General features: G+C 40.7%; 43 protein-coding genes, 1 tRNA gene and 1 CRISPR repeat array (2 of these 45 cut by a window edge). Of the genes, 13 read left to right on the top strand and 31 right to left on the bottom strand.

All coding sequences use genetic code 11. The annotated features are described in order from the left end of the window. On the top strand, positions 1–5,183 hold the 3' end of the coding sequence (locus QNM16_RS26460; RefSeq protein ID WP_284020971.1) for a non-ribosomal peptide synthetase. Its footprint begins 5,815 nt before the window's first position; 5,183 of the gene's 10,998 nt are visible here — the last part of the coding sequence; its start codon lies beyond the left edge, outside the window; the stop codon is at positions 5,181–5,183. A 172-nt stretch (positions 5,184–5,355) separates the two neighbouring features. Here the strand turns inward: QNM16_RS26460 and QNM16_RS13455 are convergent, their stop codons facing one another. Together QNM16_RS13455 and QNM16_RS13450 are read right to left on the bottom strand one after the other, a co-directional pair. Continuing rightward, complete coding sequence (locus tag QNM16_RS13455) at positions 5,356–5,820, bottom strand: nuclear transport factor 2-like protein (RefSeq protein ID WP_284020970.1); 465 nt, start codon at positions 5,818–5,820, stop codon at positions 5,356–5,358. 48 nt (positions 5,821–5,868) lie between these two features. Beyond that, positions 5,869–6,495, bottom strand: a complete 627-nt coding sequence (locus QNM16_RS13450) for an NAD(P)H-dependent oxidoreductase (RefSeq protein ID WP_284020969.1) — start codon at positions 6,493–6,495, stop codon at positions 5,869–5,871. 474 nt (positions 6,496–6,969) lie between these two features. Between QNM16_RS13450 and QNM16_RS13445 the strand changes: the two genes are divergently transcribed. Continuing rightward, entirely contained in the window at positions 6,970–9,147 is a 2,178-nt protein-coding gene (locus QNM16_RS13445) for a fasciclin domain-containing protein (RefSeq protein WP_417709978.1), read from the top strand. A 63-nt stretch (positions 9,148–9,210) separates the two neighbouring features. Here QNM16_RS13445 and QNM16_RS13440 read toward each other — a convergent pair whose 3' ends face one another. From QNM16_RS13440 to QNM16_RS13425, 4 genes are all read right to left on the bottom strand, one after another. Continuing rightward, positions 9,211–10,086: an ROK family protein gene (locus tag QNM16_RS13440; protein ID WP_284020967.1), complete on the bottom strand. Its 876-nt coding sequence runs from the start codon at positions 10,084–10,086 to the stop codon at positions 9,211–9,213. Between the two features lie 2 nt (positions 10,087–10,088). Continuing rightward, on the bottom strand, positions 10,089–11,342 hold the full coding sequence (locus QNM16_RS13435) for an MFS transporter (protein ID WP_284020966.1): 1,254 nt from the start codon (positions 11,340–11,342) through the stop codon (positions 10,089–10,091). Between the two features lie 689 nt (positions 11,343–12,031). Continuing rightward, positions 12,032–12,505 carry a YbaK/EbsC family protein gene (locus QNM16_RS13430; protein WP_284020965.1) on the bottom strand — a complete coding sequence of 158 codons (474 nt, stop codon included), beginning with the start codon at positions 12,503–12,505 and terminating at the stop codon, positions 12,032–12,034. A 353-nt stretch (positions 12,506–12,858) separates the two neighbouring features. Continuing rightward, a complete protein-coding gene (locus tag QNM16_RS13425) occupies positions 12,859–15,831 on the bottom strand; it encodes a TonB-dependent receptor (RefSeq protein WP_284020964.1) in 2,973 nt (990 codons plus the stop codon). A gap of 502 nt (positions 15,832–16,333) precedes the next feature. On the opposite strand from QNM16_RS13425, the gene QNM16_RS13420 reads away from it, so the two are divergent. After that, positions 16,334–17,200 (top strand): AraC family transcriptional regulator, encoded by an 867-nt coding sequence (locus QNM16_RS13420; RefSeq protein WP_284020963.1) that lies wholly within the window; start codon positions 16,334–16,336, stop codon positions 17,198–17,200. 119 nt (positions 17,201–17,319) lie between these two features. Beyond that, positions 17,320–18,108, top strand: coding sequence for a penicillin-binding transpeptidase domain-containing protein (locus QNM16_RS13415; protein WP_284020962.1), 789 nt, complete (start codon positions 17,320–17,322; stop codon positions 18,106–18,108). Between the two features lie 57 nt (positions 18,109–18,165). Here the strand turns inward: QNM16_RS13415 and QNM16_RS13410 are convergent, their stop codons facing one another. Further along, positions 18,166–20,670, bottom strand: a complete 2,505-nt coding sequence (locus QNM16_RS13410) for an ABC transporter permease (protein ID WP_284020961.1) — start codon at positions 20,668–20,670, stop codon at positions 18,166–18,168. Next, positions 20,660–21,379, bottom strand: a complete 720-nt coding sequence (locus QNM16_RS13405) for an ABC transporter ATP-binding protein (RefSeq protein ID WP_284020960.1) — start codon at positions 21,377–21,379, stop codon at positions 20,660–20,662. Before QNM16_RS13405 ends, QNM16_RS13410 begins: the two co-directional genes overlap by 11 nt. Between QNM16_RS13405 and QNM16_RS13400 the strand changes: the two genes are divergently transcribed. Next, positions 21,378–22,004: an arylesterase gene (locus QNM16_RS13400; protein ID WP_284020959.1), complete on the top strand. Its 627-nt coding sequence runs from the start codon at positions 21,378–21,380 to the stop codon at positions 22,002–22,004. The genes QNM16_RS13405 and QNM16_RS13400 overlap by 2 nt on opposite strands. Positions 22,005–22,249: 245 nt before the next feature. On the opposite strand, the gene QNM16_RS13395 is transcribed toward QNM16_RS13400, so the two are convergent. From QNM16_RS13395 to QNM16_RS13380, 4 genes are all read right to left on the bottom strand, one after another. Then, complete coding sequence (locus QNM16_RS13395; RefSeq protein WP_284020958.1) at positions 22,250–23,503, bottom strand: sensor histidine kinase; 1,254 nt, start codon at positions 23,501–23,503, stop codon at positions 22,250–22,252. 4 nt (positions 23,504–23,507) lie between these two features. After that, on the bottom strand, positions 23,508–24,218 hold the full coding sequence (locus tag QNM16_RS13390) for a response regulator transcription factor (protein ID WP_284020957.1): 711 nt from the start codon (positions 24,216–24,218) through the stop codon (positions 23,508–23,510). Positions 24,219–24,477: 259 nt separating this feature from the next. After that, positions 24,478–24,894 (bottom strand): winged helix-turn-helix domain-containing protein, encoded by a 417-nt coding sequence (locus QNM16_RS13385; protein ID WP_284021228.1) that lies wholly within the window; start codon positions 24,892–24,894, stop codon positions 24,478–24,480. A 365-nt stretch (positions 24,895–25,259) separates the two neighbouring features. Further along, on the bottom strand, positions 25,260–26,366 hold the full coding sequence (locus tag QNM16_RS13380) for a type 1 glutamine amidotransferase domain-containing protein (protein WP_284020956.1): 1,107 nt from the start codon (positions 26,364–26,366) through the stop codon (positions 25,260–25,262). Between the two features lie 229 nt (positions 26,367–26,595). Between QNM16_RS13380 and QNM16_RS13375 the strand changes: the two genes are divergently transcribed. Continuing rightward, positions 26,596–27,063 (top strand): hypothetical protein, encoded by a 468-nt coding sequence (locus QNM16_RS13375; protein ID WP_284020955.1) that lies wholly within the window; start codon positions 26,596–26,598, stop codon positions 27,061–27,063. A gap of 299 nt (positions 27,064–27,362) precedes the next feature. After that, a complete protein-coding gene (locus tag QNM16_RS13370; RefSeq protein ID WP_284020954.1) occupies positions 27,363–29,750 on the top strand; it encodes a hybrid sensor histidine kinase/response regulator in 2,388 nt (795 codons plus the stop codon). On the opposite strand, the gene QNM16_RS13365 is transcribed toward QNM16_RS13370, so the two are convergent. From QNM16_RS13365 to QNM16_RS13355, 3 genes are all read right to left on the bottom strand, one after another. Next, positions 29,730–30,056 (bottom strand): cupin domain-containing protein, encoded by a 327-nt coding sequence (locus QNM16_RS13365; RefSeq protein ID WP_284020953.1) that lies wholly within the window; start codon positions 30,054–30,056, stop codon positions 29,730–29,732. The genes QNM16_RS13370 and QNM16_RS13365 overlap by 21 nt on opposite strands. Positions 30,057–30,125: 69 nt before the next feature. Beyond that, positions 30,126–30,201: transfer RNA gene (locus QNM16_RS13360), tRNA-Ala, on the bottom strand. Between the two features lie 158 nt (positions 30,202–30,359). Next, on the bottom strand, positions 30,360–30,887 hold the full coding sequence (locus tag QNM16_RS13355; RefSeq protein ID WP_284020952.1) for an NADPH-dependent FMN reductase: 528 nt from the start codon (positions 30,885–30,887) through the stop codon (positions 30,360–30,362). Between the two features lie 118 nt (positions 30,888–31,005). Here QNM16_RS13355 and QNM16_RS13350 point away from each other — a divergent pair, with 118 nt between their 5' ends. Continuing rightward, positions 31,006–31,902 carry a LysR family transcriptional regulator gene (locus QNM16_RS13350; protein ID WP_284020951.1) on the top strand — a complete coding sequence of 299 codons (897 nt, stop codon included), beginning with the start codon at positions 31,006–31,008 and terminating at the stop codon, positions 31,900–31,902. Positions 31,903–31,912: 10 nt separating this feature from the next. On the opposite strand, the gene QNM16_RS13345 is transcribed toward QNM16_RS13350, so the two are convergent. Further along, positions 31,913–32,647 (bottom strand): substrate-binding periplasmic protein, encoded by a 735-nt coding sequence (locus QNM16_RS13345; protein WP_284020950.1) that lies wholly within the window; start codon positions 32,645–32,647, stop codon positions 31,913–31,915. 389 nt (positions 32,648–33,036) lie between these two features. On the opposite strand from QNM16_RS13345, the gene QNM16_RS13340 reads away from it, so the two are divergent. The 3 genes from QNM16_RS13340 (at position 33,037) to QNM16_RS13330 (ending at position 35,200) form a co-directional block, all read left to right on the top strand. Further along, the gene (locus QNM16_RS13340; RefSeq protein WP_284020949.1) at positions 33,037–33,420 is read left to right on the top strand and encodes a hypothetical protein; all 384 of its coding nucleotides are present in this window, start codon (positions 33,037–33,039) and stop codon (positions 33,418–33,420) included. Between the two features lie 285 nt (positions 33,421–33,705). Beyond that, positions 33,706–34,347 (top strand): response regulator transcription factor, encoded by a 642-nt coding sequence (locus QNM16_RS13335; RefSeq protein WP_284020948.1) that lies wholly within the window; start codon positions 33,706–33,708, stop codon positions 34,345–34,347. A 196-nt stretch (positions 34,348–34,543) separates the two neighbouring features. Next, on the top strand, positions 34,544–35,200 hold the full coding sequence (locus tag QNM16_RS13330) for a cohesin domain-containing protein (protein ID WP_284020947.1): 657 nt from the start codon (positions 34,544–34,546) through the stop codon (positions 35,198–35,200). 268 nt (positions 35,201–35,468) lie between these two features. On the opposite strand, the gene QNM16_RS13325 is transcribed toward QNM16_RS13330, so the two are convergent. The 7 genes from QNM16_RS13325 to QNM16_RS13295 all read right to left on the bottom strand — a co-directional run bounded on the left by QNM16_RS13325 (position 35,469) and on the right by QNM16_RS13295 (position 42,580). Then, a complete protein-coding gene (locus QNM16_RS13325; RefSeq protein ID WP_284020946.1) occupies positions 35,469–36,623 on the bottom strand; it encodes an outer membrane protein assembly factor BamB family protein in 1,155 nt (384 codons plus the stop codon). Between the two features lie 88 nt (positions 36,624–36,711). Continuing rightward, positions 36,712–38,094: a winged helix-turn-helix domain-containing protein gene (locus QNM16_RS13320; protein ID WP_284020945.1), complete on the bottom strand. Its 1,383-nt coding sequence runs from the start codon at positions 38,092–38,094 to the stop codon at positions 36,712–36,714. A gap of 180 nt (positions 38,095–38,274) precedes the next feature. Next, positions 38,275–39,024: a hypothetical protein gene (locus QNM16_RS13315; protein WP_284020944.1), complete on the bottom strand. Its 750-nt coding sequence runs from the start codon at positions 39,022–39,024 to the stop codon at positions 38,275–38,277. Between the two features lie 634 nt (positions 39,025–39,658). Next, positions 39,659–40,033: a methyltransferase gene (locus QNM16_RS13310; protein ID WP_284020943.1), complete on the bottom strand. Its 375-nt coding sequence runs from the start codon at positions 40,031–40,033 to the stop codon at positions 39,659–39,661. A gap of 329 nt (positions 40,034–40,362) precedes the next feature. Beyond that, positions 40,363–40,968 carry a glutathione S-transferase family protein gene (locus QNM16_RS13305; RefSeq protein WP_284020942.1) on the bottom strand — a complete coding sequence of 202 codons (606 nt, stop codon included), beginning with the start codon at positions 40,966–40,968 and terminating at the stop codon, positions 40,363–40,365. Between the two features lie 123 nt (positions 40,969–41,091). Further along, entirely contained in the window at positions 41,092–41,505 is a 414-nt protein-coding gene (locus QNM16_RS13300) for a VOC family protein (protein WP_284020941.1), read from the bottom strand. Between the two features lie 169 nt (positions 41,506–41,674). Beyond that, positions 41,675–42,580, bottom strand: a complete 906-nt coding sequence (locus QNM16_RS13295) for a LysR family transcriptional regulator (protein ID WP_284020940.1) — start codon at positions 42,578–42,580, stop codon at positions 41,675–41,677. Positions 42,581–42,703: 123 nt separating this feature from the next. On the opposite strand from QNM16_RS13295, the gene QNM16_RS13290 reads away from it, so the two are divergent. Together QNM16_RS13290 and QNM16_RS13285 are read left to right on the top strand one after the other, a co-directional pair. Continuing rightward, on the top strand, positions 42,704–43,387 hold the full coding sequence (locus tag QNM16_RS13290) for a pirin family protein (RefSeq protein ID WP_284020939.1): 684 nt from the start codon (positions 42,704–42,706) through the stop codon (positions 43,385–43,387). Positions 43,388–43,416: 29 nt separating this feature from the next. Further along, on the top strand, positions 43,417–43,623 hold the full coding sequence (locus tag QNM16_RS13285) for a putative antibiotic biosynthesis monooxygenase (protein WP_284020938.1): 207 nt from the start codon (positions 43,417–43,419) through the stop codon (positions 43,621–43,623). 78 nt (positions 43,624–43,701) lie between these two features. On the opposite strand, the gene QNM16_RS13280 is transcribed toward QNM16_RS13285, so the two are convergent. The 8 genes from QNM16_RS13280 to cas3f all read right to left on the bottom strand — a co-directional run. Further along, positions 43,702–44,718 (bottom strand): serine hydrolase domain-containing protein, encoded by a 1,017-nt coding sequence (locus tag QNM16_RS13280; RefSeq protein WP_284020937.1) that lies wholly within the window; start codon positions 44,716–44,718, stop codon positions 43,702–43,704. Between the two features lie 121 nt (positions 44,719–44,839). Then, positions 44,840–45,838 carry an AraC family transcriptional regulator gene (locus tag QNM16_RS13275; RefSeq protein WP_284020936.1) on the bottom strand — a complete coding sequence of 333 codons (999 nt, stop codon included), beginning with the start codon at positions 45,836–45,838 and terminating at the stop codon, positions 44,840–44,842. A gap of 6 nt (positions 45,839–45,844) precedes the next feature. Then, the gene (locus tag QNM16_RS13270; protein ID WP_284020935.1) at positions 45,845–46,618 is read right to left on the bottom strand and encodes an SDR family NAD(P)-dependent oxidoreductase; all 774 of its coding nucleotides are present in this window, start codon (positions 46,616–46,618) and stop codon (positions 45,845–45,847) included. Positions 46,619–47,904: 1,286 nt separating this feature from the next. Beyond that, positions 47,905–50,216: a CRISPR direct-repeat array (repeat unit 28 nt; unit sequence TTTCTAAGCTGCCTGCGTGGCAGTGAAG). 150 nt (positions 50,217–50,366) lie between these two features. After that, on the bottom strand, positions 50,367–51,005 hold the full coding sequence (cas6f, locus tag QNM16_RS13265) for a type I-F CRISPR-associated endoribonuclease Cas6/Csy4 (RefSeq protein ID WP_284020934.1): 639 nt from the start codon (positions 51,003–51,005) through the stop codon (positions 50,367–50,369). A gap of 7 nt (positions 51,006–51,012) precedes the next feature. Beyond that, the gene (gene csy3 / locus QNM16_RS13260) at positions 51,013–52,002 is read right to left on the bottom strand and encodes a type I-F CRISPR-associated protein Csy3 (RefSeq protein WP_284020933.1); all 990 of its coding nucleotides are present in this window, start codon (positions 52,000–52,002) and stop codon (positions 51,013–51,015) included. Positions 52,003–52,030: 28 nt separating this feature from the next. Further along, entirely contained in the window at positions 52,031–53,209 is a 1,179-nt protein-coding gene (gene csy2, locus QNM16_RS13255; RefSeq protein WP_284020932.1) for a type I-F CRISPR-associated protein Csy2, read from the bottom strand. Further along, positions 53,206–54,708 carry a type I-F CRISPR-associated protein Csy1 gene (csy1, locus tag QNM16_RS13250; protein ID WP_284020931.1) on the bottom strand — a complete coding sequence of 501 codons (1,503 nt, stop codon included), beginning with the start codon at positions 54,706–54,708 and terminating at the stop codon, positions 53,206–53,208. The genes csy2 and csy1 overlap by 4 nt, the downstream gene beginning before the upstream one ends. A gap of 1 nt (position 54,709) precedes the next feature. Then, positions 54,710–57,671, bottom strand: partial view of a type I-F CRISPR-associated helicase Cas3f gene (cas3f, locus tag QNM16_RS13245; protein WP_284020930.1) — the 3' portion only. Its footprint extends 401 nt past the window's final position; the window shows 2,962 of its 3,363 coding nt (coding positions 402–3,363); the start codon falls outside the window, past its right edge; its stop codon occupies positions 54,710–54,712.

The following is a 57,671-nucleotide window of genomic DNA, read 5'->3' as shown; positions in this document are numbered from 1 at the left end:
TGTTTATCGAGAAGTTTGAGAATGGCACCAGTGCCTATAACATTGGTATTCACATGGCTTTACCACATACCATTAATCAACCCGCACTATGCAAAGCCTTACACGCTATTATTATGCGCCACGGTATGCTGCGTACGCTGATCAAAGGTGAGCTAGACGGTATACAATTACAACGCACTATTCCAAAAATCCAAGCAGTCGATTTGATAAAAATCAGACAACATGAATTTTCTACTCGTCAAGAAATGGATTGTGCACTAACAAAAGAAGAAAAGCATATCTTCTCCCTAGATCAAGAGCTACCAATTCGGATCACCTTAGCTAAAAATAATGAGGATAAAGCAACCTGCTTTCTTACGATTGTTGTTCATCATGCTTGTTTTGACGGTTGGTCTTGGTTAGTTCTACAGCGAGACCTCACAGTGCTGTACCATCAATACTGCCATCCAAATAGCTCAGTGTCATTGCCTAATTTAACACTTAACTATGCTGAGTTTTCTGCTTGGCAGCGAGAAACTTTGCAAGGTGAAAAGTTAGCCCAGCTGAATAACTATTGGATGGATAAGTTAACCAGTTATCAACCCTTACAACTAATGAATGATGTGCAGCGACCTGCTCATTTTGACTTTCAGGGCAAGGCCGTAGACTTCAGTATCGATAAACAATTGACCGATAACTTACGTGACTTAGCTAAAAAATTGGATATCAGCTTTTACAGTGTGTTAACAGGCGCATATTGTCTAATGTTAAGTCATTATACCAACCAACGAGAAATTGTTATCGGTATGCCTTTTAGCAACCGTGATCGTAACGAATTTAAAGACATGGTTGGGTTCTTTGCTAACTTGCTTGTTTTAAAAGTAGATGTAAATCCAGCTCTATCACTGTCTGATTACCTTAAGTCGGTGAGTCAAGAAATAATATCTTCCCAACAGCATCAAGAAATGCCTTTTGAGCAATTGGTGAAAAACTTAGGTATTGAGAATGATGCAAGCCAACACCCCATTGTTCAGGTCATATTTGCTGTCAATATGCTAGATAGCAGCTTTGAGCTTGAAGGTGCATTAAAAGATACTCTTCCTATGCAACCCTACAACCCGAATATGGATGGAGATATTGCCGCAAAATTCGATTTATCAGGCTGGATTTCACAAAGCGACTCAGGTTTGAGTGGCAATTTCACTTATGCCAAGTCTTTATTTACCAAGCAAACGGTTACAAACTTCACAACTCACTTTTGCATGATGCTTAATCACATTGCTGACTCTGCAATGGAACAAGACAAGATTGTCGCCCAAATTCCGACAGTGTCTGATCAAGATAAAGCACATATCCTTGCAATAAACTCGGTTGAGGCATTAACTACTGAACCAAGAGATGTGTCATTGCATAAACTCTTTGAAGAAGCCGCAATACGCCAGCCCAATAAAGTCGCTCTAGTATACGAAGATACACAGCTCAGCTTTTCTGAAGTTGATGCGCTTTCGAATCAGTTAGCCCACTATTTCTGCGACACGCTAAATGTGAAAAAAGGAGCGCTCGTTGCCTTAATGCTTGATAAAAGCGAATGGACAGTGATCTGTATTTTAGCTGTGCTCAAAGCAGGCGCAGCATACGTACCATTAGACCCAACGTATCCTCAGCAACGTATTGATTTAATATTAGAAGATACCACCCCTTCAGTGCTACTAACGAACATGCGCTATCTTAATCAGCTATCTGAACATAATGTAGTAGGTACCACTATTGCCATTGATTCTGATTCAGTAGCCAATCATATAAGCCAGATGCCTACCACCAGCTGTGGTGTAAAGGTCATTGGCGACGATCTAGCATACATTATTTATACTTCAGGTACTTCGGGTACACCAAAAGGAGTGAAAATCGCGCATGCGAATGTCGTGAGCTTACAAAGCGATCTCGCCCAACGTTATTTCACACCAGAAAGTGATCAAACGGCATTGCTGTTAGCAAATTACGTCTTCGATTTTTCTGTCGAGCAGCTTTTGGTATCTATATTTAGCGGTCATAAGCTCATTATATACAGTGCAGATCAATCTCTAGAAGCCTTTTACCAACATGTTAACCAACACAAGCTGACATTTTTGAGTGGTACGCCTACGCATATACAGCAATTCGATTTGTCTCGAATGAAACACTTAGACACTTTAGTTGTTGCTGGAGAGGCCTTTTCTGAGAATCACTATCGTCATATTAGAAAGCATTATCAAGGTACACTCATTAATGCATATGGTGTCACAGAAACAACAGTATATAACACCATCAAAGTATTTAATGGCAATGATCCTTACCAAAACTCAATCGGTAAGCCGCTTTCGAATACGCAAGCTTATGTGCTCAATGACCGCTTGCAACTTTTGCCTGAAGGCGCTGTCGGCGAATTGTTCTTAGCCGGTAATTGTGTCGGTCAGGGCTACCTAAATCGCCCAGAATTAAATGAGTCGCGCTTCATTGCTAACCCTCTCTGCGATGAGGACCCCATACCAAATAAGCGCTATCAAACATTATATAGGACGGGAGATTTGGTACGCTTTCTCCCTAACGGAGAGCTGTCATACTTGGGGCGCAACGACCAACAAATCAAACTTCGTGGCTTACGAGTTGAGCTAGGAGAAGTTGAGTCGGCTATGGCTACCTACCCAGATATAAAGCAATGTACTGTTAAGTGTGAGCAAAGAGCAGATCAAGGTGCATTTCTTGTCGGCTACTTTTTCACAGACAATGAAGACACTAGCGAGCGTGATATAGCGGAACACTTAAAAACTAAATTACCTGAATACATGGTGCCTCAGCAATTTATAAAGCTAAGCTCCCAGCTGCCAATGACTGTCAATGGTAAGATTGACCATAGCGCATTACCAAAAGCGCGGCCGCAATCCCAAGACTTGGAGGTCACCCCAGCGCGCAATGATATCGAAACGACCCTAATCACTATCTTGACAGATATTTTAGGCTCCGACGACATCGGGATAGATCATGACTTCTTCAAAATAGGTGGTGACAGTATTAGTGCAATGACGCTTGTCAGCTTTATCCAACGTGAGTTCAACCAATATGTAAGAGTTAAGGATATTTTCGATTACCCGACAGTCCGTGCTCTTTACGATAATGTATTGAAGCATAAAAAGCTTCTAACTGACTGCAAAGCTGAACAAGGGATACTGAATGGCGATTTGCCTTTATTACCAATACAACAGTGGTTCTTTTCAAAACAGCTCCACAATCGCAATGTTTGGAACCAATCCTTCTGCGTGAGAACACCTGATTTGATAATGCCTAAACTTCAACATGCGATACAGGAATTAGTGAACTATCACGATGCTTTCCGTCTTCGCTTTTCGCAGCATAATGATAAGTGGCAGCAATATTATGATGGACAGCAAACACAAGTGCCACTGCATCACCTCGATGTATCTGGCATGTCACAAGAAACCATAAATGCCAAATTGGAAGAATGGCAGAGTCAGTTTGATATTCATAACGGCGATACCTACTGCTTTGCCTATATTCATGGCTTTGAAGACGGGCATGCTGCAATATGGTTTGCAGCTCACCACCTAATTATTGATACAGTTAGCTGGCGAATTCTCATTAATGACTTACAGCGTTTGTATGATGGTGGGGCTTTAGGCCAAAAAGGAAGCTCTTATCGACAGTGGGTCAACACTGTAAAGCAACATACAATAGATAGTGAGGAGAATACGTATTGGGCTAGTGTGGTTGATGCTATGAGCACCTTACCGGTACAAAATGCGCAAAATGATACCCACAACCAACTATCATTTGAGCTGGATACCAAAAGAAGTAAATCGCTCCTTGCTGAGTGTCACACCACCTATGACACCCAAATTAACGATCTATTGCTAAGCGCACTAGGAATGGCTTTAACGAGAGTAAATGGTAATCAAAACCACTTCGTAACGCTGGAGGCACATGGACGTGAAGTCATAGATCAGCAAATTGATATAAGTAGTACGATGGGTTGGTTTACAACTATGTATCCATTTGAAATCAGCAATAAAGCAGAAATAAAGGCCAGTGTATTAGCGGTAAAAGATACTCGGCGAGCTATTCCGAACCATGGCATTGGCTTTGGTGCTCGTTATGGGTATACCGATACTCGTATGCCAGATATTAGTTTCAATTACCTTGGTCGTTTCTCCCAGAGCAATGAAAATAAAGGTCTCTGGAGCATAGATAGAACAATGTGTCACAACCTTCGAGATCCTCGTGATCACAATAGCAGTGATTGCATGACCGATATCACTGTGATGTGTCAAGACGATGTTTTTTATATCACTATTGATTCAAAGCTTGATACCGAATGGTTACAACAGTTTACTACCGCGTATCAAGATACTTTAAAAGAAATCGTCGATCATACTTTAGAGCAACCGACACACAAAACGCATGTTGAAACAAGCGAGGAACCCAAGCCAACACGGGGACGTTTCGATCCATATGTGGAATTCAATCAATCGAATACCGACGGCCCGATACTATTTGTGCTACCACCAGGTGAAGGGGGAGCCGAAAGCTACTTTAATAATCTCGCAAAACATTTGACAGAGTATCGGCTGGTTGTATTTAACAACTTTTATCTGCACAGCCAATTACCAGACATCACGTTTGAAGATTTGGCCCATTTCTATCTTGAATATGTTCAGTCTATTCAACCTCAGGGTCCTTATCATTTCTTAGGGTGGAGTTTTGGTGGTGTACTCTCTACAGAAATGTCACGACAGCTTGTTGAAGCAGGTGAAAGAATTGGTTCTTTGCACTGTATAGATTCGTATTTCAATGTAAGAGCTGCCTGCCAAGCGCAAGGATTAGGGGAAGAACAGGCTGTCATTGATATTGTGAATTATCGTTACAGCCCAAGTAGACAAAGCATGGATAATTTGGTCGAAGCGGCTGAGCAAATTGTTTTATTCAAAGCAATGACAATGAACGATGGCTACGATAATGACAAGCAACGCTTATTGTACGAATATTATCAAAAGTCAAAGTGGAATAACTTAGAGACAATGCTTGATATCGAAAATGTAGACCTTATTCCGCTACATGGAGAAAATCACGTATCTTGGGTAAATAACCAGAAGTTGTTGTCACAGATGACCGAAATAATTAACAGTAATGTTCTAGAGGATATAGAACTTTAAACAGTACAGTAAACCTATTGTGCTATTTTAAAAGTGTTAATCTGGCAGTCACCGATATAACTTGGTGACTGCCATATCAAAGTTGCTATTTAGTGTTTTTGAAACAAAATACGATAGTCCCCCTTTTAAAAAAAGCAGTACTAAGTATCGAGCCCAAAACTAATTGAACGTCTCAACCATGATGCCGTCTTATATGTTTTATCAATCCATCACTATTAAACTCTAACGAGACGATATTGGTCTTCTCGTATTCGACTTCATGATCTAAGTGCGCAGGTTTTATCTTACCTGACTCCATCATTTTGATAAAAACGACGTTAGCACCTGTCATGATATCAATAATATCAATTTGACTATGCACCACTTTATCTTTGAGCTTGGCGACCATGTCTTTTCGTAATTTTGCTTTATCCGTGTAAGTAAAGTTATACCTCACATGCTCATCAACAAACTCATCTGCAAGTAACGCAATAAAATTATCTATATCCCGTACGCTTGTCGTAGGTTGTTGGCGGGCATTTTTAGCCTTAACAAATGCTTGTGCCTTAATCACCATATCGTTATGCGTTAGCTCAGGTTGTGCCAAGGCTAATTTTGATGAAACAATGGCTATTAAAGCGAACACGTATTTATTCATGTTATCTCCTTATTTTTCAGCTCAACCATTACGCTTTTTTAGTTCGAGTCATTTATGACTATTAAATAGATTAGTTTTTAAATGTGATTGGTAATCTTGCAATATCAACTGACGTGCTTTGTGGCTTTTTCGCTGCACGCCATGGGCAATAAACGGCGGCACTATTTTCCAGCCCATAAAGCCAAATACGTCTTGGTATAATCCATCAATCTTTCCTTGATAATACGCCTTTTCATCTTGATTGGCTGCTCCCCCAGTTGTGATTGAGTACATCACCTTTCTTGGCTTTAAAATGGCCTCTTGACCATACGCAAAACCTGAGGTTAATACGCGATCAATCCATCCTTTTAGAATGGCAGGAAACGACCACCACCATAGTGGAAACTGAAGGATCAATAAATCACATGCAATTAAGTTTTGCTGCTCATACTTAATTTGTTCGCAGAAAGCACCATTATCTAAAGCATATCGCTGTGCTTTGGCCAAGTTGAACCCCGAAGGGTCTGAGAACCCGATGACATCCTTGGTTCCCGCCACAGCATCAAATTGCTCAGCATATAAATTGGACTCAGTAACAATAGCGCCAAATTCACTGAACGTTTGCTTTGCAACCTTATGCAATGCGCAGTTAAATGATTTCTCTTCAGGGTGAGCAACTATTAGATGAACGCGCATCTCACATCCTTGCTTTTTAAGTAATTAAAATTATCGTTATTGACCAACTCTTGCCCAATTAGTTCAATGTAGGTACAAATAACTATCTTCTGTTTTCACACCTAAATTAACCGTAACAACTGCTAGAAATTCGCATGCACCTATTTAGACTATTTACTCCAATTAAAACAATCATGCCTTAGTTTTCACCAATACACCTAGGTCATTTTTCACTAAAACGATGTCTTCACTTGTCTAAATTGACTTTTTTTTAAAAAAATATGTATTTTTTTTGCATATTATTTCTGCTATTCAAAACTCACTTAATGGTAAAAATTTAACCTTTTAAAGCATTCACTTAGTTAAAAAATCAGCTAAATGATAACCGCAAAATCTATGCTTCACACGATAAAATAGACTGTTCCCGCACAACTTTTTCTTGATCTGCTGGCGTGCCAAGCGCGTATTGCCGGAAAATTAGCCACTCCAATGGAGATGATCGTGAAAGTACTTGCAAAACTGGCACTTGTTGCCATGGTGGGCGTACTGTCTGCCTGTTCAGATGATGATGACCCAGTCGTAATCACTCAACCTCACCAAACAGAAAACTCAGTCTATGATGCAGCCAAAGCAGCAGGCTCGTTTACCACCTTAGTCGCAGCACTCGACGCAACGGGTCTAAATGCAACACTCGATGACACAAACAACAAATTTACAGTGTTTGCACCAACTGACGCAGCGTTTGAGCTACTCGGCACGGAAACAATAAATGGCCTACTTGCCGATACAGACAAACTAAGCAGTATTTTGACATACCACGTACTAGCTTCAGAAGTGAACGCCGAGACTGCGCTGGGATTAGCTGGACAAACAACAGAAACCGTCAATGGTGCTAAATTAGCTTTATCCCTGTCAGGCGAAAGCTTACTGATTAACACTGCGACTGTAACTCAAACAGATATTCAAACCGATAATGGCATCATTCATGTCATTGATGCGGTGTTAATGCCGCCGGCTGGCACCACGGCAACGCAAAATATAGCCGAAGTCGCAACAGCCGCAGGCAATTTCACAACGCTGTTGAAGGCAGTAGAAACAGCAGGTTTGACAAGCGCCCTAACAGGTTCTGATCCGCTCACTGTTTTTGCCCCTACAGATGCGGCGTTTGCAGCTCTTGGCACAAAAACGATTAATACCTTGCTTGCCAACCCAGAGGTACTTGGCGATATTCTTAAGCAGCATATTGTTGCAGGTAATGTCGATGCCATCACCGCGATGTCACTCAATGGCAAAAACGCAACGACCTTGCTAAACAATCAACAAAGCGTGTCTATTGACGCAACATCAGACATGTTGAAGTTTGCAGGCATCACGGTCACTCAAACCGATATTCCGGCTTCTAACGGCATTATCCACGTACTCGATGCAGTCGTGGTCGGCAGTGTGACGGTCCCAGAATCATTGGGTTTGATCCCCGAAGTTGCTACTGCGGCAGGTTCTTTTAATACATTAGTCAGCTTACTTGGTGCAACGGAACTTGACCAAGTGTTGTCGGATCCAACTGTTAAGTTTACCGTATTTGCACCGACTGACGCGGCGTTTGCAGCACTCGGACAGGAAACATTAGATGCGCTTGGGGCCAATACAGAAATGTTAAAAGACATTCTGTTGTACCATGTTGTATCGGGACAGAGTGTCATGTCAGACGCAGCATCAGCCATCGCCTCTTCAGAGTCAAATATGGTTACAATGGCCAACAGTGATATGGCTGCATTAAGCACTATAGATAGTAAACTGTTCATTGATGATGCCGTAATTAGAACTGCAAATGTGCAAGCCGACAATGGCGTCATCCACGTACTTGATAAAGTAATAATGCCCCCTGCTGATAAAGTTGCTTCTGAAAAAACCATCGCCGAAGTCGCAGGCGAAACTGACGACCTTTCTACCTTAGTTCAAGCTTTAACTGCCGCAAACCTTGTTGATACGCTATCGAACAAAGAAGCAACATTTACAGTGTTTGCGCCAACGAATCGTGCATTTCAAAAGATCCCAGCTGACACACTCAATGCATTGCTAGCTGACACAGCTGGGTTGACACAAGTGCTAACACAGCATGTGTTAAATTTAGAAGCGCCAGCGATGACGGCCCTCAAACTCAACGGCAAAAAAGTGGAAACACTTGCAGCAAATATGCTCGATATTCACGTTGTTGATTTTGCAGGAACCAACAATGGCGAAAACGATGCTGTCGCATACGATTCGAGCAAGCAGATACTGGTCGCTGGTAATGGCAGTGAAAAAGCAGGCTTTACACTCTATACATTTGACAACGATCTCACTTTTGCACAAAGCCAGTGTAACGATGCATGTGCAACGGCATGGCCGCCGGTGATCGCAACACAGGCGCAAATTGAAAATATTCCAGGATTGTCTTTAATCGCTCGCCAAGACAATATGATGCAGGTAGCGTATTTAGGGCGTCCTTTATATTTATACGCAGCGGACACGGCCGCAGGGGATATGATGGGTAGTAGTATAGACAATTGGTCACATGTCATGCTACCAACATCAGGCCTGCAGATCGAAGGCAGCAATGTAATACAAAAAGACATTTATACAGCCAATGGCGTTGTGCATTTGATTGACACCGTGATAACAACCGTCGATTAATTTCCCTTCCTTTGACCTAGGTATGGCTGTCTACTCGACATGCCATACTTTTTTAGTTGATAATCAAGCGTGCTCAAACGCCGAAGTTTCCACATGATACTTTTGCTCAAACAGCGCAAAAGCACCAAGCAAAGGCGCATAAGGCAATTGGCTAATACGAATATTCAGCTGCTTGCACTGCTCATATTGAGTAAATGTAGACACCATTGATTCACCAAATAAATCATAAGACTGTGTCACAGAGCCACCCATAACGATGACATCAGGGTCGTAAGCAAGCTGCATATGAGCAAAGGCTATCCCCAAATGCGTGCCCAACTGTTCAAATAACTTAAGTGAAGAAGTATTACCAGCTTTTGCGGATAAATACTCTAACTCCCCATCAGTACCGCGCTGTTTAAAGAATTGGCCACTGCAATAATCCTCGATAGTTTTATTCAAATAAGGTGCACTTCCAAACTCGCCAGCTAAACCATATCGACCAGTATAGAGTTGCTTATTGATCACCACGCCAGCACCAAGCCCTGTCCCTAAACAAACACCCAATATATTTTTACAGGGAAAATTTACCCTGCCATGTTCACCATAGCGGTATTCTCCATATGTAAAACAGTTCACATCGTTGTGAACCAACACCGGAACATTAAAGCGCTGACACAGCAATTCAGATAACTGCACATCTCGCCACGCTGGAATATTTGTGACTTCAAACACTTCGCCAGTGTCGCTATTCACTACGCCAGGAATGCCAATAGCGATACCAACACATTCATCCGTTATTGTATTTTTCACTAATTCCATAATGTAGTTTGTTACTTCTTGCTTCGTGCCAGATGCAGGCACAGGGTAACGTTTCACTTGAGCAATTCGACCTTTCTTGGCAAGACCGCACAAAGCTTTAGTGCCCCCTAAATCAATACAAACAACCATCCCTGACATCTTTATGCTTCCTGCTCTGGTGATCTTTTCGCAAACAATTTAATTGTGTGATTATTGACAATAGGTTTTGAGGTATACGCCACATGCAACATATAGCCCAATGGGAAAAATAACAGCAAAAGAGACAACTGCAACGATCCTGATACTTGTGCCAAAGCACCAATCAAGGGCGAGATAACTGCCCCACCTATAATACCTGTGCACAAAATACCCGCGATTGCTCCGTGCCCGTGAGAAAATGAATTGAGCGCGAGCGAGAAAATCGCTGACCACATTATCGATAAAAAGAAGCCCGCAGCAGGGAATGCCAATAATGCAATGTCTACAGAGCCAAATATAGCAGCTACCAAACTGATACCCGCTCCGATGCAAAACCACGCAAGTACTTTGCGCACATCAAATAGCTTCATTAAAATCAAACCAGCCGCACAACCGACAGTCAACATCAGCCAAAATTCACTGACAATACCAGCACCGACTTGCCTTGCATCCAACCCATGAACTTGTTCTAAAAATAAAGATGTCGTATTCGCTATCCCTTGTTCAAGGGCTACATAGGCGGCAATCGCAAAGAAAAACTTGATGACCAATTTATTCTTAAAAAGTGCCAAACTTTCTTTCAGCGTATAGGTTTGTGCCTTTTCTTCTTCATTATTATTGCCCTCAAAGCGTGTCACAATGCCCCAAATCAACATGACAAAACACAAAGCAGCAAACAACCAGTACATACTTAACCAACTCATTTGAGCTGGTACAAGTGTATTTAACATATGCCCAGACTGCTGCGACATGTCTGCCAAATTAACATAAACAATAGGAGATAAGGTCGCGCCAGCACCAAACAACAGCTGAGCAACAATAGATAACACGGCGAAATGCTCACTTCCACCGGCTTTTCTCAATAGTGGATTGATTGCCACTTGTAAAAACGCCATTGCACTGCCGATTAAAAATAATGCGACCATCGCAAACACGAAACTAGGTAAGAGTGCAAATAACAATGAACCTGCAGCAGCAAGCGCAAAAGCCAATGTCATTACAAACTTTTCACTGAGACGCTGCGCTAATAACCCAGCAGGAATCGACATCACACCGTACGCAGCAAAAAAAGCAAATGGAAAAAACCCTGCCAGCGCAATGCCGATATCAAAGCTTTTAATCAATTCAGGAAAGATGGGACCAAGAATATTGGTGATAAAAGAGATCGTAAAGAACGTCGCAAAAATCACAAGGACTGCCGGCAAATTCTTATTCATTAAGTGTACCTTATTTAATAAAAAGGTGATGGCAAAAATAGGATCTGTTCGTTGGCAGACAAATGATCCAAGGGGAATCCGCCATCACCTTAACTCGTCAAATAAGGTTAGTTTGCCGCCAAATAGATGCATATTGCGGCACTTTTCAAACCTTTATCAATACAATTCAAGCTCACCGAAAAAATAGAAATATTTGCACACTGAGAACCAAAGCTAGGCACAATTCAGTCCTACCTAAGAGACTATGAGTAAAAGGTTTGATTTCCATAATGATTTAGTCATCTTTATCTAGTATAGCGGTTGAAGTTACAACCTGTGCCAGTAAAACTGGACACAAGACTGGTTAGAAATGAAAAGTTGATTTAATTTAAACTTAGCTTTAGAAAAGACGAATAGAACAGACAGCCAGTATTTATATTGGCCACATCAAAATGAAAAATGGTATAGCCCCAGTTCAGGGCTACATGTCCATATTTAGCTTATTTTCGCGTGCTTTCGTAAAAAGAACATTCATAAATTCATTGGCACCTGTGGCTCTTTGAATAACATAGCTGCCACTTTACCAATCACATACGGTCTAGACACGAATAACTGATCTCTCCTTCATCCAGTACCATCCGTCATGTGCAAACACAAACAGGTTCAAAAAAGCCAAAAGACATAAAAACATGCTTGCTTAGCTAAGCATATTATTTCACCTGAACGACTTGCCCATTTGTCAGCTCAGGTAGTTTATTTGCTGGCAGTGAAAAAACCGCATGAGGTGTACCTGCAGCAGCCCATATAGTCTCATATTCAAGCAAGTCTTCATCAATAAAAGTAATTGGCGTTTCTATATGCCCCAAAGGTGGAATACCACCAATCCCGAAACCAGTTACTTTACGTGTGAAATCTGCATCCGCTTTACTCAGCTTTTCACCCAAATGCTTTGCAACTAGTTTTTCTTTCACCCGATTTTTCCCACTAACCAATAATAATATCGGTTTACCGCTCTCTTTGCCTTTAAAAATAAGCGACTTCACTATTTGCCCTAACTCACACCCTATCGTGTTTGCTGAATCCTCAGCTGTGCGCGTGCTTCCCGGTAACTCAACCACAGAAAACTGACAACCAGCAGCCACAATCGCATCTTGAACTCGTTGTGCACTTTTACTTAAATTCATTATCTATCCTTATTATTTAGCGGTACCTCATTATTTTGTTAGCAAAACAGCCAGCGAGATATAACCACTTCTTGAACTTATATTACACATCACAACTTATCATCTATATCTACACACAAGTATTAGCAATAAGTTTAGCAACTGGCTTTACTCACGATGATATCCATGTGCAGTGGTAGATATCACACATTCTGCGACCCCTAATACAGGCGTTTTTAAGCTTTTCATTCTTGAACTACAGTGAAAAAGAAATTTCAGATATCTAAAAGGTAAGCAATAAAATATACAAATACTTAATAAAGAAGAAGGGCTTGATAGCCCTTCTGAGTATAACGATTAAGGGAAATTAGAAATTACCAGCGCCCTCGCACACCGAATGTGAAGCGGCGCTCATAAATATTTTGCGCCATACGGTTATTTTCCCACTGAGCATATTGTGATTCATACTCTTCAGTTAAATTACTACCAGACATATAAACTGTTAGGAAGTCGTTTACATCGTAACTCGCCGACATATCGATATAGGTTGTCGGCTCTGTCCAAATACCAACATTACCCATACCACCTGGTGTCGAGATTGTATGTAAACGTTTAGAGCGGTAGTTCGCTGCTATTCTAAACTGCAGACCATCTTGCTCATACCATAAAACCGCATTACCAGACTTTTTAGAGTTATCTTCTAGTGGCAATGCTTCACCACCAAAGCCCGTTTTACCACTTTCACTTTCTGAATAAGTGTAGTTAAGCGCTGCACCAAACCCACTCCAAAATCCGGGCAAAAAGTCAAATGCCTGTTGATAACTAAGCTCAGCGCCTTCCATGGTGCCACCGGTACCATTTAATTGGCCATTCACAGTTACATTTCGGCGCACAACCCCATCCCCATCTTCCGCAGCAATTTGCCACTGGGCAGACTCAATAAAAGATTCTAAATCAATATTAAATACGGCAGCGCTAAGCAAGCCACTTGGTGAGAAATACCACTCTAACGTCACGTCAGTATTATCTGCACGCCACGGGTCCAATTCAGGGTTACCTTGCATGGTTGCGTTAGTAGCGATCAGTAAGTCTGGACTGATCCCTTCGCTTGCAGCCAAGTCATCACCAGCGCGAGCACGGCTAATACTTAATCCACCAGCCAATGACTCGAGATCTAAACGTGTCATAGTTTTACCCCATGACGTACGCAGGATAAGGTCTTCTCTGAGGTTAAATGAGACATTGATAGAAGGTAAAAAATCATTAAATGAGCGATCTGTCACTATATCACCACCATCGCTGGCAACTGAGCCGGGGCAATTAGTACAAATAGACTCACCCACTTTATTTTGTAAAATATCCAACTCAGTTTTTATATATTGAAAACCAACGTTGGCACGATAGAAATCGTTTGATAAGTCAGCACGCCAGTAAACCGACTGAGTCCTTTCTTCAACGGTATACGAGCTGCCAGGTACGCCACCTCTAACATTGCCCGGATATAAGGTATTTTGAAATGCAAACGGATCATCAAGCTGACGTGGATCTACAAAATAATATTCTCCAATATTAACTGGACCAAAATCACTCCCTTTAGCCACCCACCCGCTGGGTAAACCTGTGAAATTGAGCGGATTGTCAGCACCCATGGTGATATCACCATCTTTTACACTCACTTCACCATTGCCATCCGTATCAAATGCAGCCAAACCTTGGTCTTTCCACATTACATTGACACTGCCTTCACCAACCGGGTTAGAAAATGGAGCAAGCAATACATACTCATCACGTGTGACATCACGCTGACTCGCACGAATACCAAAGGACATTTTTTCTAAATGTCCTAACTCAAACTGATACTCACCATCTAAACGCAAAATATCTAAATTCGCGTCTTCATCGTAATTATTTTCAGAATAAGTGGATACGATTGCATAACGGTCAATATTGGAACCAAAAACTTCTCCCTGCAACTGTTCCGGTCCTGTTAATGTCGGATGTTTACCGTTGAAGTTTAAACGCATTGGAATTGGGTCAGGGCCGTAGCCACCGGGGTTTGCAGCAGTAGGACCCGTACCATCATTTCGTCTAAGGCCATGGGCAATACCACTGGTTAAGTAACCTTGCGCCACATTTTCCGTATGACTACGAGATGCTTCCGCAGTAATAAACCGTGCCTTACCCGAAAAGTTACCATCTCCTTTATACTCTAGCTCTAGATTAAAGTTGGTTGATTCACGTTCATTGGTGTGACTTTCAGAGTGCGAGATGACTCTGGGCGCATTAAGTGTAATATCTTGCGCGGTATACAAGTTATGTCCATTGTCTAATTGGCCACGATCAATTGGATCATGCTGATCTTGCCAATGCCAGTGACCACCCCACGCATTGTCTGCGGTGATCCCTTTCTGGCGATCCGCATCATCCATATTGGTATAGAATACGTCACTACTTAGTGTCCAATTATCACTCAATTGCGCCTGAAAACTGACTGTTGCACCTAAACGCTCACGTTCTGTAAAACGGTTCATAATACCGTAGTTTACATACGTAAATTCGGCATCATCCGAATCTCCATCGCCATTCATATCCTGCTTCGGACAATACCAACAGTCTACCCCTTCATGGTTTTCAAATGGCGCATACGCCCAACCATCGTTAATAGAACCTAAACGGTAGTTTGCTAAATTGGCTTCATCATAAGACACCGTCGCAAGCACCGCAAAGCGGTCACCATTATAGCCACCAGACACCATCAATTTTGGGTCAGTTTCTTCTGAATAAGAGCCTGTTGATGCCTCGATTAGCGCAGCGCCACTGAAACCATCTTCCAAGTCAAAAGGCTTGCGAGTCACAAGGTCAACTGTACCAGATATACCACCTGCTAACGTATCTGCGGTCGGCGACTTCATCACATTCATCGCACCGACCAAGCTTGATGGAATATCGGTAAAGTCTGGTTGTACTTCACTGATTGAACCTGCGCTTAAAAATTGCTCGCCATTAAGCAATGTTGTGACTTGAGGCATACCGCGTACATTAATCGTCGCGCCTTCACCTGCACTGCGGCGTATCTGAATACCAGGTACACGCTGAAGTGAATCAGCGATGGTCACATCAGGCAACTTACCAATGTCTTCAGCGGTAATTGAATCAACCACGCCATCAGCAAAACGTTTGGTATTTAGACTTTTTTCGGTTGAAGCACGAATGCCTCGTACTTCAATTACTTCAACTTGCTCTGCATGCACACCTGACTCTGCTGCCATAACACCTAAGGGTAAAATATTGGCCAACACCGCAAAAGACACCTGCGACAATTTAAATGGGGATAAATTATGTTTCATCTCGATTCTCTCTGATCTATTTTTTATCTGTTTTGGAAAAAGAAAATTAGAGAAAACTCTACGCTTAACATCAAATAAGTACATTGACCTTGTCGCTCGTAAATCTGAGCTACTGAAAAACCACCTAGCCATAACGTTACTTAAAATTAACAACTCTAATTTTATTTATTACCTATTTGAGCAGCATAAGCACCAAGATGTTTGCATTTTCTATCTCATGCAGGTACAAAACTATCAATAAACAGCGCTGTCATCGCAAAATATTTACTTATATGCCGCTTTTTCCTTCAAAAAGCGTATTTTTTCAGAGAATAGCCAAGTAAATAGATAAGTATCAGTATCAAGTTGAAATGTATCACCAATCTAGTTACAGGTGATGAAGTATTTAATTATATGTAAAGGAGAGTTTGAGTAACAGGTGTCATAGGCACATTAATCATCTCACAACATGTGCTCAAGAAAATGTATTAATAACAACCAAAGTAAAATTAAGGATAATATTATGAGAGCGATGTGCGAAAAAATTATTCCCTCAACAAATTGCTCCTGGCGGTATTGTTTATACCAATTAAATGAAATCCCATTTAACTGGCATTATCATCCAGAATACGAGATTTGCCTTACTTTAAATAGTAAAGGAGTCTGTCATATTGGTGATTACATAGCACCATTTTCAGATTATGATTTAGTGCTGCTTGGACCGGAGCTGCCCCATACTTGGCAATCTAAACCCAACTTAGATGGGAGTATGCAAAAAGTATATGTCGCCCAAATTCCAGCCCAGTGGCTTGAGCAACAGCTCAGGCTAAACAAGGAATTTGAGAGCCTACACACTCTCTTACACAAAGCAAAGTGTGGTTTAAAATTCAATACTGTTCTGGCACAAGAAACAGAACAAATATTTATCAAAATGGCCGACTCTAACCCGCTTGAACGCTACATTTTATTGTTCAACATGCTTAATTTGATGGCTACCAGTGAGTATAACACCTTATCGAGCATGGAATTTAATTATGCTAACCAACAAGATCCCGCAAAGGATAAATTCGATAAAGTAATTAATTTTATCTATGAAAATTATACTGAACAACTCAATGCGGATTTATTAGCAGAGCAAGCACATATGAGTACAAATCACTTCCATCGCTTTTTTAAAAAACGCACAGAAAAAACAGTTACCGAATTTATTAACCAACTTCGTATTGCCAAAGCATGTAAATTACTGATTAATTCTAAAGCACCTATCACTGTTATTAGCGATCAGTGTGGATTCAACAACTTATCCAACTTTAACCGCCGTTTTCTTGCCATCAAGGCATGCACCCCTAGTCAATTCCGCTCGCGAATTCAACACAAAGCTCTGTTATGACGGTACACAATTGTCAATTTTTATTGCTCCTTTGATTATTAGTATATTGATATAATTCATACTTAATTCAGCGTATTAAATATACATTGCGCCAAAAAATAACAGAACAAAGAAAACTTATGCAATTACAATGGCCGTCACTACTGATTTCTGGACTATTACTGCTTGCGGTAAATAGTGCAGCTGCTATTGAAGGATGTCACAAAGGTGAGCAATGCACTATGGTTGTGTACAGTGAGCAAACTGACACTTGGCAGATTATTAACAAATCCCGTGCCGAGCGTGCATTTAGCCCATTTTCAACTTATAAGATCCCAAATACACTTATTTTACTTGAAAAAAATAAGGTAGATACTAAAACGACTTATCGAGTCAATACGAAAGCGTACCCACCTAAAAAGTGGTGGCCAAATGTGTGGCATAAAGAAGAGATCACGTTAAAAGAGGCATTCAGTTATTCTGTATTGCCACTTTATCAAGATTGGACTAACACATTAAACAAGCCTGAAATCAAAACTTATCTATCTCAGTTTGATTATGGAAACCAAGATATCAATGGGCCCTTGGATGGTTTTTGGCTCAACTCAAGTATACAGGTTTCAGCGTTTGAACAAATTGAATTTTTGCGTCGCCTAAATAATAAATCTTTGGGGTTAAGCGAACAGACATATCAAACATTTGACTCAATCTTTTTGCAAGAAAACCACGCTGATTATCAGCTCTACGCGAAAACAGGCGCAGGTCCCATTGCTCGAAAAACCTATATAGGTTGGTATGTTGGTAAAATCAAAAATGCGCGAGGCACGCACTACTTTGCCTTTAATATGTATGCACCGACATTCAATGACATTGTTAAAATACGCGTAGATAAAGCACGCGCAACACTTAAGGATTTAGGCATTTTGTAATATGCCACAATATAAAACATTGAAAAAAGAGGTAACCAAGTTACCTCTTTTTTTAATTTAAGCTAATTTCCTAAGTAGACCTTGAGTATTTTGCCGCATCGTATTTGCTACCATGAAGTAACCGATAGTAGCAACAAAAAGTGCTCCACTTGTGGGACCTAAAATCCAAATATAAGGGTGTAATTTACCCTCTACCTCAAACAACTCACGCTGAATGATCAGCAGAGTGACATCGCTCACTAACGCTGCAACAAAGCCAGCTAACGCCCCTAACAGTAAAAACTCATACAGAGTCGCCAATTTAATCAACCGGCCCCTTGCACCTAATGTACGCAAAATCACGATCTCTTGCATGCGCTCAGCAAGGCTTGCCTGCACTTGAGAGATCAGCACCAAAGCGCCGCTGGTCAGTACGATAGCGAGTACAAAACTAATCGCTAAAGAAACTTGAGCAATCATTGACTGAGCTTGTTCCAAACGGCTTTTTATATCAATCATACTTACCGTCGGATGGTCTCGTAATAACTGACTTACCGTTTTTTCATCGCCCTCAGAGAATTGCGCTGCAGTAAAGTAGGTCACTGGGAACCTGCCCGCAACCATAGGGTTAAATATCATCACAAAATTTGGTTTTAATGACCCCCAATCGACGCTGCGTAAGCTGGTAACACTGGCTTCAAAGCTCTGTTCATTCACTAAAAAGGTTAGTCGATCACCAATCTTAATGTTCATGCCCTCAGCCATGCCTTTTGAAATAGAGACTTCAAGTTTTTCACTAGTTGGGTCAAACCAAGTGCCTTCAATCACTTCATTGCCTTCTGGCAGCTTTGTCATCCATGTTAAATTTAACTCTCTACCAGCCCCCTCTGCTGCACCTTCATCCTGCTCTTCGCCCTCCTGCTTAGATGCACTGCGAGCATACTTCTCACCGTTAAGGGCATTGGCTCGGCCACGAAATACAGGATAAAAATCAGCATGAGAAATGTCGTTTTGCACAAAAAATGATTCGATGCTTGTGACCTCAGGCTCGCTGATATTAATTAAAAACGCATTAGGCGCGTCCTCAGGTACTTGCATCTGCCAGTCAGAGATCAAATCATTTTTTAATACAAACAAAAACAGCATTAACTTGATGGCCAGCGCAAAACTGATTAATTGAACCGCGTTAGCGTTAGCTCGCTTTTGTAAAGTTGCAATCGCCAGTGACCAACTACTTCCGGGGCTCAAACCTAACTTTCTGCCAGCACTAAACAATAATCGAGAAACCCCAAATAGAACTAACATCAAAATGGCTGTGCCGCCAAATAACAGTAATGTTGTTTTTAGCTCACCACTAAAGAACCACATGAGCACAAAAATAGTCGAGATCGATAAAGCCATATGCACCCGACTCACTGCCAATTTATCGCCTAAATTACGGCGTAATACACGTAGCGGCGGAATATCAAATAAGTCTAATAATGGTTTTAATGAGAACATCAATGCGCACACAACGCCTATGGTAATAGCCAAAACCCATGGTTTAAAGCCCGCTTGTGGCAGCTGTGCATCCATAAAGTTTGCCAGATAGTCAGTTGCAACCGCTTGCAACACATAGCCAATCGCGAGTCCAATTGTGACCGAGAACAAAGTAACCATACACAAATGCAAAAGGAAGATGTTGCGGATCGTTGCTCGGCTTCCACCAAGCGTTTTCATCATAGCGACCGGATCATACTGGCGTTCACAATAGCGCTTTGCAGATACCGCCATAGCAACCGCTGCTAACATAATCCCAAATAGACCAGCGAGTAGCAAAAAGCGTTCTGAGCGCTCTAAATTTTCACCAAGTGGTGATTGGCGGTCTTTGATCCCCTGCCACCTCTGGTTGTCTCGCATTTGCGGTTTTAACCAGCCGTAATAATCAGCTAGAGCCGCTTCTTCACCAGCAAATAACATGCGATAAAAGACTCGACTACCAGGCTGCACAGCTTGGGTGGCTTCGATATCGGCATAATTCAGCAAAACACGCTTATTACCCGCTAACGAGAAAAACGGGGCATCAGGTTCATTCACGAGGATTTTGCTGGCACGAAAAATCCCCGCACCAATTTCTACTTTATCACCAATAGCTAGCCCTAAGCTATAAAATAAGCCTTCACTGAGCCAAACATTACCGCGCAGTGGCACACCACGCACCTCATAATCAGCTTGATCAAAGCCATCTTTAAGTGTGACTACACCTCTTAAAGGGTATCCCTCTGAAACTGCTTTTATTGATCCAAGAACAAGCTCATCATTGGCAAAGAGCATTGAGTCAAAAAACATCTGTCGTGCAGTTTCTAAACCCAGCTTGTTAGCTTCAATGATAAACGCGTCATCCAGAGGGTGGTTACTCGCTAAACGTCTATCGGCAGCGATAAAATCTGCCGACTTCTGCTCTATATTCAGACGGATACGCTCTGTGACTGAGGACAGGCTGAACACAGTCAAAACCGCAAGCGCTATCGCCGCGAAAATAATCGTTAATTCTCCACGGCGCAGCTCTCTTGAAAACAAAGTAAGTGCTAACTTAAACCACATGAACTGTTGCTCCTTCTCCTTCACGGATCTTCTCGAGTTGTCCAGCTTCAATGTGAATTATACGGTCACACTGCTGTGCGAGCGCTTCATCATGCGTCACTAGAATCAATGTTGTCCCATTTTGCTTATTAAGATCAAACAATAACTTTTCGATTAAATGCCCGTTTTTGCTATCAAGATTTGCTGATGGTTCATCGGCAAAAAGAATTTTAGGTGAGCCTATAAATGCACGAGCAATGGCCACTCGTTGTTGCTCACCGCCAGACAATTGAGATGGATAGTGACTCACTCGATGAGACAGGCCCACTTTTTCTAGCAGCTCACTGGCTTGCTGTTTAGCACCTTTGTCCCCAGCCAGTTCGGCAGGTAACATCACGTTTTCAAGCGCCGTTAAGCTTTGCACCAGCATGAATGACTGAAAAACAAAGCCAACTTTCTCTGCTCTCAAATGCGCTCGTTCTTCTTCATCTAGTTTGTGTAGCGCTGCACCATCGAGAAAAACTTCACCCGCAGATCCTGTATCCAAACCTGCTAGTAAACTAAGTAGTGTCGATTTACCAGAACCTGACGTACCAACGATTGCGACAGACTCACCAGACTTGACAGTGAAATTGATATCGCTAAGGATATCTAAGTCACCCTCAAAGGTACTGACTGTTTTGTTAAGCCCTTTGACCTGAATAACATTTAACTGAGAAAGTACTGACATGATTCGAATTTTCCTAAAACTTATGCTGTTCCTCGCCTGCTTTAATCAGCCATTTTCCGCGATTGCAAACGAAACTAAAATTATGATTATAGGTGATAGCTTAAGTGCGGGTTACGGACTTAAACAAGACCAAGACTGGGTTAATTTGTTACAAAATAAGTACGTTGAAAAGAAAAAATCGATCTTATTAATCAATATGAGCGTGTCAGGGCAAACTACTGACAATGCCTTACTCAATATCGACGCACAACTGAAAGCCCATCAGCCGAGCCATGTGCTGATTGAATTAGGTGGCAATGACGGTATTCGTGGCTTTCCAATCAAATTAATTCGCCAACACCTAACTCAGCTCGTCACAAAAAGTCAAAACAGCGGCGCCAAAGTTGCGCTAATGGAAATTCAAATCCCACCCAACTTAGGTCCACGGTACACCAAGATGTTTACTGGTAATTACCAAAAAGTAGCTGAAGAAACTGGAGCTTATTTGATGGATTACTTTATGGTGCCCGTTGCTGTAGACAAAACACTAATGCAAAATGATAACCTACATCCCAACGAAAAAGCGCAGCCACTTATTAGGGACTTTATGGAACAGCAATTTGAGTCTTGGATAAAAGAATCATAACAGATTGACACTGATTTAAATTACAATAACCAATGTACCCAAGACAACATTTTGGGTACAATTCGATTAATATCTCCGCATTAATACACCCAGCGCATACTCAAAACTAACTGCCTCTTCATAACCACAGGTAAGAAGCTCACACTCGTTTGCACCAATCAGCTCATAAATAGGGAGCCCACGCTCATTAAGCTATACAAGTACTTTTATAGACACGCTCGCATTAGTCAATCCCCATAGACTTTTTAATGTGTCATGCAAGTCAGGTGAAATGCAGTTCCTTGCTGACTACTATCAAGAGATAGGCCAATATCTAACCTTTGACACAACCTAAATACAATGGACAAGCCCATTCCGAGCCCCGTGCTCGACTCACTCTTGATTCCCGATTCAAAGATTCGGTCTAGTAACTCTTTTGGGATCCCTTGGCCCGTGTCGATAATACTTAATATATTATTTGCAAAACTCACTGTAACTGTGCCTTTTTCCACATGAGAAAATGCATTTCCAATCAAGTTGCTCAATATCAAGTTAATCGCGATTTCACCCACCGAGATAGTGGCATTGCTTGGCACATTAACCTCAACAGAAATATCTTTATTGGCTATTTTAGACGCTTGTTGTAACACACAGCTTTCAACAATGGGTAATAACTTAACCTCTGTTTGTTTGATTGTCTCTTCTCTGGCTAAGGCAAGTAATATTTCGACACTTTGCGTCATTTGCGCCTGCGCAGCGACTGCACGATTGACCAATTCGAGCTGTTTCTTGTTCAAACTCTCTTGTTTTAGTAACGTCAAAGCGCCCTGTGTAACGGCGATTGGCGTACGTAACTCATGTGAGGCATCTCGAGTAAACGCTTGCTCTCTATCGATAAATTTACGAATTCGATCAAGTGCCTGCTCTAGAGTGCGGGCAAACCCACCTATTTCATCTTTAACAAATTGCTGAGAAAAATTTTGAGGTAGTTTTTCGACAGGAGCCTGAGCAACAATATCTACCAATTTATCTAAAGGTTTCAGAAGCTTCTTGGCCATTGCCAGTGATAAGTACGCTAAAATAACTGCCACAATAAGTACAATGCCCAGTGCAACGAGCATAAAATTAAACATACCAAGCTTAACTTTTCTGACGACTAATTGCTCACTTACTTCTGCCAATAACAGCCCTTTATCTAACCACATCAGATGATAATGCAAGTCCCCCTGCAATGAAAACTCTATTGCATTAGGCGATTCTTGTAACGTATTTTGAATAAACTGCGGCAATTGCTGTTTATCTTCTAAATATTCAATAAACTCCAACCGTGGCACTGGGGGATTGCCCAAACTAAGTTGCTGAGAAATATAGTTAGCTTCATCTTTAAGGATGACGTTAAAAAGGTGATCTTCTATCGTATACGCAAATAAAAAGCACACAAATCCAAACAAAATACTTATAAATAGTGAAATACCAACAAAGTAGGCAATGATCCGAGTACGTAATTGGCGAGCTTTCATAATGTCACACTATATCTAGTGCCAAACCGACACTATGAATTGTTTTTATTACCGCTTTTTCAAAGGGCTTGTCTATGGCTTTTCTTAGCTGGTAAACATGAGAACGCAAGGCATCTGAGTCTGTTGGCTCGTCACCCCAAATTTTATCACTGAGTTCACTACGACTAAGTGGCCTCGGATGATGCTCCATTAAAAGTTGAAGAATCTTTAATGGGATCGGCTGAAGCGTGATCTGCTGCCCTGCTCGTTCTACGTGTTGTGTTTGTACATTTAGGCTTAAGTCACCTAACTGTAGGGTTTTATCACTATTGAGTAAATGACGTTTAGCCAATGCAAGGCATCTCACGAAAAGTTCCTCGAGTGCAAATGGCTTTGTCAGATAATCATCTGCACCGGTACTAAAACCCGCCAGCTTATCATCCAGTGCATCGCGCGCTGTCAACATGATAATGGGGATATGTCGATTTGCTTTTGCACGCAATGCTTCACACACAGCTAGCCCATCTAATTCAGGTAACATGATGTCCAAAATAATACAGTCATAATAATGCTTCAACGCCAGATCGACCCCCTGTTTCCCATCATATGCAAAGTCTAGTATAAGACCCTGAGACTCAAAATATTCGGCAATATTGCGGCTGATCTCAATATTATCTTCAACTACTAACACTTTGAATTGCATATCGGTTTTATGTGAAGCTAGCTGTATATCCATAGTAATGCTACCTCTATATGACGTATACAGGAAGCTTACCATGGTAGGGCGTGAAATGAATGTGAAATGACGAAGCGCTTGGTAAAAATACGGCACATAGCCATATTTATCTATTTACCAAGCATGATTATAGTAAGTGTGAAAAATGCAAGTAAACACTGACATTCTCAACTTATTAAGCACGAAAAATGAATATTTTTATACTTATTGTTATATTCAAGAGCTATTAGCTCCTTGTTCACCAATACTTTGTGCTCGATTACGTTAATTTTCCTTTTCTCATTGGAGACTGACTAACCAGTCGTGACAGCCATTGAAATAGGCTAGGACGAGGATCTAATTTCACCGTTAAATTGAAACTATACCCTTTTTTGTAGTGGGTTCTGATTACTTCACCTTCTAAATTATGCTTTGAAATACTGCGACGAAGCTCTGAAACAGCACGATTGATCGCGTTGTTATCAACATATTCTTGTTGCCAGATTTCTCTACACAATTCATCGCGGCTAATAACGCGATCTCTGTGCTGAATAAAGTAAACTAACAAGTCGTAGATCAAGGGCTCAACTTTCACCCTCTCTCCGCAGAATGTTAACGAACGTTTCCTTTTATTCAGTGCATAATGACCAAATACCGCAAAGGTAAAGTCAGTATTTTCTTTATCACTTAAATTCATGATCAACAATATACTTCCTTTATATATGACTTTAAAAGCACCTTTATTTTATCGCTCAAGTCAGTATATTGGAATGAAATACATCATATTTTCACATGACTTTTGCTAATAGAAACTTATTACCCAATCGAGTACAAAAGAAACAAAAAAGCGTAATAGTACACCTCATATAAACAAATTCTATACAAAAAAAACACATACAAGAACAAAAAACCCCCGCTTTATTTTGGAAAAATGAAGTTTATTCCGGTATTCATGACAGTCATTTATTTAGCTTTTTTTTACTCATATTAAGAAAATTCATGATGTAGTATTTTTTTATTAGTTTTAGCTGAAAGGGCCTGTTTTTTGACCCTTTGTCAGGTTTAAAATGACGCTATAAAAGATTTTATTTCTTTATTACCTGGGAACTTTTTTATTCCGTAATCTAGCGATTCTAATGCTTTTTCAGGTTGACCCATACGCACAAATGCCTTCGCAAGCGTCGTTACAATAACTGGGTGAGAAAACTGGGGTAAAATATGCTCTAATAATGCCGCACTCGCGCTGACTTGAAACTCACTAGTAGCATTATTAATTTGCACAACGCTTATCATTGCAAGCATTTTCAAATCATAATTTTTTGGCTCATTTTGAAGTTGCTTTATCGCTAATTGCCGATCAGTTAAAAACAACTCATACAATTTAACTGTAGCATCATCTTGGTAGAGTTGTTCTGGCAACAATTCAACTTGAAGCGCAGAGACCATCGCACGGGCGGTATCTACAGTAGAAAATGGGTTTTGTCCCGTGATCAGCCTACCATCAATCGTTACTTGATTAAGCATCACCGCATCTTGTTCAAATATTCCGCCTCTTTCCACTAATTTATCTTGTAATAAAAATGGGAAATCTTTCAGCCATTTTGATCCAAAAGCCTTTTCCTCCCCATTGGTAAACCCGTTGACACGTTTACCTGAAACCAAATATTGACCATCTTCCAATTTAACATCGACTAGTGCTGCAGGCCCATGACAGACAGCCCCTATCACTCCCTCTCTTTCATATATATTTGCGATGATCTTTTTCAATGCTTCATGTTGGTGTAAGTCGAACATAGGGCCTTTACCACCAACAACGAATACACCATCAAACTCATTAGTGTTAATTTCATCCAATTTATAGGTATTAGCTAATGATGATAATGCAGCCTCATCTTTTAAAAACTTTTTATTGTAAGGCGCTGATTTATCGTAATTATCCGCAATAGGTTTGCCACCTGAAGGGGAAGCCAAGGTAACCTCTATGCCATGACGCTTGAAAACATAATAAGCTTTTGTTAGCTCTCCAAACTCAAACCCAGGCTTAATTAAAGCTTGATTCTCATTAACTTCACCATAGCTGCTAAGTACCATTAACACTTGCCTCTGCTCATCAGCAAAAGTAATTGAACTACACAGTGAAATACCTGCAAATAAAACAATGTTTTTCATAACGACTCTCCTTTGGTTGGAGTGCTATAGTAAGGTGAGAGATGTGAAAGGCCCGTGAAGCCTTATTCTATGCGACATTAGTCAAATGCTAACAATGTACAGTTAGTATCACCTCATACTTTAGGAGTAAACTTCTTCCCAAATAATCCCGTGATTCATGCTATTAAAGTAAAACTCTTTATAGGTTGGTGCCAACAGTACATTTATAAATGCAACAGGAATTGCCTTGATGAAAGATTGTAATATTGATAATGAAAAAATGTTGATTTCAGAGCCACTTTGGCAATTATACCAAGATGTTTATTTCTATCCTTTTATGTCAATATCCCATTATTTTAATGGTGCCATAATCAGTCTTTGGAATGAACATGGTGATATTTTAAGTTTCGATAAAAACAAACAAATCAAAAAAAGAAATATTAAAACACTATCTCGATTACATACTCCTATAAAATATTTATACGGTGGAAACTACGATATGTCTTATCGCGAGCTCAGTATTTCTGTGAATGTTTCCTTGCCGTTTGCCCAAAAATTATCACAGCGCTTTAATCAGCGTGCTTTTTATTTCATCGTAAATGGTAATATCACCTTATATAACAGTAAAAACCTTAAGCAATTCTATACATTTGAAGATACACTTCCCCGCAGAATCAAACGAGTAGATTTACCCGCTTTAAATTCAGCACAGCTCTGATTACGTACTCAAAAATCAATTATTCTTTTTATATCTATTTTTATAAATCTGCGCTGTTGTTCTTTATTTTTATCACGCTCAACTTGAGTACCAAACTACACTATCATTTTCATTAGGTGCTTTTATTGATTTAGAATAATAAAGATTATTTCAGCAATTCTTTACAACTTAAAGAAACACACTAAGAATCTGATTTTCTTATCATTAGTAATGTTTAGGTATGACTCATAAACATTATCACCACTTAGTCTGTTTTTATTGACTAAACTAAGTGGTAAACACTAAGTAAAGCAGTACCTATGCGACTCAAAACTAGACTTCCGCTTGTATTAGCCATCACTGCTTTAGTCCCCATGCTTATCATTTTTTTTATCGCCATGATACACAGTACACGTCAAGCTGGTGAGATGAGTATTCGAGCAGCGCAATCTGAAGTACTCAACGCAGCTGCAATTTTTAACGCTTACTTTTCTCAACGAAAATCCGAAATTGCCACTTTAGCGCGCCAGCCTACTCTGAAAACGATGAATTTTCGGCAAATCAGACCAATATTGTTGTCCGAAAAAAACGCTCACAATGGCGTTTACGAAAAGTTCATCTTAGGCAGACAAGATGGCAGCTTTCACAACACTGAGGGGGGAAACCCACATCATGATATGCGCAGAACTTTTGATGATAAAGATCCCAATGCAAAGGTTAAAACCATTATAAAAAGAGATTATTGGCAGAACACAATTAGTAACAATATCGATGGACTCCCTAAGGTTTACGTTTCAGAGCCGATGATTTCTTATACCACCGGCGTAAAGCAAATTGTGATCGCAGCATCTATTTTAGGACAAGATAATCAGGTTGCGGGGCTATTGGGCGGTAGTATTCCATGGCGAGAAGTTGATCGACTCGTCACCAATGTCAAAGACCATGTTCTGGCTCAATTTGGAGAACAAGCTAAGTTGATGTTGGTATCTAGTACCGGCGTGTACATGTATCACTGGGATTTAGAAAAAACCATTCAACATAAGCATCTTGATGGAAAATATGTGCTCAATGACATTGGTGAAAAAAGCAGTGTGATCACACGCATCACCAAAGAGCGAGACCCTTCTTTACAAAAATTGGGCCTTAAAATGATCGCTGGGTTTGAGGGGCATGGGCAGTTTATGCTCGACACGCACACACAAGCTTTCGTTTTTTACGCCCCCATTCGCGCAGCCAATTATAGCCTGGCAGTCGTCTTACCAGAACACGTTGTGTTTGCATCCGCCTACACACTTAAAGAAAAATTAATTGTGATACTAACACTGGCTACATTAGTCAGCATGTTAGTCTCATGGTGGATTGCATATAAATTGTACAGCCCTATTTCTCGGCTTACTTTCGCAGCTAATTCCCTCGCAAAAGGGCAATATGATGTACATTTAAAAGCAAAAGGGGATGATGAAATATCTGAATTAAGCCGCACTTTTGAGGCGATGCGCAGCACCATTTACGCAAGAGAAAGTGACTTAGAAAGTAGAGTAGAAAGACGCACACAAGCACTTGAGCAAGCGATGCATGCAGCTGAAATGGCAGTCTCTGCAAAAAGCCGTTTTTTGGCCAATATGAGCCACGAAATTCGCACGCCCATGAATGGCATATTAGGCACTATTCAGTTACTAGAACAAGAAGCCAGCTTTAGTAAAGAACAAAAACACTTATTACAGCTTGCCAGCGTATCGGGTAGTAATCTATTGACACTCATTAACGATATTCTTGATATTTCGAAATTGGAACAAGGCCAAATCAGTTTATACGAAGAACCATTCGAGCTTAAAAGTACCGTTGACCATTTACTTCACTTAACCCAATCCAGAGCGCGCGCAAAACCGATAACAATGCTTTATACCATAGTGCCCAATACACCATTAGAAATTGCCAGTGATAAGCATAGACTGCAACAAGTCTTACTTAACCTGCTCAGTAATGCATATAAATTTACAGCACAAGGTGAAGTTGCCTTATTCATTCAACTCAACCCTAAAAACAACGAGCAACTACTTTTCACAGTAAAAGACACCGGAATTGGGATCAAAGCGGAGCAACAAGGAAAAATTTTTGACCCATTCTGTCAAGAGGATGACAGTACTACAAAGCGCTTCGGTGGCACAGGGCTCGGCTTGAGTATTTGTCAACAACTAGTAAACCTTGCTGGCGGTACAATATCTTGTGAATCACAACCAGATAAAGGCGCTACATTCACCTTTACTTGGCCTTACTCACCTTGCTGCTTAATAGAATCAAGTGGTGCCGAACAAACACTGTGTGCACGGCTTAATGGCCATGTGTTACTCGCCGAAGACAACGCCATCAATCAAGTCGTTATCTGTGCTATGTTAGAAAAGCTGGGACTGCGCGTCGATTTAGCAAAAGATGGTCAGCAAGCGCTTGAAAAAATAGAACAGGATTACTTTGATTTAATCCTGATGGATGTTCATATGCCCAAAATGGATGGCATAGAAGCAACTAAACACATCAGAGCCCATCCTAAGTATAGTCAGATGGTGATCATTGCCATCACCGCAAATGTATTTTTAGAAGACATAGCAACATACTATAGTGCAGGTATGGATGACTTTGTCGCCAAACCCGTCGAAATGACTAAGCTCGAATCAGTACTGAGTAAATGGTTAGGAATAAAAAACAGCTAACCACACTGTTTCTTCATCCGGTTTGGTCCAACTGACTTTATGTTTACAATGTGCAGGGATATTTATATGCTCACCAACACCGAGCTTTATTATCCGCCCATCAGCAAAAGTGATCTCTCCTTCTCCCTGCAATACAATGACCCACTCATGCTGAGCTTGGTCATACCACCCTGTCTCTGGAGACGTATGGCCACGAGATATAATGCGCTCTATCTTCACTTCATCATTACCAGCAATAAGCTCAAAAAACTCATCCGATAAATCTTGTGGCATCGCATCAAATACGCTTTTCTTAATTTCGCTCATAAGGAAACCTCTATACAGATTAACATAATTGTAAAAAATGAAGATACAGTAAGGAATATTAGAAGAACTTGGTGGAGCTAGGCGGGATCGAACCGCCGACCTCTTGCATGCCATGCAAGCGCTCTCCCAGCTGAGCTATAGCCCCAAGTTAGCGAGTAAGAGTTTATTATATCTTGTTAATTTGTAAAGCAGTTTTTTCCTAACAACCAAACAACCCAACAAATATCATTTCCGAAAAAAAGTAGCGACCAGCAATAAATTGGTCGCTATAGTTACCGCTTAACTTTGGTGACAACTGGGAATTTAGTTTGTTAATTTTTTTAACGCGCTTTCTAATGATGTAGTCAATTCATCATTAACCAGTGTATTTTTTTCCAAATCAAAGTTGTCAAAAAAGCTTGGAATAGACAAGTGTGCTTTTACATCCGCTGCAAAGTATGGGGCTGAATTTACAGCGGTATTCAAAACACTTTGTGCACCACCGGGGCCAGGAGAGGTCGCTAACAATAGCATAGGTGTGTTTTGATATACCTTCATATCGATGCGAGATACCCAGTCGAAGATATTTTTATACGCAGCCGTATATGAACCATTATGCTCAGCAAATGAAATGACAATTGCATCTGCACCACCTACCTTATCGTAAAAGCGCTGAGCCTGCTCTGGGATCCCGTGCTCTTTTTCACGGTCAATGCTATAAATCGGCATTTCAAAATCATTTAAATCTAAAATTTCTACTTCAGCTTGCTCAATGCGAGACGTGGCATATTTCACTAATGCGTTATTGATTGACTGACGACTGTTACTTGCTGCAAATGCTAATACTTTCATGATGCACTCCAAAATAGTTGCTTTATTTATCGTGATTAATGGCTCAACTTGATGACAAACAGTGTAGATTAAGTTCTAATAAACATTAATAGGGCAAATGAAAAGTTACTATTTCCATATGAATCATAATCTATTTGAAGGGGTCGAGGTATTTGTCAAAGTGGTGCAATGCAATAGCTTTGTAGAAGCTGCACATCAACTCGGGCATTCCCCATCTCATATCAGTAAAATCATTAATCGATTAGAAGCTCGACTTGGCATGCGACTCTTAAATAGAACAACGCGTACACTGGCGTTAACACCAGATGGTGAAGTCTATTTTCAGCATTGTGTACAACTGATTTCAGATGCAGAACAAACACTACAATTACTGACCAACGAAGAAAACAAACCAAAAGGCGTGCTAAAAATTAGTTGCCCGGTGGCGTTTAGTTTAGATTATGTCCGACCTGTCGCGGCTGAGTATTTAAAAAAATACCCAAATGTCACCATTGAGTGGGATATTAACGATCGCGCAGTTGATATCGTAGGCGATGGCTTTGACTTGGCACTTAGAGCTACAACACGTCTGGAGGAGTCCAGCTTGATCTGTAAACGGATCTATCAGTGCAGAACACTCGTCGTTGCAAGCCCAAATTACATTGAACAATTTGGCAGGCCACATCATCCGAGAGAACTAGGTAAGCATCACTGTATTTGCTACAGCAACCTAAAAACCCCAGATCGCTGGGAGTTTACTGAACAGTCAGGAAAATCATTCATCGTCGACGTACGCAAACGCGTTAATTGTAACAACGGTAAAATGCAAGCCGCGCTCGCCATAGATGGGATTGGTATCACCAGATTACCTGAGTTTTACTTAGAAGACGCATTAAAGACCAAGCAATTAGAAATACTATTTGAGTGCTATGAACAAAAGCCAGTTGAAGTATATGTAATGTACCCAAGTAGAAAACATTTGTCCCCTAAGGTACGCTATTTTATTGACATGCTGGCACAGCAATTATCGCCTTAACAATCACACACTAATTGGATATTGCACCATAGCGCTGGTAAATCATCTCAATTTCTTTATTGTGTAGCATGAATGAGAGCGCTTTATCCAACTCCATTTGTAATTGTGTTAAATGGGGTTGTAATCGCATATGCACAGGCAACTTACTGATTTCATATAGCGCTTTAAACTCTGCATACTCTGAGCTGTGTTTTTGATAATACGCTGCTGTAGCATCACCTATCATCACACAGTCAATGCGTTTATGTGCAAGCTGAAACAGTAGCTCTTTTTCTGATGTATTGTCGTACACTATAATTTTGTCTTTGCCAAAGTGTGCTTCAAATGCGCCATACCTATAACCACGCACACGCCCAAATACCTTGCCATAAAACGCCGTTGGATTTTCAACTACAAGGCCATCTTCCCTACCCAATACAACCTCACGAGAATGCGCGTAGGAACGAGAATAGATTGCAGGTTTAACCCCTTCAACTCTCCAGCTTGGGTTCACACCAGGCTCAATATCAATCTTACCCAAATCAAACTGCTTTTGCCCACGGGCAACCGACCAAGGTACCAGCTCAAAAGTATGTCCTGTTAACGTACTTAACCGCGCAAAAATATCACTAAAAATACCGGACTGCTGACCATTTACAATAAAGTTATACGGCGGGTTTGCCCCATGATAAACCAAAACAGTGTAGTGCTCAGCAGCACCGCTTGAGCTAAATAACAATGCAAAAAGATAAAGCAAGTAACGCATGAACTAGCCAAATTAACCTGTTACCTTTCAACTTAGCACAAATTTTACACACATTATGAATTTGCACCTTTTTTAGGCAAAAAAGTGCTGTTTCTTGTCTTATTGGTAACACCGTTAGTTTTAACACTAAATACAAAGAAACAATATTTCAATTTTAAAAACAAAATGGCTAAATAATACCCATAAATTTCATTTTATAAATTTTTTCTTCATTTTTTTGACTTTAATCATAAATATTATATTCATTTATTCGTTTAATAATTATGTACGAACGCAAGGTCTCTCACTTTGTAGTTTACGTTGTGAAGGAAACAACACGACAACAACTCCGTACATGAAATTTATTACGAGCCAATTAGGCTCTTTATTCTCAAGAAAAGGAAAAAACTATGAAAACTGGCGTATTATTCTCACTAATTGCCGTTGCTGCCGCTACTAATGTTTCAGCTGAAGAGCTGCCTACTGATGCTGGCTATGCAAGTGTTCAAGAAGTGCTTGAATATGGTCGTAAGTATCAAGCTATCAGAACACAGCTTAAAGATGCAGGGTATCGCTTCCACAACTGTCACACTCAAGTAATCAATTACTTCGTGACGCCAATGCAACCTGAATATCTTTATGCACAAACTGAATGCACTTACTCGACGCCAAGTGGTGGCAACTACTCTCTACAAACCGACTATGCAAAAGTCACGATTGATGTAAATTACAATCAAGAGTTTGGTTTGTATAGAGAAGGTAATGTGACAGTAAACTATATGACCGTTTACTAATCATAAAAATGCATGGCAACTTTTTATACCGGTTACAGAAGTTGTGATGCTACATAAAATATTGGGGTGCCGTACTGGCACTCCTATAAAGATTTCGTTAATTCATTACAATCTCCCTTGCTTTATTTCACTATTATCTTTCTAAAGATATGCACTAGACGTATAAAAGTATAAAATGCAGCACTTAAGATCACCTTTCTAAGACAATATTTAAAACCTAGAAAGCACCTTGAAGATCATCAATTGTCCATAGATGGGTCGAGGGTAAAAATACATGGAGCTTCAATGTGTAATGGAAAAAATACACGCCTATCGATATTAATTGCGGATGATCACCACTTGGTTAGACAAGGACTCAGATCGCTAATAAACCAATCACAAGATCAGTATCAAATAGACGACGTCGCGACGGGAGAGCAAGCGTGGCAATTTATTTTTGAAAAAGAGCCTGATCTGGCCATTTTAGATATCGCAATGGGTGAACTCAGTGGTCTAATGGTATGCGAACGTGTCAAGCAAAGAAATCTCAATACTCGCATCATTTTTCTCAGCATGCATGAGGACCTCAAAATTGTCGACCGTGCATTTGAAATAGGCGCTGATGCCTACTTGTCGAAAAGTGAGGCATTTGACACACTCAATCAAGCCTTAAAACAAGTCGTAATAGGTAAAACCTTTATCAGTCCAAGTCTTCAGGCTAAGCTGAAGCAATACCAAACCGAAAAGGAACATCACTCTCTAACTAGCCGAGAAAAACAAATTATAAGTTACATTACACTTGGCCATACTAATCGACAAATTGCTGACATACTGTGTATTTCTGTTAAAACAGTTGATAACCATCGAACTAGAGCGATGAAAAAAATCGGGGTTAAAAAAACAGCTGAATTGGTCGCCTATGCCATAAAAGAAAGACTCGAAGTATAAAATTCAACGTCTACGAGTGCAATTAGGGTAAATACCCTATTTATACTTTAAAGGCTAAGTATTATTTTACCCACCTCACGAAATAGACACTAATTAGCGCCACTTAAAGATGGAATTTTAAGTTTGTTAAAAACTTAATCGATTCTGCTCATGATTAAGAAGTGCTTAATTCACTGCAGATAAAATGGACAATCTGATGGAAAAAATTATCGCTATACTTTTGTTTTTTATTGCATGTAATGTCAATGCTAATCATCGCGATGTTTATATTTCGATTCCCACTGAAAAAATTAAAAAAAATAGTGAGTTTTATGTCGATCTTATGGCACACAACTTACCTGCAGTATATGGCGCACATTTAACGCTAAAATACGACCCAACACAATTAACCGTACTGCCTGCAACCTCCAGCTCCGAAATGCCGCATTTAGAGCATGGTAACCTGTTTAAACAAAACGAATTGCTGGTAATAGACAACAGGGCTAATACACTTTCAGGCGTGATCAACTACACCGTGAGTCAAGCAATTCCTGCTCGAAACCTTTCGAATACCAACAGAGTTGCACGTGTGTTTTTTAAGAACCATGGCAATACTTCTAAGACATACATCAAACTTGAAGAGGCTTACTTCAACGAGCAAAGCGGCAGTAAAATCTATTATTCCGCAACTCCCCCCTTAGAGCTGCAATTTGCGAACTCATTTCATACACAAAAGCAGCCAAAAGCTGATTTTTCACTCCCTCGTTATTTAATGCTTGTAGGTCTAGTCATACTATTTGGTATCATCACTTTAATCACTCGCAAAACCGTATTTAAACAACCATCCTGGTTAACTCGGGCCTCACTTTATTAAGCCCTTTCAAAATTCAAAGCGCCTGTTAATGCCTAATGATGGCGCTTTTCAGACTCGGGAATACAAGTAGATATGCCGCTTCAGCACATGCATGTACTACCTGCTCGCAGTACATTAGGGCTTGAGCTAACTTATCGCCCCATAATGAAGTAAAAGCAAATATGTACTCTCTTTGTTGTAGTACACCTGTATTCTCAAGTATCTTTTTTCTGTTTAGAAATCCTAAAGGGCACACAACTGTGCCCTTTTTCATTAAATAATTAACAATTTACTGTTCATATACATGGATAAAACCATCTAGATCTGGCACTAATACCTTACCAGACCCTACAGCTGGTGACGCATATACACCACCGTGTACGAAACCGGAAATCATATTTGGCTGATAATGCCAAACCGTCTCTCCTATCTCTTTATCTACAGCCATAAACCCGCGTTGAGTAATATACCAACCAGGCTCATCATGGCCTGTAGAACCAATATAAACATGTTTATCATCGATGATAGGCTTTCCCCAACTCCAACCAGGCGTTGCTACCTGCCAAACAATATCCCCAGTCTCTGTTTCCATTTTAAACAATAGCTTGGCATCCGAGCTGCCTATATAAAAATAATCATCATCGCTATCAGCAACTGCACTCGACTCAACCCAAGAGCCGCCTGGTAGTGCCTTTTTCCATAATACTTGGCCGGTATGAGGCTCTAGTCCATACAAATTTGTGTCTCTAGATCCGATAACAACAACATCATCAATCACCGCGGGACTCGAAGGAATCGCACCTTGTGTTTGATACTGCCATGCCAGTTCACCAGTATTTTTATTAAGCGCATAGACATGCCCATCCCAGCTGGCAACAAATACCTTGCCTTGATATAGGCTGGCAGTCGCACGGATCATGCCGTGTGTTTTAAACTGCCACTTAACGTCACCTGTTCGTTTAGAAACCGCGTATAAATGACCATCAGCACTACCGACATAAACATAGCGGTTGTCTGCAATTGGGCTCGACTTCGTATAATCAAATTCCCAAGGCGCATGATTCGCAGGTAAAACTCTATGATGGCCACCATCATTTAAACTCACTTTCCAAAGTAATTTACCACTCCAACGATTTAACGCGTATAAAAACCCATCATCGCTTGAAAAAAATACTCGATGATTATCAACAAAGGGTTTTGAACGCACCTTACCTTGTGTTTCATGTGTCCATCGCAATTTTACTCGATCGATATCAAGTGCATACAATTTGCCATTATCACTCCCAAAATAAGCGAGGTGATTTTTAAGAGAAATACTTCCCCAATTTTCACTGCCAGTTTGGTAGCTGTACAGATAATCGCCACTCTTAGCAAATGAAGACACACTAATGAAAGCTGATAATAAACTTACACATAATCTAGTTGTCACTTTTTTTATTGTCATTGCTTGCTCCTTTTTTAAATTTCGAAGTGACACTAAATGACATAAAAAAATAAGTCCTGAATTTCCACTAAAACTTTCTTAGCAAATATTAAATATCTGATGTATAAGCTTTTAAAATATGATTTTGCACAAGCTTAGAGAATGCTTTATCTTGCTTTAAAGGTAAAAAATGAGGATCAGCTGCTATCCATAAGAATGAATATTGCCCTGCTCGACGTGATTGCTCCAAATAATGCAGTGCTAATTGCGTATCGCCTATCGCGGTTGCATATCTTGCTTGAGACATAGGCGCATCATAGTGCCCCACATCCGCTCTTCGTGTATCTTGGTACAACAACCATCGATAAACTCCTTCCATTCCATGTGACGCAAACTGCTGTTCAATCATTGTGATTTCAGACTCTGTATAGCCTTCGTATCTCATGACCCAAATTAACTCTTTTAATGCCAAATCAAAACGACCTAACTGCTCATAGATGGCTCTTAAACAAACATGGTAGAACCTGTTGCTCTGGGAGTATGGGCGCAGCCTATCAAGTGCTTCAAATGCTTCATCAAACTGTTGGCTCATCATATATACCCATGCCACGCTCTCACTCGAGTAACCATCTGGTTCCATTGTCTGATATGTACGAATGTGATGCATGGCCTCATCAATTCTCCCCAAAGCAAGTAGATATTGCCCATACATGTGATGCGCCTCGCTATTGGGTAAGGCATTTAAAAAGTATGTTTCAGCATCTTGAATATTCATTTCCCCCATAAACATGAGCTTTGCATATAGCAAATTAGCTTCTTTGTGCTCAGGGTAATCAGATAAAATGCGCTCTAGAATAGTTTTAATGTACTGCTTATCCTCTGAATAACTTGCACTTTTAGGGTTAAGCCGTGAAAAGTATGCTTTTGCCAGCCAATATATAGGCTCTGATAACTCCGGCTCTTCAATAGAGATTGATTTCAATAAGCTGATCGCTCTATCGAGCTGTTCAGGATGATTATTAACAATAAAACGAGCGTGATTAAACGACTCAGTTAAATGTTCTGGGATCACTTGTTTGATAGGTGTTCTTGGCATTTGCCAAAACACTACAAAAGAAATTGCAACCAAACAAAGTGCGGCTTTTAACAAAAAGCTATCCAAAGAAGAGGGCAGCGCATCACACAATGGCGGACCAACCCAACGATAACCTACACCCGTAATGGTTTTTATATATTTAGGTGACTTTGCATCATCACCTAATAACCTGCGCAATCCATTAATCGTCACATATATCGCATCTTCACTAACAACACGTTGCCCCCATACTTCAGATAAAATTTGTGACTTGCTGACATCTTGATGCTTAAATTTTAATAGTAAAACTAACAGCGCATATTGCTTAGGATCCAACTCCACTACTTTTGTGCCATTTTGTAAGCTCAACTGCCGATGATTTATAACCCATTGTCCTTTATTGGCGGTCTTCAGCATAATTCCTACCTAAGAATAAAAATCTATAGTTATCTAATTTGAAAATAATATTTGGGTAAAATATCGCCATTAGCATAATGGACTTGACGTGTGTTGTTAAGGTTTTGTTTACAAAAATTACAAAGGTAATAATTTTGCAATATAAAGGGCTGAGAAAACCTCACCCCTCATCAGGTAAAATTAATAATAACTGGTACTTAATGTGCCTTGCTGAAGATCTTGGTTTATTTTCCAATCATCAAAGAGCATCGTTGAACCACCAGAATTTGAACAGCGAATAGCGTATGTCATGGAAGAGCTATACGCATCATAAAGCACTTTACCAGTTTGATTAAACACATCGCTATGGAGATTATTTATGTGCATCTGGCCATTAAATAAACCTGGTACATCACTATTGCCAAACTCAACAACATGACACTCACCGTCAGGTGCATGTGTATTTACTGACAATTGCGCTGTCAAAGTAACAGACTGAAAATACCCCGGATATCTACTACCTGCATCAGTCCAGTTATCAAGCTGCAAAGACCTGTCGTAATTAATTGTCGGTGCAGCAGGCACTTTGTGATGTACTAAATAGCTACGTTCATCGTCATGACAAGTCAGTTTAATCACTTTAGCTACAGTTTCGTTACCATGTTCAACAGCACCAAAAACCACCCGGTTATCTGCAACAGTTAACGGCGCAATAACCGCTCCACTGAGTTCATTATATAGCGCAGCAGCATTACATGAGGCATGTGCAGCAGTATCAAAAAATGCGGTAAAATAATGCGAAGAAGTCGTCTGCACCATCACGCTTTTAACCGGACCATAAGGGTATTGGGTCGTTTTACCAGCATTACTGTCCGCATCATAAATGGTCTCAAACGCATAGGTATTACCCGTCATCAAAATACCTACCGCTAGGGCGTGAATTACTTTCATTTTAGTCTCCTTTGAAAACAGCCATCTAATAAGTCTATTATTTTTACTAATTATTGTAAGCACAAAAATAGCAACCCGCGCTGGGGGAACACGATGTTCAATCACTACAAATTTACATGATTTACTTTGTAAGCTCAGCTCGACGAAAAAGTCGATATAGGTACACACTGCCACTTTGTGAGATTCAATAATGACCGCAAAAAACAATAAGTCAAATGTTTTTACTTATAAGGGACTTCTAAATCTTAGCTATTACTAATCCACAAAAAAATCATTAATTATTGATATATATAGATATATTTTTAATTTTTTTAATGCTCAGCAAACCAAAAAAATAACATACAAAATAAATTGAGTTACGCTTTGTATTCTCCCCCTAAACATCTAGCTCGTATTGCCAAGAGCCACTTCATAATTTTACTTTAGATTCATAAAACGCTTGATGACGCGATTGTTCCAAAGTAATGACATTTACAACAGACAACAGGGGTATTTGAAAGGCATTTGAAAGTTCATATATTGTGATACCAAAATGCTTTATCTCAACGTAAAGCCCTATAACTCCACACATAACAGATTGTCAGCAGAGTTTATAATCAAAACAAGAAGTTATGTGATTCGAAAAGTACATTCATTAAAACTCAAAGTATGAACATGATAAAAAGTTGAATAAGGTATTACCTTCGCTTGTTAAATTGCGCCCTAGATGAAAGGTGTACGGGTTGTTTAATTGACTTAGTAATTCAAGCAAATCAACTAAGCAGCCTTTAATTTCTGGAAGCTGAGTGAAAGTCGCACAAATCAAATTTCCATGGCCGCCGCCGACATCTAACACAGTATTCAATTTGCCAAAGTCATAACTATTGGCAATTATAGGTGCAATTTTCGCACTTAAATTGGACATTTCGCGATTAAAGATGCTCGCTTTGTTTGGGTTTGCCTGCAGATAGTCAACAGTGGGTTTAAGTGTTGAGCGGAAAAATAAATAGCAAGGCGATAAACTATACAAATAATTACGACATATTCATTAAAAAAGCCGAAGTGATTGTAAAACAAAACGCGTTTCCCCAATAACTGTATAGGCGTTGAGTATCGTCTACAAGAAAAACGTTTTAGGTAATGATAACTTGGAAATCTGATACTAGCATTAGCAATGTAATGAAGGGGGATGAGCGTAAAAGTAAACAACACCTGATCCATAGCGGGTAATAGCGATGTTCTAAAGATTCAAATGAGTATATGACACATTATCTGCTTAATATTTAATATAGGGCAAATAATATGTCATGCAAATAACCCATGTGCCAGCATATTTAAGTTAAATATGAAACGATCAAACTACTGTTCTGGTTCTTTAACAAATTTGGGAGCACTTTCAATACGTGCAAACCAGCTAACGATATGAGGAAAATCACTTAAATTCACACCGGCTTTTACAGCAAGTTTTGGGTAAGTATACAAGGCTATGTCGGCAATGCTTGGTTTAGCACCCAATAAGTAGTCACGATCACTTAAGTGTTTATCCAAATAGACAAAAAAGCTGATTGTTTTATCGTAAGTTTGCTCAAGATCACCGGGTTTACCAATGACCTTAATACCACGATATAAATTAGGGCCGTTGAGCACTTCACCTGCAGACATGGATAAGAACTTTTGAACTTCTGCTCGCAGTAATGCATCCTCTGGATACCATGTATTATTCGTATCATACTTTTGAGCAAGGTACACTAATATCGCATTCGAGTCACAGATCACAGCATCGCCATCAACCAAAACTGGCACTTGTCCAAGAGGATTTAGCGCCACAAAACTCTCTCTTTTGTGCTCCTTCATGTGTGGGTCTAGCAATTTGAGTTCATATTTAAGCCCTAAAATAGATAAAAAGTGTCTGATCTTGTGGCCATTACCTGACAAAGAAAAACTATAAAGCGTTATACCTGACATAAGTATCCTTTTACCTGTTAGTTAGTCTATATTGAATGCCATTGATGCATTCAATAATCAGGTTTAGTTTTCCATAGACTTGCAAATGAGTAAATTAAGTATTTTTGAAGATTTCAGCCACGCCTAATCACTATTTCGCTGTGCTGGTATGTCACTGAGATACTCAACAAACTCAACCTCAAACCCATCGGGGTCAATAAAGTACACATTTTTTCGATGCGGATGGACCGGACCTATCTTATCAACCTCAAAGCCAGCTTGCTCAAGACGCTTTACTACTCCATCTATACTGTTCACGACATAAGCGAAATGACCTAAACCAACTTGGTGTTCCGTCAATACTCGGTTTTGCCCTTCACCATGGTCACTAAAGGCAAGATAGTGGAAATCATCCCCAAAATGCAACCATGTTCGTGGTTTGCCAAACCACTCCCCTTCTCCTTTACTTCTGACTTTCCAGTGTGGAAAAGCCGCGCGATAAAAAGCTAATGCAGAGTCGATATTGTTAACAACTAAATTGACATGTTCTAAATACATATGCGCCCCCTATTTGTTTTCCATGGTGTAGTTGAACGTGGCTTTTTTATCTGAAGTTAATTGTTCTATATAAAGTTTAATAACGTTTTTCATGGTCTTCCCTCCGTAAGTTGAGTGGCACTTTAAAATCTCAACTTAACTTGAGGTAAAGACTTATTTTGATATTTTTTTACTGTGAAGATAAGCGCGCCGAAAACACAGCCTGAATAAACTCAACGAACGCGCCAACTTTAGGAATATGCAGGCGGTTTTTAGGATATAGCGCGTAAACATCAACCGCTGGTAACTCCCAGTGAGGCAGGATAGGTTCAAGTTGCGCTTTTTCAGGACTGTGCGAACACATATAGTCAGGTAATATGGCAATGCCTATCCCATCGACCACCATTTGCTTAAGTACAATGTAATCATCCACCCGCATTCTCGGAGAGATTGTGACATCGCATTGTTGTTTGTCATTAACCAAGCTGATGACCTCTGACTTTTGAATGCTGCTCATCAACAGTACATCCAAACTAGCTAGCTCTTCTGGTTTACTGATAGCACCATACTGCTCAACAAACTTTCGACTCGCGTAAAACCTTCTTGAAACACGTCCTAAACGCTTAGCAACCAAGCGTGAATCTGCTAATTCACCTATTCTGATCACCAAATCAAACCCTTCTTCAATCACATCGACTCTGCGATTTAACAGGCTCAATTGCAAGTTAACCTGCTTGTGCTGGTGCATAAACTCGCTCAATACAGGTTTTAATATTTCATGTCCCATGCCAACAGACATACCCACTTTGAGCTCACCAGCCACCTCATTCAGTGCTTTTGCAACACTGGCGTTTGCCAACTCAATATGCGCTTTGATCTGCTTGCAGTGTTCAAGGTAACTACGCCCCGCTTCCGTTAAATGCTGAGTCCGTGTTGTGCGCTCAAGCAAGGTGATACCCAAGCTGGCTTCCAATTGTGCAACCTTTCTACTCAAATTGGCTTTTGGCATATTTAGCCGCTCTGCTGCCACAGTAAAACTGCCTGCGTCCACCACAGCCAAAAACAGTAGCATGGCATTCACATCTGTTTTTTCCATCGCCTCACCCATTGTTGTTATATATGGAAAAGTAATTCTATTTTATAGGCATATATAAAACAACCGCCTACTCGTACACTTTACTCATCACTTCGAAACAAGATAAAAAAATAGGAAATGACCATGAATATTCTTTCAAGAGACACTTTAGAACTAGGCGGTTTTGCAGGTATTACAGAGCACAGATTAGTCACAGATAGCCGCGTTTTTGCAGGACGTAAAAAACCAGAAACGTTCGAAGGGCTAGGCAGCATGGTGTACTTAGCAGATGCACGCTACTTACCAAACGGCCAGTCAGGTATGCACCCACATAGCGAAATTGACGTCATTTCAATTGTTTTAGAAGGCCGAGTAAGCCACGAAGGGTCATTAGAACATGGTAAAGACTTAAGTGCAGGCGATGTGCAAGTGCAAAGAGCTGGCGGAGAAGGCTTTAGCCACAATGAGATTAACCCCGATGACAAACCAAACCGCATGTTACAAGTGTGGGCACTGCCAGAAGTTGCAGGCCAACCAGCCCAGTACAAGTCATATACACCTAAAGGCAATGGCGTCACACGCATTTATGGCGGCAGCGACAGTCAAACAGAGACTTTTGCCAGCGCAACCACTATGGACATTGCACATTTAGCTAAAACAGAAAGTCTAAATTTAGAGAAAACCGCTTTAGTTTATGTGATTTCTGGTCAGGCACAGGTAGAGCAGCAAAGTCAATTTACACAAGTTAAAGAAGGGGATCTGATAGAAGCTAGCAACCTAGTAATAACAGCCTCTGAGCAGTTACATTTACTTATTGTGTCACATTAATGTGGCACTGGAATTGGAGCACATACACAATGCAAACTAAAGCCCCCAATACACACATAATGATGTTGATAAACTATCTTGCGTTGTTTCCCTTGGTGTATTTTATTCCCGAGTGGTTAGCATCCATGACAGGCAGCAACAAGCTCGTTCATACCGCACTGGTACTCGCGATTATCGTACCAATCATCTCTTATTTTGTAATGCCATTGGCCGTAAAAGCCCTAATGAGAAAATGATGAACAGATAGACGGCCACCAATAACGGTGGCTTGGCATGATGAGTGCCGTATAGGTGATTAAATGCAGCATATAACATTAAAATCCTTTTAGTTTGCGCATTAACTCAAAGCCCAGTTCGGTGACTTTTTGCCCTTTTAGTTTATGCATACCTGAGATGTTAGACAAAATGATATACCCAGCGCGATTCTCTACATCCATGATCATCACAGAGCTATAACCACCTGTACCACCATCATGAAAATATACTGTGTCTGATTGCTTATCTCCCTGAAAAACATACCAGCCCAAACCCATTTGGATATGCCCTTGTTTAAACAAGACTTGGCGCTGTAACCTTGCCCAAGTATGTATGTCGTCGAAGTGTGCTTTCATAAATTGCCCGAGATCTTGCACAGTCGACAGCATGGCTCCTGCACCTTGCAACACTCCTAAATCCCAGTTTTCGGTCGGATCGCCCCGCTTATTTAAGCCCATCACTAACTCGCCATGTACATCGCGCCAATTGCAAAAGCTGCGCGACATATTGAGCGGTTCAAAGAGGCGCTTTTGCAGTAACTGTGTAAAGTTCATGCCCTCTATTTTAGCTAAAACATAGCCGAGCAACCCCACACCTAAATTTGAATAATTATGTTTTTTTGCACGATTGATTTTTATATCATTGGCCAAGTGTGCTAATAGATCGGCTTCTAAATAAGCTTGATAAGGGTTGTTTTTTCTTTTAAATAGCGCTTGCCACAATAGTCCAGGTGGCAATCTAGGCAAGCCGGATGTATGTGTTGCTAATGACTTAAACGTGATCTGTTCATTATTAGCAATAGTCAGGTCAAGATAAGAGGTAATAGGAGAGGTTAAGGCCAACTTTTCTTCAAACACCATCTGTGCAAGCACGGCGTTGGTAAACAACTTGGTTAACGAGCCAATCTCAAACACAGAAGCACGATTGTCAATTTGCTCAACGCCTTTGTTGCCATGCCTTGCACCATAATACTGGCACTGGCCTGCCTCGAACTTAGCCACCGCCAGCTCTGTGTTGGGCGAAAAAGCCTTGGTGACTTTATGAATTGACTGTATTTCGTGATCTGCAAATTGCATAGCTGCCCCTTTACTTCTGTCTTGTATTTATTGGAGCACAAGCACGGGGACACTACAAAATGAATAACGTAAGTAAATGTTTATAGTGAAATAGTTTGTAATTTATTGGCACCTCAAAGGATTAAGATGCCAACTGCTCACGATAGCTGCCAGGCGACACACCGTGCCAAGTTGTAAATGCACGAATAAACGAGTTAGACTCTTGATAGCCCAACAAAAACGCCACTTCACTTAAGGATATGTGTGACTTTTGCAAATAGTGCTTAGCTAATTCTGAACGCACATCTTGCAATACACTGTGAAAGCTCGTGTCTTCATCGCTCAATTTACGCTGCAAAGTGCGCTTACTCATGGTCAGCTTTTGCGCCACCATATCTGCTGAGCTTTGCCCAACAGGTAAAGACTCGATCAACACTGCACGAACCCGCTCAACTGTTGTTGCTGTTGCCGTTAAATCAGCCAGCTTTTGATTTAAGCCCCCTTCAAAATAAGACCACATGCTGGCGTTTGCCGTTAAAAAGGGTCGTGCGGCATCTTCCGCTTTGAATACCATAGAGAGCCTGTCACCTTGCTTAAGCTTACAGCCAAAAAACGTCTCATATGCGGCGACATTATTGGGCAACTCGGGCAAGGTTACCGCTAATGGTGAGGCGTGATGGCGCGTTGCCATACGCAGTAACTTGGTAAAAAACACCATTTCTGTGAGCACCAGCACAGCGGGAACGGGACCTTCATAGCCATAACATGACAGACCCATTTCTGTAGTGGTGTCAGTGACATCCAGATCCATTTTCATTGGGCCTATCAGTGGTTTGTAGTGCTGTATACGTGATAACGCGGTATTTAAATCAGGGCTACATAAAACAGCAAACAACAAGGCATCAAACACCTCTACAGATAAATGCTCCGCCACCAATAAAGGCACATCGCGACCATCAGCAGCCTTTTCAATGGCCAACCACCAATCAAAGTACTCTTTTGGCGAGAGCATCACAGGTTCACGGTTGAATACATCTGCTGGTAACTTGGAGTAAGCCACCACAGTCTCAACATCAATGTCCATGTCTTTTAATAAAATTTTACAGTTTGCATGTACTGTAAACTTGCTCGCTATTTTCATATCTTGTTACTTTTCCATTGATTGGCGTGACAACTTCAGCACCATTTTACGTGGCAGTAACGGGGTGATCCAGTTCAGTAAAAACTGCAATTTTCGCTCGTTAAACGCCACCAGTTGACCTTTTTGCATGGCTTTATAACCGCACTCGGCCACTGACTTTGCCGACCTTGCGTTTTTCCACACATCAACCCCTTCCAAATTACCGGCCGCCACAAAACCTGTACTCACCGCCCCCGGGCACAATGCCGTTGCCGTCACGCCAGTACCAGATAACTCTTCAGCCACCGCCTGCGTGTATGAGGTTACATACGCTTTTGATGCATAGTATACCGCTTGCAGTGGGCCCGGTAAAAAAGACACCGTGGATGACACATTTAAAATACGCCCTCGCTGACGCGCCACCATGCCTTTTGAGTATAGATGTGTGAGATCGGTCAATGCGGTGATATTCACTTGCACCATTTGCTGATCTGCCACCATATCACGTTGGTAAAACACGCCATGACCACCAAAGCCAGCGTTATTAATAAGCACATCCACCTCAATATTCAGTGCCGATGTTTTATCAAAAATACGTTGTGCAGCACCCGGCTGAGATAAATCTTCACTGATCACAGTCGTTTTAATACTGTGCTTAACCTCAAGCTCTTTTGCCAAGGCATCCAACTTATCTTGAGAGCGCGCTACCAAGACTAAGTCACCCCCTTGCTGTGCATGCAAGTGTGCTAATTCAAGTCCAATACCGCCCGATGCGCCTGTGATTAATGCTGTATTTGCCATGTGTTTTACCTTTGTTTAAACCCCGTTGATTCAATGTGCTCAGTATAAACATTCAAAACGCGCCACACACTGACAGATCGTGACACTCAACATTCAAAAGGTGACAAGCTGCATCAAAGGATGCCAAAGTGTAAACCCCCATTACAGTTTTGCTGGTTTAATAAATATCGATTGCAGCGAAATACGGATATAGATCCCTGGGCAAGCCCGGGAAGACGGCCAAGGGAGCACTTAAATAAAACCAACACACCAAGAGAACCCTCGTCATCCTGATGAAAATCAGGATCCAGTTTTTAGACTTATGCATATGAGTAGTCGGTTGAGAGAAACTGAATTCGCGGCTCTGATGATTAATACGCACCACTGAGATAAAACCCACACGCCTGTCTCACCCTCCGTCATCCTGATGAACATCAGGATCCAGTTTTTAGACTTATGCATATGAGTAGTCGGTTGGGAGAAACTGAATGCGCAGCCCAACCACGATTAATGCGCACATCTTAGCACCGTCATCCTGATGAATATCAGGATCCAGCTTTTAAGACTTGTGCATGTGAGTAGTCGATTGAGAGAAACTGAATTCGCAGCCCAACCACGATTAATGCGCTTATCTTAATCCCGTCATCCTGATAAAAATCAGGATCCAGTTTTTAGACTTGTGCATGTGAGTAGTCGATTGAGAGAAACTGAATTCGCAGCCCAACCACGATTAATGCACTTATCTTAACCCCGTCATCCTGATGAACATCAGGATCCAGTTTTTAAGACTTGTGCATGTGAGTAGTCGGCTGAGAGAGGCTGAATTCGCAGCCCAACCACGATTAATGCGCTTATCTTAATTCCGTCACTCTGATGAATATCAGGATCCAGTTTTTAGACTTACGCATGTGAGTAGCCGGTTGAGAGAAACTGAATTCGCAGCCCAACCACGATTAATGCACTTATCTTAACCCCGTCATCCTGATGAAAATCAGGATCCAGATTTTAGACTTATGCATATGAGTAGTCGGTCGGGAGATACTGAATGCGTAGCCCAACCACGATTAATGCGCTTATCTTAATCCCCGTCATCCTGATGAAAATCAGGATCCAGATTTGAAGTTTGCCCGTGACATAGCTAACACGGAGCTGAAAACCGCCCATGGAGCTTTGTTACATCGGTCATCCATGACCTTATTCTAAACGACTCCCCCTTTGCACTGCAAAACTTCGTTTCAGTCACTCATCACCTAAGCTGCCTGTTCGGCAGTGAAGTATGAGTAGAATTGCCACTGACTGGGCTTGGCTTTCTAAGCTGCCTGCGTGGCAGTGAAGTGCTTGTCGGCGTCGGTGCATCACTGGCATATTTTCTAAGCTGCCTGCGTGGCAGTGAAGGATACCAGATGGAAGTACTATAGAAATCGAATTTTCTAAGCTGCCTGCGTGGCAGTGAAGTTAACATAGAGGAGGTTAACAAATGGGCAGCATTTCTAAGCTGCCTGCGTGGCAGTGAAGATCAAGCTAAGACAGTTGCTGCTGGCGTCACTTTTCTAAGCTGCCTGCGTGGCAGTGAAGATATAGGGGAAGTGAAATATTTTCGAATTAATTTTCTAAGCTGCCTGCGTGGCAGTGAAGGTTCTCTGTAGCTAAAAGCGTTTTTCGGTACTTTTCTAAGCTGCCTGCGTGGCAGTGAAGATTTGGACTGTGAGATACACTTTTGCTTGAGTGTTTCTAAGCTGCCTGCGTGGCAGTGAAGAATCAGCACGAAATCATAATCAAGCCCCGAGATTTCTAAGCTGCCTGCGTGGCAGTGAAGTTTAGTACTGTTAATTTCTTGGAGACTCCCGATTTCTAAGCTGCCTGCGTGGCAGTGAAGGGCTCGGCTAACAGGTCCGTGTTTTTGACTACTTTCTAAGCTGCCTGCGTGGCAGTGAAGCTAATCCGCTCTCTATTGGGCTTGTATTGGGTTTTCTAAGCTGCCTGCGTGGCAGTGAAGTGTTTGGATCAATCGTCGTGTCGGGAATGTTCTTTCTAAGCTGCCTGCGTGGCAGTGAAGCGGTCAATTAATGCAGGAGAGTGTTTGCTATGTTTCTAAGCTGCCTGCGTGGCAGTGAAGAATCAGCACGAAATCATAATCAAGCCCCGAGATTTCTAAGCTGCCTGCGTGGCAGTGAAGTTTACTTGTGATTGGGGACTAATGAAAGAGGATTTCTAAGCTGCCTGCGTGGCAGTGAAGACTATAACCTAGCATCCCACCGTGCTCCGCTATTTCTAAGCTGCCTGCGTGGCAGTGAAGGAACATCAATAACAATCCCAGTTCGCGAGCGATTTCTAAGCTGCCTGCGTGGCAGTGAAGAGCCAGTCACAAAAATGTCAGTAGCTGAATAATTTCTAAGCTGCCTGCGTGGCAGTGAAGTTCTGCCCAGTCTGTTAATGCTCGTTGCTGTTTTTCTAAGCTGCCTGCGTGGCAGTGAAGAACACTGCGTCCCGCGCTCTACTACGCAAAGGTTTCTAAGCTGCCTGCGTGGCAGTGAAGTTAAACCCGTGTTGTGGTAGTCGTATATGTACTTTCTAAGCTGCCTGCGTGGCAGTGAAGAGGAAGTTGAGGGCCCAGCTTTCATTGTAGATATTTCTAAGCTGCCTGCGTGGCAGTGAAGGAAAATGTAAAAAACTCTCAGAACCAGCCAGCTTTCTAAGCTGCCTGCGTGGCAGTGAAGAAAACCTTTGAAGATTCACTTATCATTCATTTTTTCTAAGCTGCCTGCGTGGCAGTGAAGCAAAGGAGATACGAATGGCTAAAGAGGTGTTATTTCTAAGCTGCCTGCGTGGCAGTGAAGTGCTCGAAAATTGGAACATTTAAAGGCTCATATTTCTAAGCTGCCTGCGTGGCAGTGAAGGTCAAAAGACTATTTATACCCCGTTTGGTTTATTTCTAAGCTGCCTGCGTGGCAGTGAAGGCATATTTTACTGAATCAGATCCGTTGTTCATTTTCTAAGCTGCCTGCGTGGCAGTGAAGCGAATGTTTAGATTTAGGTGGCACCGTTGATGTTTCTAAGCTGCCTGCGTGGCAGTGAAGCGCAAACGAGTATTATTAGTACAAGAAGGAAGTTTCTAAGCTGCCTGCGTGGCAGTGAAGACGGTCTTTGGCACTGCATCAGGAATTGTGTAGGTTTCTAAGCTGCCTGCGTGGCAGTGAAGTTTAGTCGCAAAGTCCGCAAGTGACATGGTCATTTCTAAGCTGCCTGCGTGGCAGTGAAGAATCTTGTACAGAACTTATCCACCGTTTCTGTTTTCTAAGCTGCCTGCGTAGCAGTGAAGTCAAACATTCTCGGAGGGAATGAGCTCGATATTTTCTAAGCTGCCTGCGTGGCAGTGAAGATCTGTTTTACCACTGTTTATCTAAAATAGATTTTCTAAGCTGCCTGCGTGGCAGTGAAGCACGTTGGGCACCGAGTAATGAAAATCATACTTTTCTAAGCTGCCTGCGTGGCAGTGAAGGATATACAGTCACCCTCATGTCACCCTCACTGTTTCTAAGCTGCCTGCGTGGCAGTGAAGACCTCAATGGTGAGGAACTACCGCGAAGTATGTTTCTAAGCTGCCTGCGTGGCAGTGAAGGATAGAATAAATGAAAAAAGATAAGTTGCAACAGGCTATTGAGGCAAAAAACCTATTTTTACCTTGTTAAAAACAGCCTATTACAACTCATTGTATTTTATACAGATTTTAAAAGAGCAAAAATAAAGGGTAAAAATACCCTTTATTTTGTTAGAACTGAGGGACACACCCAGCCGAATTTTCATCATTTGCCTTTGCGCTCAATCCATAACAGTCAAATGTGCCATGTGTATCACTGTCAAATTCTTGCATGGCAATAAATAACGGGTACTTACTGCTTTTATCGGGTGAGCGCACTTTTGTCTGTTGGCTATGCAAAAAGATAAAAGGATGTTTAGTATTTAGAGCAGGTTTAGTTTGTTCCAGTTCAGCTAAACATTCCCCTAAAGGCTTGCCACTTTTTTGAGACCATCGCTGCGCTTTTTCTGCCATTTCACGCTCAATGCGCTCAGGACTTTTAACATTTTTTCGCGTGAAACTCGCATAACTGACCGCATCTGGTACAGGTTTTATGCCTTTAACATGCGTATAGTCTTCAAGCCGACTTAGCCATTTAGCGATATTAAGCTGTTCAAGCTGTGCTTGCTCTTTAGCAAATAGCCTCAATTTTGAACCCAGTGGAAAACTAGCTTTACCATATTGAGGAAAACCAACGGCAATAGCTGATTTATTTTTATCAACCTTGTTCTCTACAAGCGCAATATGCACTTGTTGATACACCTTTTGCCAAATGTCACTAAGGGGTACTTCTGGTTCTGGTAATAAGGTAATTTCTTGGTAGTAATTCATAGCTCACCTACTTACTTGAGCGGCTAAACACACCACCACGGATTAAATTAGCTGTAACGTAAGCTCGCTCATCTATGGTTAGGTTTTCATCACGTACCCATTTAACCATTAATGTGTACAAATCAATTTTATTTTTTCTGTATGCTTCACCGCGCTGGGTAACTGATCCAAAAGGCTCAATAGCTATTGGCTGACTGCTTTTGCCATACCAGTTATCAATAGTTCGTAGCGCATTACCAACTTTTACATTATGAATGGCTGCGCAATCATCAAGCTTAAACAATACTTTACGTTTTTCATTCATATTCATTTCTTGAGATGGAAAAACGTGTTGACCATTGCCTAATTTGACGTAGGCATTCACTTTAATCAAAGCAAAGCTTTCATCATCGCCTGCTAGCCCTTTTGCTATCGCTTCGGTTAATATCGCTAAAGCTTGGTTGTTGGCTCCTTTTTCAAAGTTTTTTAATGAAAAATCATAAGCATCAAATATGAGTGTTTGATCAAACTCTGTAATGTCTACATGAATTGATATTGCCTCAGCTCCTACACGATTTCGCCATAAAAAGCGACCATTAGCTATATTATAGGCATAACGAAAAGCCAGTAAATTCAAGCCTTCACTGGATTTAAACTCATCAACTTTATTAAAAATGGCTGATTCAAACTCGGGGGCATTACAAGCAAACGGCTTACCTAAATCACCCACCACACGAAGTGAAAAGCTGACTTTTAATGTATCCGCATTTAAAGGTAAGTTAGCATCATCACTGTCTGATGACGCTGGATTTGGTTTAGTTTTATCTTCATCACTAATACCATGTGCACTCTGTGTTGAGCGGTTTTGCCTTTGTGATATTGCAATTTTCGGCCATTCTGCTGAGTCTTCATTAAAGTTTTCTTGCCAAGTACCTGAAAACATTAATGCATCCGACACTTCTAATTTACGCTCAAATGAAAGTAAGCTTGGCAGTTCTATTTTGATTTCTATTGACATAATAGTTCCTAAAAAGAGTAGTAAAATTTTAAAATTCTTCGAATTCGATAAACGTGTCTGTCTCTAGCCCTTGTTTGCACAAGTACCAATGAGGATTACTCTTGTCATAAGAGTATTGCCATAAGCTTTTTTCCAATGCTTCTGGTGTATTGACTTTATGTATACCGCACCACAGCCCAATACCATGAGTCGCTTCGACAAAACAAACATCAGTTTCGTTGTCGCGTGTGTTAGCAACTTGATTGTTATTTTGCTTGACTGAAATGGCCTTATAACCGTTCATGATTGGTACTAAGTAGCCAATATGTTTACGTTTTACATAGTTCCAATCTGCGGGGGTTTTATTACTTGGCTCACAATAGTGTTGCCATTGCTGTAACAACTTTTTGTTATGTTTATCCGCAGGTAAGCCTGCAAAGTATTCGATTAATTGCTGTGGAATATGCTCTGGTCTAAAAACGTCTTGATGAAGATGTTCTTGCCAAACTTCAAACAGCTGGTTGACATTGTTGTTACTTGAGTCTTGATGCAATAAGTCCAACAGGTGTTTACCAATCAAGTTCGATTTTGGCCGTGCGCGCTGCTTTAATCTTGAAAAATCTAACCAAGCATCAAGCAGTTCTGCATCGGTATTTTGGGTTAATAGCTCGCTATAGCACTCCGCTAAATAATCACTTTTATCTAGTAATACAAAACCCGGTAGTAATTGGTAATTTAGCCTTATTACATCTTGCTCGCTTTCAACCGTCTTTAATGAAATATCTTTTATGCTCACGATCGAACCACCAGCAAGGCGCTGGCGGCAACAAATCGCTTTTAGCCAGTTGATAAAGCTAGTTTCTCTGTTACCGACATTACCTTCATAGGCTATCAACAAAGAAACAGTCAGGTTCATTTTACCTTCTTCAATAATGGGCGGCGCATCCCCTAGCTTTGCCGCAGAGGTGCCATGCATATAAGGTGGATTTTTACTTTGCAAAAATTCGATATCTCTTGAAGCTTGATAAGTATGCACTTGGTGTTGATGGGAGATTATCGCGCAGCCACCTAATGAGATATCATCAAAACCAGTGTTATTTTCAAGCTTTCTTGATAGGTTATGGGTAAAGCCCAAAAAGTGAGTGATCGCAGGAAACCCCCATGTAAAACCCGCAATGGCATTGGCGTTTTGCACTTGAATATGGCTGAGTAATATATATTGCTTCATCGTAATGTCTCCTCCGCCAAGTTTTGAGTCGTCTGCACTAAGTTAACTTGAACTTGTAATTCAAACTTTCTTAATTGATGTTCAGCAAAAGATTGCCAAAGTTTTCTATGGGCAGTTGTGGCAGTTAAGGTTTTGTCTTTGCCTACTAACCAGCGGTTTAACCACTTAGCGAAATCTCTGCGCACAACAGTTTGCCAATCGATGGTTTTTCGCTTTGCTTGAAAGGCTTTATCTTGCCAATAAGGGTCTAAAAAACATTGGTATTCATCAGTTAACTCACTGTTTGCCGACCAACCCGCTGGTAAAGCATGAAGATAAGAAACGCGATCAAGTATTTCGTCAAAAACATTTTGCACCCATTTCTCTAACCACTTTTTACGTTTAGGATCTTTAATGCTCAGTGATAAGTCATTAAATCTAATTATAAAGTCTCTGATAAATTCAATATTTACCTGACTTGATCTAGAGGGATATAAACCATCAAAATACGATGTTTTAGTTAATGGCGCTTTTAACTGTGACTGCCATACAGGGGGCTGTGAAGAAAATAAATGAACTTTGCCCGCTCGTTTGCCATTTAGTACCGATACATTTTGAGGTTGACTCGCAACCGTAGCTATTTTCGCCGTATTAGTTGTTCGTACATAAGTATGATCACTATAAGTTTGCGCCTTGACTGCTTTGCCGTCTTTTTCCTGTTGCTTTTTTACATCTTTCGAAAAACACCTGTCATAGATAGCTTGGCAAGTAGCTGAAGATGTAAGCGGAGTTAATAAGTGATAACCGTCATCAACAGGAAAATAAACTTGTTTGGCTAAACTATCACTTTTAAGGGGAGCATTGAAAATGGCATTAAAACCAGTAATCCACGACGCTAGCTCTTGCTCATCATCAGCAAAAGACGATAATGGCTCACTATTCCCTTGGTAAATTTCTTCACTTAGTAAGCCACCATTGTCGAGCATTAAAAACTTCACATTTTTTGAAAGTGCACCATTAGGGTAAGCACCATCAATAACAGGCGACCGCAATGATGAGGTGGTAAGAAAGCGATCGTCTTGTGCAGAAATACGATCAAATATTGATGATGCGCTACTACTTGAATGAGTTAACTTGGCAATATGAGTGGCAGGGAATACACCATCACCCTGCATTAATGCCTTACAAATCCAAATATTATAAAAGCAAGATTTTGCTTGTAACTTTGCTAATTGCTCTGCATTTCCTTTTATCCAAGCCTTACCAATAAAATCAGCATAAACTAACGATAGTTTATCGCACTCTTTAGCTGTGACTTTGATTTTTTCAGCCGCCTTACAAGCCTTGTTGAACCCTTTTAAATCTTGCTCCTCTGGCGCTTTGGCGGTGAGTAGTTGTGATTTATAAAAGTCAGCCAGCAATAATTGCCTGTACTCTGACAGCTTACTTTGTTCTCCCGTGCTATCAATATATTCTTTTATCAATGCAGACCATGGCCTGCTTTGTTCATTTTCATTCATATTAACGATCTCTTGTTTTTTTATTCGGTAATTGGTGTAAGCCTAAATTTTCGTGATAATGGTATTGGTAGGTCTTCGCTGGATCAACGTGATACAGAACCACTCTAAGCTCAGCAAAACGCTTAGTGGCCTGCTCTAAATCTATTTGAAAATAATCAGCTAACTGTTGATAAATTGGATATGGCTTTAAATCAAACCAAAATTGATTGCCACTAGCGATTGTCAGATTTTCAATCTTATCTATGTCTATAGCGTTTAGCTCTAGCGTAAACTTATTTGGGTAAGCGTCTTCATTTTTCCATTGCCAGCGGTGTTCACCATCTTCATCAACAAATAAGTAATAAGCCTCATCTTTTTGTGATTGCCTAAATCGTTGTTGTTTTTGTATCTCGCCACACCAATGAGGTGAATAGTCCCACCAAGCCGATGCGGCTTTTTGGTTTTTATCTTGCTTATCCTTCAATTCAAATAACTGGTATTGCAGCGCTGCATATTCCAACTCAACTAAATTGAAAAATTTGCCACTTCTGTCTCTTTTATAAGGCGTTTTTAGTGAAATACTGTGAGTTGCATCGACTTTTTCATACTGCTCTCCACTCAGTACGCTATTAAGGTCATGACTAATAAGGCTAATTTTTTCAGATTCATAACCTGGCTTTTCAAAGCAAATTTTCTCTTGTTTTAATGCTTTGATATTTTGACTTAAAAGAAAAATATTAGGCTTGGATGGTAGTATGCTTCGATGTCTCAAAATGCGCCCAGCTAGTTGTACTATCGAGCGCATCGAGCTTGGTTCAACTATTGCCCAGTCATAGTCATGATCTCGCCCTACTTCTGCTACCGGAGATGCAAGCACCACAAAAATATGATGTTTGTTTGGGTATTGCTTTAACTTATCAGTTAGCTCCTTTGGTGGCCATAACCTGTCTTTAGCATTACGTTTAAGGCAAACATCAAGCTGTTGCTCTAAGTGAGAACGGATAGCAAGCGGATAAGCAGAATGATAAACACAATAATGGATACAGATATTGCTAGGGCTAGTAAGTGCTAATAATGCTTTGGCAACCGCTATCTGAGGATTAATATTAGCCATGCGCACTAAACCAATAGAAAAGCTTATTCCGTGATAATCATTAGCATGTTCATCATGTAACTTTAAAACACCTTGATGAATTGTTTTTGCGTAGCGTTGATAAATACAGTCATGGTTCTCTTGCTTGATGACATCCAATATGTAGCCAAGACGATTAGGCTGTATTTCCTTAGCTAATAATTGAATGCGCTTTGATACAAACTTGCTATGCGCTTGCCTAAAGTTACTATCATCAGTTATTAGCTCACTTTTAACTTTAAACTCATCAAACCAAGCACAACTTATTTCACCATTAAAGTTATCAATATTAGCGTTAGCAAATTGCTGCCAACCTTTTTTATAGGCTCTAAATAATGCATTAGCTAATGCTTGTGGCATAGTTGCAGTAGAAAGCAATACACGACTACCTAGCATACCGCTCCAATAAACAAGCCGAGTTAATGCAGGTAAGTCTTTTAGGCCAAAATCATCGGGTTCGTCGAGTATTAAATCAGAGGTTAATAACCTTAAGTTGGCTGGGATTTGTTGGCCACCTCTTATGCCCTCACATGCCGGCATAAGATGATCTATAGTGCAGACAAGCAGCGGCGCATTAAGTAGCTTTTCTATCTTATCATTGTGCTTTGTCCACCTTGATAAGCTATGGTGCTGACCCGCATACTTATAATCGATATGTAAGTCTTTATCTAATAAATCTTGTTCTGACTCACTACCTTTACCTTCAAGGCTAGGTTGATCCTTGATGGTGACTTTACTTTCGTCTTTCTCTTTCATTTCAAATAGTTGACTTACTGCCGAGCCTCCAACCAAGATAGCTAATTCTTCATCCGTCAGACCTAGCTCTTTACGATACTCTTTACCTGTTTGTAATGTTAACGACCTTAAACCTAAAGCAACATTAAAGCGCGTTCGACCACTTTCTTGACCTAAGGCAAACATTATTTTGGCATTGGCTAACGTTTTACCTTTTCCTGTCGATGCCATATTAATGCCGAAAAAACCATGTTTTTTAGTCTCTTTTCCTAAGGATTTAGCCAGTTTTCTAGCATCATTTTGCCAACCAAATTTCTCTTTATACTCTCCATCAACATTCGACGTTAGTGCGTTACTCTGCACCAATTGTGGTAAATCATTGTTTAGCCTTATTAAGCCATCTGCGATTTTTGATGCGTAATGGGCAACGCCAATCAAATGCTCATCTAGTTGCTGCTTTGTTACTTTTTCTCCCTGCTTATTTTTTTCCGTATTTGCAATAATAGGATAGTTTTCACTACGCCAATCCAAACGTATATCTTCAACAGGCTTGGCAGAATAAGTATGATCAGCCAGCATTAAACAAAGCCGAGCTAGGTGGGTAGTAAAAGCATCATCATTTAGCCAATTTTTACCTTGATTGAAATTTAATTGTGCTTTAGCTGCTGATGCTACAAAACAAGCTTTAGAACACCAATGAAAACTATTTACGGGGCTACCATACTCTGTTAATGCCCAATTATCTTGCCACCTTTCTTGCTCATCATCATTGGCTGACTTAGGCGAGTTCCATAAAGCGGAAAAATTCTTTTCTTGCCAATACTCGGTTTCTGAAAATGGAGCGTTTTTTATAGAGATAGGTAACTTATGGTGAGAAAGGATCAACCAGCCTACTAATCGAGCAAAACCCGTTAACTCCATTAAAGGGTTGCTATGCTCTTTTTCTTTATCAATGCCGTCTCTAATAAAGTATTCAAAATCACTTTTATTTGGTTGGACTAAGGCATTTATCCACTGAATATCTTTTTTATCGCCGACAAATGCTTGAAACATTCTTAGAGAAACCCACTCATGACGAAATGGCTCATGAGAAATCTTCGACTGCCCTTTCAGCTTC

Origin of the sequence: Pseudoalteromonas umbrosa, assembly GCF_030125375.1 — a bacterium.
GTDB classification, from domain to species: domain Bacteria; phylum Pseudomonadota; class Gammaproteobacteria; order Enterobacterales; family Alteromonadaceae; genus Pseudoalteromonas; species Pseudoalteromonas umbrosa.
Note: the sequence above shows the minus strand (reverse complement) of the source record. Positions and strands in the feature narration are given on the sequence as shown.

What these genes read in the sequence shown, in the direction of transcription:
- QNM16_RS13435 (WP_284020966.1), bottom strand. Translation starts at nt 11,342, where the DNA reads ATGAATAAGAATTTGCCGGCAGTCCTTGTGATTTTTGCGACGTTCTTT.
- QNM16_RS13380 (WP_284020956.1), bottom strand. Translation starts at nt 26,366, where the DNA reads ATGAAAAACATTGTTTTATTTGCAGGTATTTCACTGTGTAGTTCAATT.
- QNM16_RS13400 (WP_284020959.1), top strand. Translation starts at nt 21,378, where the DNA reads ATGATTCGAATTTTCCTAAAACTTATGCTGTTCCTCGCCTGCTTTAAT.
- QNM16_RS13385 (WP_284021228.1), bottom strand. Translation starts at nt 24,894, where the DNA reads ATGAATTTAAGTGATAAAGAAAATACTGACTTTACCTTTGCGGTATTT.
- QNM16_RS13345 (WP_284020950.1), bottom strand. Translation starts at nt 32,647, where the DNA reads ATGCGTTACTTGCTTTATCTTTTTGCATTGTTATTTAGCTCAAGCGGT.
- QNM16_RS13340 (WP_284020949.1), top strand. Translation starts at nt 33,037, where the DNA reads ATGAAAACTGGCGTATTATTCTCACTAATTGCCGTTGCTGCCGCTACT.
- QNM16_RS13315 (WP_284020944.1), bottom strand. Translation starts at nt 39,024, where the DNA reads ATGAAAGTAATTCACGCCCTAGCGGTAGGTATTTTGATGACGGGTAAT.
- QNM16_RS13415 (WP_284020962.1), top strand. Translation starts at nt 17,320, where the DNA reads ATGCAATTACAATGGCCGTCACTACTGATTTCTGGACTATTACTGCTT.
- QNM16_RS13305 (WP_284020942.1), bottom strand. Translation starts at nt 40,968, where the DNA reads ATGTCAGGTATAACGCTTTATAGTTTTTCTTTGTCAGGTAATGGCCAC.
- QNM16_RS13395 (WP_284020958.1), bottom strand. Translation starts at nt 23,503, where the DNA reads ATGAAAGCTCGCCAATTACGTACTCGGATCATTGCCTACTTTGTTGGT.
- QNM16_RS13285 (WP_284020938.1), top strand. Translation starts at nt 43,417, where the DNA reads ATGCAAACTAAAGCCCCCAATACACACATAATGATGTTGATAAACTAT.
- QNM16_RS13425 (WP_284020964.1), bottom strand. Translation starts at nt 15,831, where the DNA reads ATGAAACATAATTTATCCCCATTTAAATTGTCGCAGGTGTCTTTTGCG.
- QNM16_RS13430 (WP_284020965.1), bottom strand. Translation starts at nt 12,505, where the DNA reads ATGAATTTAAGTAAAAGTGCACAACGAGTTCAAGATGCGATTGTGGCT.
- QNM16_RS13270 (WP_284020935.1), bottom strand. Translation starts at nt 46,618, where the DNA reads ATGGCAAATACAGCATTAATCACAGGCGCATCGGGCGGTATTGGACTT.
- QNM16_RS13335 (WP_284020948.1), top strand. Translation starts at nt 33,706, where the DNA reads ATGTGTAATGGAAAAAATACACGCCTATCGATATTAATTGCGGATGAT.
- QNM16_RS13410 (WP_284020961.1), bottom strand. Translation starts at nt 20,670, where the DNA reads ATGTGGTTTAAGTTAGCACTTACTTTGTTTTCAAGAGAGCTGCGCCGT.
- QNM16_RS13280 (WP_284020937.1), bottom strand. Translation starts at nt 44,718, where the DNA reads ATGCAATTTGCAGATCACGAAATACAGTCAATTCATAAAGTCACCAAG.
- QNM16_RS13330 (WP_284020947.1), top strand. Translation starts at nt 34,544, where the DNA reads ATGGAAAAAATTATCGCTATACTTTTGTTTTTTATTGCATGTAATGTC.
- QNM16_RS13295 (WP_284020940.1), bottom strand. Translation starts at nt 42,580, where the DNA reads ATGGAAAAAACAGATGTGAATGCCATGCTACTGTTTTTGGCTGTGGTG.
- QNM16_RS13355 (WP_284020952.1), bottom strand. Translation starts at nt 30,887, where the DNA reads ATGAAAGTATTAGCATTTGCAGCAAGTAACAGTCGTCAGTCAATCAAT.
- QNM16_RS13365 (WP_284020953.1), bottom strand. Translation starts at nt 30,056, where the DNA reads ATGAGCGAAATTAAGAAAAGCGTATTTGATGCGATGCCACAAGATTTA.
- QNM16_RS13445 (WP_417709978.1), top strand. Translation starts at nt 6,970, where the DNA reads ATGATCGTGAAAGTACTTGCAAAACTGGCACTTGTTGCCATGGTGGGC.
- QNM16_RS13290 (WP_284020939.1), top strand. Translation starts at nt 42,704, where the DNA reads ATGAATATTCTTTCAAGAGACACTTTAGAACTAGGCGGTTTTGCAGGT.
- QNM16_RS13320 (WP_284020945.1), bottom strand. Translation starts at nt 38,094, where the DNA reads ATGCTGAAGACCGCCAATAAAGGACAATGGGTTATAAATCATCGGCAG.
- QNM16_RS13390 (WP_284020957.1), bottom strand. Translation starts at nt 24,218, where the DNA reads ATGGATATACAGCTAGCTTCACATAAAACCGATATGCAATTCAAAGTG.
- QNM16_RS13370 (WP_284020954.1), top strand. Translation starts at nt 27,363, where the DNA reads ATGCGACTCAAAACTAGACTTCCGCTTGTATTAGCCATCACTGCTTTA.
- QNM16_RS13325 (WP_284020946.1), bottom strand. Translation starts at nt 36,623, where the DNA reads ATGACAATAAAAAAAGTGACAACTAGATTATGTGTAAGTTTATTATCA.
- csy1 (WP_284020931.1), bottom strand. Translation starts at nt 54,708, where the DNA reads ATGAATGAAAATGAACAAAGCAGGCCATGGTCTGCATTGATAAAAGAA.
- QNM16_RS13455 (WP_284020970.1), bottom strand. Translation starts at nt 5,820, where the DNA reads ATGAATAAATACGTGTTCGCTTTAATAGCCATTGTTTCATCAAAATTA.
- QNM16_RS13350 (WP_284020951.1), top strand. Translation starts at nt 31,006, where the DNA reads ATGAATCATAATCTATTTGAAGGGGTCGAGGTATTTGTCAAAGTGGTG.
- QNM16_RS13420 (WP_284020963.1), top strand. Translation starts at nt 16,334, where the DNA reads ATGAGAGCGATGTGCGAAAAAATTATTCCCTCAACAAATTGCTCCTGG.
- QNM16_RS13405 (WP_284020960.1), bottom strand. Translation starts at nt 21,379, where the DNA reads ATGTCAGTACTTTCTCAGTTAAATGTTATTCAGGTCAAAGGGCTTAAC.
- QNM16_RS13275 (WP_284020936.1), bottom strand. Translation starts at nt 45,838, where the DNA reads ATGAAAATAGCGAGCAAGTTTACAGTACATGCAAACTGTAAAATTTTA.
- QNM16_RS13300 (WP_284020941.1), bottom strand. Translation starts at nt 41,505, where the DNA reads ATGTATTTAGAACATGTCAATTTAGTTGTTAACAATATCGACTCTGCA.
- QNM16_RS13440 (WP_284020967.1), bottom strand. Translation starts at nt 10,086, where the DNA reads ATGTCAGGGATGGTTGTTTGTATTGATTTAGGGGGCACTAAAGCTTTG.
- QNM16_RS13375 (WP_284020955.1), top strand. Translation starts at nt 26,596, where the DNA reads ATGAAAGATTGTAATATTGATAATGAAAAAATGTTGATTTCAGAGCCA.
- csy3 (WP_284020933.1), bottom strand. Translation starts at nt 52,002, where the DNA reads ATGTCAATAGAAATCAAAATAGAACTGCCAAGCTTACTTTCATTTGAG.
- QNM16_RS13450 (WP_284020969.1), bottom strand. Translation starts at nt 6,495, where the DNA reads ATGCGCGTTCATCTAATAGTTGCTCACCCTGAAGAGAAATCATTTAAC.
- csy2 (WP_284020932.1), bottom strand. Translation starts at nt 53,209, where the DNA reads ATGAAGCAATATATATTACTCAGCCATATTCAAGTGCAAAACGCCAAT.
- cas6f (WP_284020934.1), bottom strand. Translation starts at nt 51,005, where the DNA reads ATGAATTACTACCAAGAAATTACCTTATTACCAGAACCAGAAGTACCC.